The 42,262-nt window shown below is 65.2% G+C and carries 32 protein-coding genes and 1 rRNA gene; 10 read left to right on the top strand and 23 right to left on the bottom strand.

Annotated elements, in window-relative coordinates; genetic code table 11:
* Positions 1-275: 275 nt before the first annotated feature.
* From AK81_RS23560 to AK81_RS23545, 4 genes are all read right to left on the bottom strand, one after another.
* The gene (locus tag AK81_RS23560; protein ID WP_043203031.1) at positions 276-614 is read right to left on the bottom strand and encodes a DUF3325 domain-containing protein; all 339 of its coding nucleotides are present in this window, start codon (positions 612-614) and stop codon (positions 276-278) included.
* Positions 611-2,131 (bottom strand): PepSY-associated TM helix domain-containing protein, encoded by a 1,521-nt coding sequence (locus AK81_RS23555; RefSeq protein ID WP_043203028.1) that lies wholly within the window; start codon positions 2,129-2,131, stop codon positions 611-613. Before AK81_RS23555 ends, AK81_RS23560 begins: the two co-directional genes overlap by 4 nt.
* Complete coding sequence (locus AK81_RS23550) at positions 2,128-2,415, bottom strand: hypothetical protein (protein WP_043203026.1); 288 nt, start codon at positions 2,413-2,415, stop codon at positions 2,128-2,130. Before AK81_RS23550 ends, AK81_RS23555 begins: the two co-directional genes overlap by 4 nt.
* Positions 2,416-2,558: 143 nt before the next feature.
* Positions 2,559-4,799 carry a TonB-dependent siderophore receptor gene (locus AK81_RS23545; protein WP_043203025.1) on the bottom strand — a complete coding sequence of 747 codons (2,241 nt, stop codon included), beginning with the start codon at positions 4,797-4,799 and terminating at the stop codon, positions 2,559-2,561.
* A 289-nt stretch (positions 4,800-5,088) separates the two neighbouring features.
* Here AK81_RS23545 and AK81_RS23540 point away from each other — a divergent pair, with 289 nt between their 5' ends.
* Together AK81_RS23540 and AK81_RS23535 are read left to right on the top strand one after the other, a co-directional pair.
* A complete protein-coding gene (locus AK81_RS23540; RefSeq protein WP_043203024.1) occupies positions 5,089-6,372 on the top strand; it encodes an arsenic transporter in 1,284 nt (427 codons plus the stop codon).
* Positions 6,373-6,668: 296 nt separating this feature from the next.
* Positions 6,669-6,983 carry a helix-turn-helix domain-containing protein gene (locus AK81_RS23535; RefSeq protein ID WP_016500591.1) on the top strand — a complete coding sequence of 105 codons (315 nt, stop codon included), beginning with the start codon at positions 6,669-6,671 and terminating at the stop codon, positions 6,981-6,983.
* A gap of 79 nt (positions 6,984-7,062) precedes the next feature.
* Here the strand turns inward: AK81_RS23535 and AK81_RS23530 are convergent, their stop codons facing one another.
* From AK81_RS23530 to AK81_RS23500, 7 genes are all read right to left on the bottom strand, one after another.
* Positions 7,063-8,130, bottom strand: coding sequence for a 3-keto-5-aminohexanoate cleavage protein (locus tag AK81_RS23530; protein WP_043203022.1), 1,068 nt, complete (start codon positions 8,128-8,130; stop codon positions 7,063-7,065).
* 62 nt (positions 8,131-8,192) lie between these two features.
* Positions 8,193-9,833 (bottom strand): fatty acid--CoA ligase, encoded by a 1,641-nt coding sequence (locus AK81_RS23525; RefSeq protein ID WP_043203018.1) that lies wholly within the window; start codon positions 9,831-9,833, stop codon positions 8,193-8,195.
* Positions 9,834-9,877: 44 nt separating this feature from the next.
* Complete coding sequence (locus AK81_RS23520; protein WP_043203016.1) at positions 9,878-12,403, bottom strand: efflux RND transporter permease subunit; 2,526 nt, start codon at positions 12,401-12,403, stop codon at positions 9,878-9,880.
* A 30-nt stretch (positions 12,404-12,433) separates the two neighbouring features.
* Positions 12,434-13,510 carry a WD40/YVTN/BNR-like repeat-containing protein gene (locus AK81_RS23515; protein ID WP_043203013.1) on the bottom strand — a complete coding sequence of 359 codons (1,077 nt, stop codon included), beginning with the start codon at positions 13,508-13,510 and terminating at the stop codon, positions 12,434-12,436.
* Between the two features lie 64 nt (positions 13,511-13,574).
* Positions 13,575-14,933, bottom strand: coding sequence for a DUF1329 domain-containing protein (locus AK81_RS23510; protein ID WP_043203011.1), 1,359 nt, complete (start codon positions 14,931-14,933; stop codon positions 13,575-13,577).
* 33 nt (positions 14,934-14,966) lie between these two features.
* The gene (locus AK81_RS23505) at positions 14,967-16,832 is read right to left on the bottom strand and encodes a DUF1302 domain-containing protein (RefSeq protein WP_043203009.1); all 1,866 of its coding nucleotides are present in this window, start codon (positions 16,830-16,832) and stop codon (positions 14,967-14,969) included.
* A gap of 82 nt (positions 16,833-16,914) precedes the next feature.
* A complete protein-coding gene (locus AK81_RS23500) occupies positions 16,915-17,481 on the bottom strand; it encodes an RBBP9/YdeN family alpha/beta hydrolase (protein ID WP_043203007.1) in 567 nt (188 codons plus the stop codon).
* 245 nt (positions 17,482-17,726) lie between these two features.
* Here AK81_RS23500 and AK81_RS23495 point away from each other — a divergent pair, with 245 nt between their 5' ends.
* Positions 17,727-18,782: an AraC family transcriptional regulator gene (locus AK81_RS23495; protein ID WP_043203006.1), complete on the top strand. Its 1,056-nt coding sequence runs from the start codon at positions 17,727-17,729 to the stop codon at positions 18,780-18,782.
* Positions 18,783-18,800: 18 nt separating this feature from the next.
* On the opposite strand, the gene AK81_RS23490 is transcribed toward AK81_RS23495, so the two are convergent.
* The 10 genes from AK81_RS23490 to AK81_RS23445 form a co-directional block, all read right to left on the bottom strand.
* Positions 18,801-19,811, bottom strand: coding sequence for a YeiH family protein (locus AK81_RS23490; protein WP_043203004.1), 1,011 nt, complete (start codon positions 19,809-19,811; stop codon positions 18,801-18,803).
* Positions 19,808-20,470 (bottom strand): DsbA family oxidoreductase, encoded by a 663-nt coding sequence (locus tag AK81_RS23485; protein WP_043203001.1) that lies wholly within the window; start codon positions 20,468-20,470, stop codon positions 19,808-19,810. The genes AK81_RS23490 and AK81_RS23485 overlap by 4 nt, the downstream gene beginning before the upstream one ends.
* Positions 20,467-21,801: an MFS transporter gene (locus AK81_RS23480; protein WP_043202999.1), complete on the bottom strand. Its 1,335-nt coding sequence runs from the start codon at positions 21,799-21,801 to the stop codon at positions 20,467-20,469. Before AK81_RS23480 ends, AK81_RS23485 begins: the two co-directional genes overlap by 4 nt.
* 97 nt (positions 21,802-21,898) lie before the next feature.
* A complete protein-coding gene (locus AK81_RS23475) occupies positions 21,899-22,747 on the bottom strand; it encodes a TauD/TfdA dioxygenase family protein (RefSeq protein WP_043202996.1) in 849 nt (282 codons plus the stop codon).
* 13 nt (positions 22,748-22,760) lie between these two features.
* Positions 22,761-23,741 (bottom strand): quinone oxidoreductase family protein, encoded by a 981-nt coding sequence (locus AK81_RS23470; protein WP_043202993.1) that lies wholly within the window; start codon positions 23,739-23,741, stop codon positions 22,761-22,763.
* A 158-nt stretch (positions 23,742-23,899) separates the two neighbouring features.
* Entirely contained in the window at positions 23,900-24,658 is a 759-nt protein-coding gene (locus tag AK81_RS23465; protein WP_043202991.1) for an SDR family NAD(P)-dependent oxidoreductase, read from the bottom strand.
* Entirely contained in the window at positions 24,655-25,833 is a 1,179-nt protein-coding gene (locus AK81_RS23460) for an acyl-CoA dehydrogenase family protein (protein WP_043202988.1), read from the bottom strand. Before AK81_RS23460 ends, AK81_RS23465 begins: the two co-directional genes overlap by 4 nt.
* Positions 25,834-25,863: 30 nt before the next feature.
* Entirely contained in the window at positions 25,864-26,583 is a 720-nt protein-coding gene (locus AK81_RS23455) for a histidine phosphatase family protein (RefSeq protein ID WP_043202986.1), read from the bottom strand.
* Positions 26,576-26,950 (bottom strand): DUF6285 domain-containing protein, encoded by a 375-nt coding sequence (locus tag AK81_RS23450; protein WP_043202985.1) that lies wholly within the window; start codon positions 26,948-26,950, stop codon positions 26,576-26,578. Before AK81_RS23450 ends, AK81_RS23455 begins: the two co-directional genes overlap by 8 nt.
* Positions 26,947-27,996, bottom strand: coding sequence for a phosphotransferase family protein (locus AK81_RS23445; RefSeq protein WP_043202984.1), 1,050 nt, complete (start codon positions 27,994-27,996; stop codon positions 26,947-26,949). The genes AK81_RS23450 and AK81_RS23445 overlap by 4 nt, the downstream gene beginning before the upstream one ends.
* A gap of 275 nt (positions 27,997-28,271) precedes the next feature.
* Here AK81_RS23445 and AK81_RS30640 point away from each other — a divergent pair, with 275 nt between their 5' ends.
* The 7 genes from AK81_RS30640 (at position 28,272) to AK81_RS23410 (ending at position 39,952) form a co-directional block, all read left to right on the top strand.
* Positions 28,272-30,929, top strand: a complete 2,658-nt coding sequence (locus tag AK81_RS30640) for a LuxR C-terminal-related transcriptional regulator (protein ID WP_043202983.1) — start codon at positions 28,272-28,274, stop codon at positions 30,927-30,929.
* A 110-nt stretch (positions 30,930-31,039) separates the two neighbouring features.
* Complete coding sequence (locus AK81_RS23435) at positions 31,040-32,827, top strand: acyl-CoA dehydrogenase C-terminal domain-containing protein (protein ID WP_043202982.1); 1,788 nt, start codon at positions 31,040-31,042, stop codon at positions 32,825-32,827.
* A gap of 98 nt (positions 32,828-32,925) precedes the next feature.
* Entirely contained in the window at positions 32,926-35,028 is a 2,103-nt protein-coding gene (locus tag AK81_RS23430) for a 3-hydroxyacyl-CoA dehydrogenase NAD-binding domain-containing protein (RefSeq protein ID WP_043202980.1), read from the top strand.
* A gap of 34 nt (positions 35,029-35,062) precedes the next feature.
* On the top strand, positions 35,063-36,247 hold the full coding sequence (locus AK81_RS23425) for an acetyl-CoA C-acyltransferase (RefSeq protein WP_043202978.1): 1,185 nt from the start codon (positions 35,063-35,065) through the stop codon (positions 36,245-36,247).
* A 15-nt stretch (positions 36,248-36,262) separates the two neighbouring features.
* Positions 36,263-37,003, top strand: coding sequence for an SDR family NAD(P)-dependent oxidoreductase (locus tag AK81_RS23420; protein ID WP_043202976.1), 741 nt, complete (start codon positions 36,263-36,265; stop codon positions 37,001-37,003).
* 30 nt (positions 37,004-37,033) lie between these two features.
* Complete coding sequence (gene prpR, locus AK81_RS23415) at positions 37,034-38,674, top strand: propionate catabolism operon regulatory protein PrpR (RefSeq protein ID WP_043202974.1); 1,641 nt, start codon at positions 37,034-37,036, stop codon at positions 38,672-38,674.
* 75 nt (positions 38,675-38,749) lie between these two features.
* Complete coding sequence (locus tag AK81_RS23410; RefSeq protein WP_043202972.1) at positions 38,750-39,952, top strand: MFS transporter; 1,203 nt, start codon at positions 38,750-38,752, stop codon at positions 39,950-39,952.
* 10 nt (positions 39,953-39,962) lie between these two features.
* Here AK81_RS23410 and AK81_RS23405 read toward each other — a convergent pair whose 3' ends face one another.
* Positions 39,963-41,771 (bottom strand): ABC transporter ATP-binding protein/permease, encoded by a 1,809-nt coding sequence (locus tag AK81_RS23405; protein ID WP_043202971.1) that lies wholly within the window; start codon positions 41,769-41,771, stop codon positions 39,963-39,965.
* 324 nt (positions 41,772-42,095) lie between these two features.
* Positions 42,096-42,211 (bottom strand): 5S ribosomal RNA (rrf, locus tag AK81_RS23400).
* Positions 42,212-42,262: the final 51 nt, after the last annotated feature.

The following is a 42,262-nucleotide window of genomic DNA, read 5'->3' as shown; positions in this document are numbered from 1 at the left end:
GTAAACGGCACGCTGCGAGCTCACCACGATGTTGGCCAGAAGTGAAAAACTTCCTCGAATAGGCCTGATACATAGATGCAACCGGGTTCCTATGTTCAAAAGCGGCTAGACAGTGTGGGCGAGTCCATACATAGGAGCGGCCTTGTGTCGCGATAGGGCCGCAAAGCGGCCCCAGATTTCCGGCTTCGCAGCAGATATCGTCGGGGCCGCTTTGCGGCCCTTTCCGACCGGTCCGGCGCCCCGGCAAGGCCGCTCCTACACAGTCCGCGTTGAGGTCATAGATAGGTAACCACCTGTACCAAGCCCCATACTGGCAGCGCCCCCACCAGCCCCACCGCCAGCCGCGGCCAGTACGGTAACAACATCACCAGCAGCATCCCCGCCAACGACATCGCACCAAACCAGGCCACCGGCCCCATGGCCCAGCCCCAGGCCTGCGCGCACAGCGCAAGGCTGGCCAGCAACGCCAACCAACCCGCACTGCGCAGGCCGATACGCCACACGCGCGGACAAGTGCGATTCCACACCTGTTTGTAATGCCGCTCCAGCCCCTGGCAAAGCCCGAGCATACCGGCATAAGCGAACAGCACTGCGCCTGCAATCCACATCATCATGCCTCGGCCTCCTGCTGCCGCCCTGCCCGGGCCTTCTGCCGCAACGGCTGTGCTTGCCGCACCCGCCAGGCCACCAGCCCAACCAACACGCCCAGTATCAGTGCACAGGCCGCTACGCCCAGGCGCATGGCATCTTCGAGGCCGCCAAACGCACCCAGGCCGATGCACAGCAATGCCGTCAGCAACAGTTGCTCGGCCCATGCACGGCGTGCCGGCCTGACACCTGCATGCAACAGCGCCAAAAGCCATACACCAAAGAACGCACGTACCTCCCAGCTCTCCCGCTGTACCAGCTCCACCGGCAACAAGCGGCTGGCCCATAGCAGCCCCACGCACGCCAGCAGCAAACCGCTGATGAAACCCACGTTGCACACCTCGGCCACCCGGTACCAGCGCCGTGCCGAAGCGTCGGCCGTGGCACTGGCATATTTGCGCCCGCGCTTCACGCAGAACAGCACCAGGCCGCTGGCGATCATCAGGCAGCTGACCAGCCCGCAGACGAAGTACAGCCAACGCATCGGATAGCCGCCGAACTGGGCGAAGTGCAGGCCGACCATGACCCGCTGGGTCAAAGGTACTGCGCGCCATTCAGGCACGTCGCTGAGCAGCTGCCCGCTGACGCCATCGAAGACCATGGCCTGCCCCTTGGCCAGCGCAATGCGATTGCCCAGCCCGGGGCGGATTTCGACGCGCGCCGCCGCCGTGTTCGGGTTGCGAATGTTCAAGCCGCCAATAGGCCCCAGCCGCGCCTCGGCCTGGGCCAGCAGCGGTGCTACATCGACCAGCGCGGCCGGCTGCCTGGCCAGGCCACGGGGCTGTTCCACGCGGGCATTGCCCTGGGCCTGGAAGTAAGCCCGCGTGTCACCGGCGAACAGCGCATCGACCCCGGCGGGGATATAGATGAGCATGAAGATCACCAGGCCGGTGTAGGTGATCATCAGGTGGAACGGCAGCAACAGCACCGCACTGGCGTTGTGGAAATCCAGCCACGAACGCTGGCCCTTGTTTGGCCGGAAGGTGAAGAACTCCTTGAAGATTTTCTTGTGGATGACGATGCCGGTCACCAGTGCCGCCAGCATCACCAGCGCCAGCGCACCAACCACGAAAATGCCCCAGTTGCGTGGCAGGTCGAGGGTGAAGTGGAAGCGGAAGAAGAAGTTGCCGCCGACACTGTCGCGCACCTCGATGGCCTCGCCGGTGCGCGGGTCGAGCTGCACACCGCCGCCGTGGCGGCGCTCGCCGGTAGAAACGCGCAGCCCTGGCGCGCGTTCGCTCGGCAGGCTGATACCCCAGTTGCCAGCCTGTGGTTCATGGGCCTGCAGATAATCGATGGCGCGCCGGGCAGCGTCGGCCTGGGACACCTGAGTGGCCGGGATCTCCGGCTGCATCCAGTGGTTGAGTTCCTTGTCGAACACCGCCAGGGTGCCGGTGACGAAGATGGCGAACAGCAGCCAGCCGAAGATCAGCCCGGCCCAGGTGTGCAGCCAGGCCATCGATTGGGTGAAGGTGTTCTTCATGCCAGCTGCTCCAGTACCTGTGGCCAGAAGCCGATCAGCGAAAGGGGCGCAGCCAGTGCCAGCGGCGCCCAGGCGCGCAGGGCATCACGGCAAGCGAAGGCCCAGAGGATGGCGACGGTGTAGAAAATGAACGCCGGCAGGGTCGCGACGATGACTGCATCGGCGGCAGAAAGCGGCAGGATGCGGGCCAGGCAGGCACTGGCGGCGTAGCTGAGGGCGTAGCCGCCGAGCAACGCGGCGCCGCTGCGGGAAAGTATTTGTAGCCAGGCGGGGGCTTTAATCATCGGGGGCTCCGTAGCATAGACCAGTAGGGCATCTGGGGCTGCTTTGCAGCCCGATCGCGACACAAGGCCGCCCCTACAGGGAACGCGAATCGCCTGTAGGAGCGGCCTTGTGTCGCGATCGGGCCGCAAAGCGGCCCCCGCTGTCAGAAGTTGATATTCAACGCAGCAAACACCGCCCTGCCCGGCTGGTTATAGGTATTGGCCCCCGAACTGCTGGCGTTGCCGCCACGCAGGATCTGCTTGTCGAACACGTTGTTCACCCCCACCCGCACGTCGTAGTTGGCGTTGAACTTGTACCCGGCGCTCAGATCCACCAGGCCATAGGCCTCGACATCCTGCTGCGCAGCCTGGTCGTAGTTTTCCTGGGTGCGGTAGTTGTAGGTCGGCGACTTCTGCTTGCCGAAGTAGGTGCCCGCCACCTGGAACGACAGCTGCTCGGTCGCGCGCCAGTCCAGGGTGGTGTTGACGGTGTACTCGGGGATCACCGACAGCGGCTCGCCGGTCTCGCGGTTGTCGTTGTCGAGCATCCAGGTCAGGTTGGTGTTCCAGTCCAGGGTCGGCGTCAATTCGATGAAGAAGTTGCCTTCGATGCCTTCCACCCGCGCCTCGCCAGCGTTCTCCCACTCGGTCACGCGGCGCCCACTGTTGATGGCATAGAGCACATCGGTACCGCCGATGATCTTGTTCTTGTAGTCATTGCGGAAGTAGGTCGCGCTGGTACGCCAGGTGCCGCGGTCGTACAGCAGGCCGATTTCCTTGTTCACGCTGATCTCTGGCTTGAGGTCGGCGTTACCTTGCAGGTAGCAGCCACCGGAGTTGGTCTGCTCCACGCTACAGCCCTGGCCGCGGCTGTACAGCAGGTAGTTGGGGTTGGACTGGTAAAGGTTCGGCACCTTGTAGGCGCGAGCAATACCGCCTTTGACCGACAGCGCCTCGGTGAGCTTGTGCGACAGGTTCAGGCTCGGGCTGAAGTTGTCGCCAAACAGCTCGTGATGGTCAAAACGCACGCCAGGCGTCACCGTCGTGTCGCCGATGACAATGTTGTCCTCGACGAACAATGCGTAGCTTCTGGCGGTCATTTTCGAGTCGCTGCGGTCGAACCCGCTGATCGCGTCATTGCCCGACCCACTCGGGTCGAAGCTTTGCGGGCGGAACGAGCCCTGGTCGTTGAGCGACTCGTACAGGTACTCGCCCCCCAGGGTCAGCACATGCTCGGTGCTGCCCACGGCGAACGGCAAGTTGACCTCACTGTTCAAACGCGTGTTGCGCAGCCGCGACATCGCCGCGCCGCTGTTGTTGATCGCCCCCTCGGGGCCACCGGCCAGGCCCTCGTTGAGGCGCCAGTTGCGCACATACTCGTAAGCCAGGGTGGTCTTGCTGGTGCCCCAGGTGAAGTCACCCAGGTGGGTCAGGTCGTAAGTGCTGCGCTGCATGACGTTGGTTTCGTGGCCATACAGGCTGGAAATCAGCGCGACGTCGCTGCCGCCGTTGCTGTTCATGGTGTCGCCAGCGTAGATGTTGCCCTGGCGGCTGTAGCCTGCACTGGCTTCGAAGCGGTGCTCGTCATTGAGCTTCCAGCTCAGCAGGCCGTTGATGTCCTTGTTGCGCACGCCCTCGCGCCCGGCGACCAGTGCACTGTTGGCGTGGCTGGCGTTGATATCCAGGTCGTCTGCGTCGGTCTTGGCCAGGCCGCCGAACAGCCGGAAACCCAGGTTATCGGTGAGGCCCCCGCCGAGGTTGAAGTTGGCCCGCTGGCTGGCGCCTTCAGCGCTGTCTTCGGGCAGCTGGGTGTACAGGCTGACGCTGCCTTTCAGTTCGTCGGTAGGGCGTTTGGTGATGATATTGACCACCCCGCCCATGGCGCCGGAGCCGTAGCGTGCGGCCGCCGGGCCACGCAGGATCTCGATGCGCTCGACCGCTTCGGCCGGCACCCAGTTGGTTTCACCCCGGGTATCGCGGTCGCCGTTCCAGCCATAACGCACGGCGTTGCGTGCGCTGGAGGGCTTGCCGTCGATGAGGATCAGGGTGTTTTCCGGGCCCATGCCGCGCAGGTCGATCTGGCGGTTGTTGCCGCGTGCGCCGCTGGCGCTGTTGCCGGTCAGGTTGACGCCGGGCTCGCGGCGGATGATATCGGACAGGTCATTGGACGGCGGGTGGCGCTTGATGTCGTCGGCGGTGATGATCGACGAACCCAAGGCCTGGCGCGCCTCGCGCTCGGCGGTGATCAGGGTGTCCTGAATCACCAGCGCGTTGTCGGCAACCGGCACTTCCAGCACCTCACCCCTGCGTTGCTCTTCGGCCTGGGCCGCGGTGGCCACCACGGCCGGTGACGCCAGTGCGACGAACGCCAGGGCCAGGCTGTTGGGTGAAGTTCTGCACTGCATGGGTACATCTCCTGCGAATCATGAGCGAAACGGCACATCCCTGTAGGAAACCGGGAGCCCTCGCCCACCGGCCTCGCAAACACAGTTTGGCGGCCAACAGGGGTGGTAAATATAGGGAGTCGCAAATGCGAGTAAATCTTATTTACGAAGTTTACATGTTTGTAACTGAACTTTGCTGAGCCGCAGGGCAGAGCGCCGCATTCCTACTCCCACAGAATGCTGGCCATCCTGGAGTAATTGCCATCTGCACTGGTTACACTTGCCTTCCCCTCACCCGAGCCACCTGTTCATGCTCCCAGCCACGCTGATTTTCCTGTTCACCCTGACCCTGGTCATCTGGCAACCGAAAGGCCTCGGCGTCGGCTGGAGTGCAACCCTCGGTGCGGTTCTGGCCCTGCTGTCCGGCGTGGTGTCACTGCACGATATCCCCACCGTCTGGGCAATCATCTGGAACGCCACCGCCACCTTCATCGCCCTGATCGTTATCAGCCTGTTGCTGGACGAAGCCGGTTTCTTCGCCTGGACGGCGCTGCATGTGGCGCGCTGGGCCCGTGGCGACGGGCGTCGCCTGTTTGCCTTCATGGTGCTGCTGGGGGCAGCGGTATCGGCGCTGTTCGCCAACGATGGCGCAGCACTGATCCTCACCCCCATCGTCATGTCGATGCTGCTGGCCCTGCGCTTTTCACCCACGGCAACCCTGGCCTTCGTGATGGGCGCCGGTTTTATCGCCGACACCGCCAGCCTGCCGCTGGTGGTATCGAACCTGGTGAACATCGTGTCGGCGGACTACTTCAAGCTCGGCTTCAACGCCTACGCCGCCGTGATGGTGCCGGTGAACCTGGTGGCGGTAGCGGCCACGCTGCTGGTGCTGTGGCTGTATTTTCGCCGCGACATCCCGCTGCGCTACGCCACCGACGACCTGCAGTTACCTGCCCTGGCAGTGCGCGACCGCGCCACGTTCCGTGCGGGCTGGGTGGTACTGGTGGTGTTGCTGGCCGCGCTGTTCGTGCTGGAGCCGCTGGGCATCCCGGTCAGCGCAGTGGCCTCGGCCTGCGCCGCCGTGCTGTTTGCCGTGGCCGCCCGCGGCCACGTGATTTCAACCCGCCGCGTGCTCCGCGAAGCGCCTTGGCAGATCGTGGTGTTCTCGCTGGGGATGTACCTGGTGGTGTACGGGCTGCGCAATGCCGGCCTGACCGACGCCCTTGCCGGGGTACTGGACTGGCTCGCCGGGCATGGGCTGTGGGCGGCGACGCTGGGCACCGGACTGATCGCGGCGCTGCTCTCGTCACTGATGAACAACCTGCCCAGCGTGCTGATCGGCGCCTTGTCGATCCATGCCAGCGAAGCCCAGGGCGTGGTGCGCGAGGCGATGATCTACGCCAATGTCATCGGCTGCGACCTGGGGCCGAAGATCACCCCGATCGGCAGCCTGGCCACGTTGCTGTGGCTGCATGTGCTGGCCCGCAAAGGGGTGGTGATCGGTTGGGGGTATTACTTCAAGGTCGGCGTACTGCTGACCGTGCCGGTGCTGCTGGTGACCTTGGCGGCCCTGGCATTGTGGTTGAGTATTTGAGGTTGCCGAGCAGCTGCAGGCTTGCGCAGCCGCTGTAGGTGCGGGCTTGCCTGCGATGGGCCGCACGCAGCGGCCCCGGCGATGCCACAGCGAACGGGCTTAACGGCAACCACTCGATACAACCTCCCACTTTTGTTTACCAGACGAGAAACGCAAAATCCCTACGTCAAAGACGTAGGGATGCAGTATGCTGACAATCATTGAAGCGCCACTTTTCTCAAGACAATGGCCTGATTCGAGCGCTACCGAAAATATACCCACGCACGTGCTGCGCAAGATTGCCAAGGAGCTCAACCATGCCCCTGACTGAGAAAGAGCTGATGCTGCGCGACGCCAACCGTAACATTGGCGAAGAACTACTGGAGTCCATACGCGACGTGAAGGCTGGCCGCTATGGTGCAACACATCAGGTTGAGGTGACCGAGGCTGCCGAGGCACGGAGCAAAACGGGGCTTTCCCAGTCCAGATTTGCCGAAATGCTGGGAGTTTCGGTGCGCACGCTTCAGGAATGGGAGCAAGGTAGGCGCCTGCCGTCTGGCGCGGCGCGATCTCTATTGCAAATTGCCGCCTCACGCCCGGATGTATTTCGCGAAGTTCTACAATCGCGCTAACGTGGCCTGAGGGTTCCGGATGCCCACAGGGCTGCCAGCACGGCCGCCCTGCGGAGGATCACGTCAAACGTGGCGGGGATTACACGGCGTCAGCCGTCTTGCGCAAGAAACCCTGCTGGCCGCCATTGCGGTTTGGCGCGAAACCATTGGCCTGCAGGCTTTCTTCGACGGTGTCGTAGAACACGCCGATCTTGCTGATTTCGCGAGCCTCTTTGGCGGTGGCGATCGGCCGACCGAACTCGCGCGAAATGCGCACCAGCTGCTCGATCTGCTGCACCGTGGACATCTTCTCGGTCTGCCCCTGGTTCCACAGGTTGTCCTCGATGCCGCAGCGCACGTGCAGGCCCATGGCGATGCCCATCATGTTGATCGGCAGCACGTTGCGCATCGAGCTTTCCACGGTGAGCACCGCCCCGTCGGGCACGGCCCGCACGATGTTGGCCAGGCTGTAGATGTTCGGCACGTCCATGCCGCCGCCGATGGCTACCCAGTTCATCACCAGTGGGCCTTTGTAGATGCCACGGCGCATCAGGCGCTCGACCGACTCGAAGCTGTTCAGGTTGTAGCACTGGAAGGCGCTCTGGATACCGGCGGCGCTCAGGCGGCGCACGTGCTCCTCGACCCAGCCCGGCTGCGCGGGCACGGTCATTTCCTTGTAGGCCTCATACACCGCCGGGTCCTCCATCGAGGTCCCGCGCACATCCTGGTAGCCCCAGTGCTCCACCACGTTCATCTGCGAGGTGTTGACCGTCACCGTGACCTGATCGGGCTTGGGGTCGAGCTCGGCCAGCATGTGGCGGGTGTCGTCGCTCAGCCACTTGGCCGCAGCGCCTTCGGTCTCCGGGGCAAAGCTGATCGAACCGCCCACCTGGATGATCATTTCCGGTACCGCTTCACGCACACCGGCGATCAGCTCGTTGAACTTGGACAGGCGCTTGGAGCCCTTGCCATCCAGCTCGCGCACATGCAGGTGGAGCACCGTGGCACCGGCGTTGTAGCAATCCACGGCCTTCTGTACCTGCTCGGCCATGGTCACCGGAATGTCCTCAGGGAAGTCGGACGGCACCCAGGAAGGCGCATAAGGCGCTGCGGTGATGATCAACGGCTGCTGGTTCTCGGTGAACAGGTGGCCATCAAGGAAGTTCATGGGGTGTTCCTCATCTTGTGATTGTTGGAAAGGTGTCGGTACAGACCGACGGCTATTGGGTTTCAGCAATGCATTTCGCGGATCAGCTTCTTGTTGATCTTGCCGACGCTGGTCTTGGGGATGTCGGCCACGAAGTGCACCTGGCGCGGAATCGCCCACTTGTTGATCTGGCCACTGTCGACAAACTGCTTGAGGTGCGCCTCGAGCCCTACCTGGTCCAGGCTGTCACCCGGCATGCACACCACCAGCGCAATGGGCCGCTCGCCCCAGTGCTCGTCGGGAATGCCCACCACCGCCACGGCATTGACCGCCGCGTGCTGGCTGATCAGGTTTTCCAGCGCCAGCGAGCTGATCCATTCACCCCCGGTCTTGATCACGTCCTTGATGCGGTCCTTGATCTCCAGCACCCCATGGCAGTCGATCGAGCCCATGTCGCCGGTGTGCAGCCAACCGTCCTGCCACAGTTCGGCACCCATTTGCGGCTCGTGCAGGTAGCCCTGGGTCAGCCACGGCGAACGCACCACGACCTCGCCCAGCGCCTCACCGTCGTGGGCCACCTCGACGCCGGCCGCATCGACGATGCGCAGGTCGACCATCGCCACCGGGGCGCCAGTCTTGATCCGCTGGGTCACCTGTTCGCCCATGGGCAAGGCCAGGTCTTCGTCGCGCAGGTGGGTCAGGGTCAGCAGCGGGCAGGTTTCCGACATGCCGTAGCCGCTGAACATCAGCATGCCGCGCTCGCTGGCCTGGCGCGCCAGGCCGTGGGTAAGCGCGCTGCCGCCGAGCAGGATCTTCCAGCGGCTGAAATCGGTGTACCGGCTTTGCTCGCTGTCGAGCATCATCTGCAGCAAGGTGGGTACGCAGTGGGAGAACGTCACCCCCTCATCGCGGTACAGGCGCACCAGCTTGTCCGGCTCGTAGCGGCCCGGGTACACCTGCTTGATGCCCAGCATCGTGGCCGTGTAGGGCACGCCCCAGGCGTGCACATGGAACATCGGGGTGATCGGCATGTACACGTCGCTGGAACGCAGCAACGGCTGGCCGTCGTAGGCGGCGAAGGTGCCCAACTGGTTCAGGGTGTGCAGCACCAGCTGGCGGTGCGAAAAGTACACCCCCTTGGGGTTGCCGGTGGTGCCGGTGGTGTAGAACAGCGTGGCCACCGACTGCTCGTCGAAGTCCTCGAACTCGGCCTCCGGGCTGGCCGCACCCAGCAGCGTTTCGTACTCGCCAAGCACCGGCAGCGAGGTGGCCGCAGCCTCCCCGTCCGTCAGTTGCAGGTAGCCTTTGACCGTGCCCAGCTGGCCGTGCAGCTGCTCCAGCAGCGGCACGAAGTCGTCATGCACCAGCACCAGGTCATCCCCGGCGTGGTTCATGGTGTAGGCCACCTGCTCCGGCGACAGGCGAATGTTCACCGTGTGCAGCACCGCACCAAGCATCGGCACGGCGAAGAAGCACTCCAGCGAACGGTGGCTGTCCCAGTCCAGCAGCGCGACGGTGTCACCAGCCTGCACGCCGGCTGCGCGCAGCACGTTAGCCAGGCGCCGCACCCGCTGCTCGAGCTCGCGGTAGGTGTAGCGCAGCGTGTCGGCGTAGACGATCTGCTGGTCCGGCTGGTGCCGCACACCCGACATCAGCAGGCGTTTGATCAGCAAGGGGTAGGCATAGGCGCCGGCTGCCGGCGGCATTATTTTTGTCTTGGCCATGACGTTGGTTCCAGTTTCCATGTTCGAATCGACTAAAAAGCTGACTACGCCTGCACCCGGGCTTGCGCGCGCGGTACCTGGGTGCTGTCACGGGGCTGTGGTTCGGCTTCGAAGGGCGTGGGGGCCGCCGCGACAAAGCGCTTGTCCGGCAGCAGGAAGTGCGACAGGGCCGGGATCAGCAGCAGTGCGCCGAGCATGTTCCAGAGGAACATGAAGGTCAGCAGGATGCCCATGTCGGCTTGGAACTTGATCGGCGACCATGCCCAGGCGACCACGCCGGCGGCCAGGGTGATCCCCACCAGCCCGACCACCCGGCCGGTGAAGGCCACGGCGTTCTGGTAGGCCTCCCCCAGCGTGCGGCCCTGGCGCTGGTAATGCAGCTGCACACTAAGCAGGTACAGCGCGTAGTCCACGCCGATGCCGACGCCCAGGGCGATCACCGGCAAGGTGGCCACTTTCACGCCAATGCCCATGGCCACCATCAGCGCCTCGCACAGCACCGAGGTCAGCACCAGAGGCAGCAGCGCCACCAGGGTCGCGCGCCAGCTGCGGAACGTGATCAGGCAGAACAGCGTGACCGCCAGGTAGACGAACAGCAGCATGGTGCGGTTGGCTTCGCGCACCACGATGTTGGTGGCGGCTTCGATACCGGCGCTGCCGGCGGCCAGCAGAAACTGCCGGTCGGGGCTGCTGTTCTCACGGGCGAAGCGGTCGGCAATGGCCACCACGTCGTCCAGGGTCTGGGCCTTGTGGTCCTTGAGGTAAGCGATCACCGGCATCATCGAGCAATCGGTGTTGAACAGCTCCGGGGCGTTGACCGAGGCCTGCTGGGCGGCGTAGTTGAGCATGTCCTGGTTGCGCTGCAGGCTGCTCATCTTCGGGTTGCCTTCAAAGGAGCCCGCCGTGATCTGGCGCACGGCGTTGACCAGCGACACCGTGGTCTGCACCCCGGGGTACTGCTGCAGCTGCCAGGCCAGGCGGTCGGCGAGAATCAGTGTCTTGTAGCTCAGGCAGCCTTCCGGCGGGGTCTTGACCATCACCGCAAACAGGTCGCTGGACAGCGCGTAGTGGCTGGTGATGTAGGCGTTGTCGCGGTTGTAGCGCGAATCGGCGCGCAGCTCCGGCGCGCCACTGTCGAGGTCGCCGATCTTCAGCTGCAGGCTCACCCAGAAGCCGCCCAGGCCCAGCAGCGTGGCCACCAGCACCGCGCCGGTGGCCCACTTGCGCGTGGTAAAGCGGTCGAGGGCATCCCACAGCTTGCCGAAGCCCCGGTGCTCGGCGGCGCGCTGGTCGATGCGCAAGGCACGCTCGGACGCCTTGCGGCCCACGCCAACGTAAGACAGCGACACAGGAATCAACAGCAGCGAGGTGAAGATCAGCACCGCCACGCCGATGCTCGCGGTGATCGCCAGGTCCTTGATCACCGGAATGTCGATCAGCATCAGCACGGCAAAGCCCACGGCGTCGGCCAGCAGCGCCGTAACCCCGGCCACGAACAGGCGGCGGAAGGTATAGCGCGCCGCCACCAGCTTGTGGGTGCCACGGCCGATGTCCTGCATGATGCCGTTCATCTTCTGCGCCGCGTGCGACACGCCGATGGCGAAGATCAGGAACGGCACCAGGATCGAGTACGGGTCGATGGCATAGCCCAGCCAGCCGACAATGCCCAGCTGCCACACCACTGCCGCCAGGGAGCAGAACACCACCAGGAGGGTACTGCGCACGCAGCGGGTGTACAGGAAGATGATCACCAGCGAGGTGACCACCGCCAGGGCGAAGAACATCATCACCTGGATCAGCCCGTCGATCAGGTCGCCCATCAGTTTGGCAAACCCGATGACCCGCACCTTGTACTTGCCCTCGCCTTCCTTGCCGGACGCGCGCGCCTTGCTGTCGCCGCCGTATTCGTACTTGTCGCGCAACTGCTGTTCGAGCATCTGCGAGAACTGCCGGTAGTCGATACCGCGCCCGGTGGCCAGGTCGTGGTCGAGCAGCGGCACCACCAGCATGCTGGACTTGAAGTCGGTCGCCACCAGGCTGCCGACAATGCCGGCACGGTTGATGTTCTGGCGCAGCTGCTCGATGTCGGCCGGCTTGCCCTGGTAGTCATCGGGCATCACCGCGCCACCCTGGAAGCCTTCTTCGGTGACCTCGGTCCAGCGTACGCCCGGGCTCCACAACGACTTCATCCAGGCACGGTCGACGCCCTGGGCAAGGAACAGCTCGTCGTTGATCTTTTTCAGCACGTCCAGGTATTCGGGGTCGAAGATATCGCCCTGGGTGTTCTCCACCACTACCCGCACCGAGTTGCCCAGGCCGCGCAGCGACTTGCGGTTGTCCAGGTAGTTCTGGATGTAGGGCTGGCTCTGCGGGATCATTTTCTCGAAGCTGGGCCGCAGTTCCAGGCGGGTGACAGCCACATACCCGAGCACCAGCGTGGCCAGCACCATGAACAGCATGAACAGCGGGCGATAGTTGAAGATCATGCGTTCGAGCAGGTTGCCGGAACGTGGATCGAAATCCCGCAGGTCGCGGATCACCGGCATGGTGTCTTGCTTGATGTTGGCCATCACGAGGCTCTCTTGGAATGCTTGTGGGTCTTAGCGGGCTGGCAGCACGCGCACGCCGCGCTCGCCTACCAGCACGGTGCCGTTGCCGCGGGTCTGCAGGGCAGCCGCCACCGGTGCCAGCGGCACCTGCGGTTGCAGGGCGAAGCTCTGGCCGCCGTCGTGGCTGCGCAGCACATGCCCGGCCTGGCTGAACAGCCAGTAGTCACCTGTGCTGTCGAGGCTGGCGGCGGTGATGCTCTGGCCCAGCCCGGTGTCCACCTTGGTCCAGCTCTGGCCGCCGTCGAGGCTGCGTGCCACATGGCCACGCAGCCCGTAGGCGAGCACTTCGCCGGGCTTGCCGAGAATGCCGAACCAGGTGCCCTGGTAAGGGCCAGGCAGGGCGAGGAAGCGCTGCTGTCGGTCGTTCCACTTGAGCAGCAGGCCCTGCTCGCCGGCCACGTAAAGGTCATCGCCGACCGCCCGGATGGCATTGAGGTGCAGGCCTTGCGGGTTGTCGGTGCGGTCCTGCATCGGCACCCAGCTTTCGCCGCCGTCGTCGGTGCGCAGGATCAGGTTGAACACGCCCACCACATAACCGTGCCGGGCGTCGGTGAACCACACACCCAGAAACGGCTTGTCAGCCCCCTCCTGCTCCAGGCGCTGGCCTTCGGCGGCGAACTGCGGCCATTGCGCATCGTCGGGGTGGGCCTGTGCCAAGGCCTGGTAATGGGCCGTCACCAGCGCGCCGATCTTCCGGCCATCGAGCTGCACGGCCCAGTTCACACCGCCGTCACGGCTGTGCAGCACCACACCATCATTGCCTACCGCCCAACCCTCCTGCGGGGTTGGGAACGCCAGGGCGTTGAGGTCGGCACTGACCGGCACGCTGGCCTGGCGCCAGTCCTGGCCCTGGTTGTCGGAATACACGATGTGCCCACGGGGCCCCACCGCGACCAGCCGCTCACCGGCCCGCACCACATCGCGCAGGGCGCTGTGCACCGCTAGCGTGCTAGGCTCGGCCGGCAGGTCCAGCACATCGACGTAGGCCGCCTGGGCCACACCGCAGGTGCCGCCCAGGGCGAGCGTGATTGCCAACGCCCACGGCGCATACTTGTTCAAAGAAGCCATGCCACATCCTCTGCAAAACCTGACGGCGGCCACTTGCCGGCCGCCGCCAGACGGGTCGTCGGGGTCAGCGAATGCCGGCGCCGGCCAGGGCTTCCGGCGACCACTGCGCCTTGGACAGAGGGGCGATGTACTCGATACCACCGTGCGGGCCGATCAGGCCGTTGACGTTGTAGGTGCCTCCGACCAGGTCGTAGACCACGTGCGGGTTGTTGTTGGGAATCTGCACGTCGTAGCTCTGGGTGAAGAAGCTGAACGAGCCGCGATACAACTGGCCACGGGCGTCGTACTGGTCAGAAGCCAGCGCAAACCAGCTGTCCTCATCCAGGTAGAAGCGGCGCTTGGCATAGATGTGGCGGGCATTGCCCTTGAGGGTGCCCTCCACTACCCAGACGCGGTGCTTTTCCCAGCGCACCTGATCAGGCGAGAGGTGGTTCGGCGTGGTCAGGGGTTTCGGGTCGTGGATGTAGGTGAGCTTGTAGGTGTTGTACGGCACGTACATTTCTTTCTTGCCGACCAGTTGCCAGTCGTAACGGTCCAGCGCACCGTTGAACACGTACACGTCGTCGAAGGTGCCGGAGCCTGCAGTGCCTGGGTTTGGCGTGTCGTAGGCCAAGTTCGGCGCCAGCTTCACCCGGCGCTGCCCAGGCAGGTACTGCCAGGCGCGGCGCTCTTGCACCAGCGGGTTGGCGGCGTCCTTGAGCATCATCGACTCACCGGCGCGGCGTGCCGGGCCTTCGAAGTACAGCTTGGTCTGGAAGTAGATGTCCTTGGGTTCAATGACCTTGTTCAGGTCTTCGTAGATCGGGTAGGCGTTGTACGCCAGGCCCGTGGTGGCCAGGGCTGCGACGCCGGCGGAGTCGACGTTCCAGGAATCATACTTGGCCTTCTGTGCCACACCCTGGTAGCGCAGCAGGTGGTTCCACATGGCTTCGGCGCCCGACTGCGGGATCGGGAACGGCACGCCGGGCAGCACATTTTCGATGGCCATGCCGTCCTGCAGGGACTTGGCATTGGCGGCATTTTTCAGGGTGTTGTCGAGCAGCACCTTGGGCAACGCCGCGGTGCGGTGGCTGGGGTACACATCGATGTGAAAGCTCGGGAAGCGCTTGGCCAGCTCTACGGTGGTAGCGGTCAGCGAATCCTTGTACTGGTCGACGTTCTTGCCGTCGATCACCAGCAGCGGTTTCTCCGAGGCGAAGGGGTCGGGGCGCACGGTATCGCCCTGCTTGAAGCCGGCAGGCGGGGTGTTCAAACCACCCTGGTAGGCCGGGATCGCGCCGTCGGCACTGGCGGCCTTGTCGGCGCCGACCAGGGTCAGGTCCTTGCCCAGCCGGGCGACGTCCTGGGCCGGGGCGGCCGCATGGGCATTACCGGCAATAACGACCGCAAGCGAGGCCGACAGCAGGCTATTGAGATACTTCATCGCGTTTCTCCGCTTGTTGTTGTACTAGGAGCTTCAGAAGGTGGTCTTGAACGAGGCCGTGACCATGCCGCGATCTTTCAGCAGCGGCGCCAGCCCGGCCTGCGAAGTGATCTGCCCGGGGATGCACTGGTAGCGCCCGTTGGTGCCCGGGGTGTTGTTGTCGGTGCCGGTTTCGCAGGTATCGAACTTGCCGAAGGAGTCGACGTACTTCAGGTCGAACTTGTACTTCTGGTAGACGTCGGCGGCGATCCCGATCGAGTAGCTGCCGGAGTCTTCGTTACCGCCCAGCTGCACGGCCGAGTTGCCCTTGAGGCCGACGTTGTAGGACAGCGGCAGGGTGATATCGACCCCTGGCAGCGCCTGGAACCAGGTCGGGGTGAAGTTGACCGCCAGGGTGTAGGCGTTGGTGGTGACCTTGTCGACGCCTTCGTAGCTGGCGTCGCCCTTGAAGGTCTGCTCGCCCTTGTCGACGCTGACCAGGTGGGTCATGGCGCCTTCCACGGCCAGCGACGAAGCGTTCCACAGCGGTGTGGCGCCGAACGCCACCAGGCCGTTGAGTACCACATGCAAGGTCTTGCCGCGGGCCAGCCCGGTTTCACCGTGGCCTGGCACTTCGCCGATCAGGTTGGTGCCGCCGGCGGTGCCGGCCAGGGCCTGGTACAACGGCCCGTTGATGGTGGTGAAGTTGCTGATCAGCGGCATGTTTTCGCGGTAGTTGACGTCCAGCCCCACGCTCACCGGGCCGACGCTCTTGGCCAGGCTGATGCCGTAGATATCGATGTCGTCGGCGTAGGCCGTCATGTAGCTGGTGCCTTCCAGGCTGCCCGTGTGCAGGTTGGGGGCATTGATCAGCACCGCGGGGGTCGGGTCGGACGTGTTGCGGTAGTAGAAGCCCAGGGTGCCGTCGAGCCATTCCGGGCTCCACTTGGCCATTACGCCGAAGTCGCCACTGTTGTGCGGGCGGATGTCATGCCCGCGGGGTGCGCCATAGAAGGCACCGGCACCGCCGACCGCGTTGGGCACCGGCAGCCAGAAAATGTCGGCACCGTCGCCAAGCATGTCGTAGGCGCCCATGTAGGTGCCCCCTTCAGGCAGGCGCGAGTTTTCGAACTCGAGAAAGTACTGGGCCGCCAGGGTCAGTTCCGGGTTGATCGTGTAGCTCAGCGACAGCTGCTTGCGCGGCAGGAACAGTTCCTTGGTTTCGGTGCCGGGCACGTTGTACAGCTTGGCCAGGTCCAGTGCCGACTGGCCATAGTTGATGCCGTTGGCGGCGTTGAACAAGGTCTCGCCCCAGTACACCGAGTGCCAGCCGAGCTTGCCACTCACCATCGACTCATCACCGATTTCGGTGCTGTAGAACACGAAGGCATCGAGAAATTCGCCAGACGGGCCGTTGTAGTACCGGTCGCTGTAGTTGCTCAGGCCATGGCGCCTGGACGGGCCGCCCTGCAGCACAGTGCCGGCCGGCAGGCCACCGGCCGGGCGCGCCAGCACCAGGTTGCCGGCATTGCCCGCCTGGCCGGGAAACGGGTTGGAGTTGGAACCCACGTCGTCATAAGCGTGGTCGTACCAGCTCGCAGCACTGACGCGCATACCCATGCTGCCCTGGTACACCACGTCCAGTTCGGTCAGCAGGTCGACCCGCTGGGTCACCGCGCTGCCGACGCTGAAGTTCTTGTCACCGTCGTTGAGGTTGGCGGTGCGGGCGACCTTGGCGTTCTGGCCCTCGACCCGCTGGCCGTAGCTGAGCTTGGCGGTGTTGTCGAAGCGCACGTTCCAGTCAGGGTCGGCAAGGTCGAGCTGGAATGCCTGGGCAGCCGGCGCGCCGGCGAACAGCAACAGCGTGGCCAACAGGTTGCGGCGGTGAAGGCAGAAGAGAACGTTCTTATTGTTGTTCATGCGGTATCTCTGCTTGGGATGTGCAAGGTGCCAGCAACGATCGGGCGCCGGCCTGACCCTGAGTGCGCGTGCCCCGCGCGGTTTAGCGATCGAGTTGCTGGATCAAGGCCTCGGCGTGTGGCCATGGGCCGAAGCCCGAGGCTGGATTGAGGTGGCCAACGGCGCCGAGTTCGACCAATTCGCTGCCCCACTCATCGGCCATGCGGGCGACCGCTTCGAAGCTCGCCAGGTGGTCGTTGCTGCTGGCGGCAACCAGGCTCGGGAATGGCAGCCGGCCTTTTGGCAGCGGTGCCCAGCCGTTGACGCGCAGGGTGTCGGGGGTGGGGTAATTGGCCGGCCAATCGGTATCCAGGTCCGGTGGCGCGGCCAGCAAGGCGCCCTTGATCGGGCGTTGGTAGCGGGCGGCCCAGTGCGCCACCATCAGCACACCGGCGCTGTGCGCGACCAGGATCACCGGGCCTTCGATGCTGGCCAGTTCGCGCTCGATCGCTTCGACGCGCGCGGTGCAACTGAGCTTGTCGGTTTCCAGCGGTGGTACCGAGCGAACCTTACCCAGGCGCGCCTGCAGCAGGGTTTGCCAATGTTCGGGTACATGGTCACGCAAGCCAGGCACGATCAGCACGGTTGCGGCGGTTTGCAGTTTTTTCACATCAGGGCCCTTGCTCTGGTCAACTCGGTCGATTGCCGACTGCTTGAAGCCAGAGTAAAGAGTCGTCCTGCCAGCCGCTTTACATTGCGCGTCACGAACTTTTCAGTTGATGACACGGCAGCTGTGCCGCCCGGCCCCGGGCTCCGCTGCTCGGAAATGGCTTTGCATCTGACGACACAACCGCTATAAAAGACCACCCCGCCAGCGCAGCGGAAGCTCATCAAGATCACGTGGAAAACAATAAAATGACCGTGCTCGCCCGTGCTGCAACCCTCACCAATTACCTGGAAGTTTCACGCCATCTGGGCCTTAACGGCCATGGCCTGCTGGCTCAGGCCGGCCTCAGTGCGTCGCTGCTGGAAACCCCCGATCAACGCATCCCGGTGGCCGCCGCCATCAACGTGCTGGAGGAGTCGGCGCGCCTGAGCGGCTGCGAAGCCTTCGGCCTGCGCATGGCCGAACTGCGCCAGTTGTCGGATTTTGGCCAGGTCAGCCTGCTGATCAGCCATCAGCACTCGCTGCGCGACGCCCTGCAGGTGATCGTGCAGTACCGCCACCTGCTCAACAACGCACTGGCCATCCACATCGAGGAAATCGGCAAGACGGTGATCATCCGCCAGGAGGTCATCACCGACCAGCCGATGCACAGCCGCCAGGCCATCGAACTGGCCATTGGCGTGATGCACCGCTTCTGCTCGGCGCTGCTGGGCTCGCACTGGCACCCGATCAGCGCCAACTTCACCCACGCCGCCCCCGCAGACCTGGCCATCCACCGGCGCATCTTCGGCTGCAAGCTGGAGTTCAACACCGACTTCAATGGCATTGTCTGCTCGGCGTCCGACCTGGACACCGCCAACCCCCAGGCCAACGAAGGCATGGCGCGGCTGGCGCAGCGTTATGTGGGGTTGCTGCAGGACGAAAACCTGCCGTCGCTGACACTGGAAGTGCGCAAGGCGATCTTCCTGCTGATGCCCATGGGCCGCGCCACCATCGAGCACATCGCCCAGACCCAGGGCATGAACGTGCGCACCTTGCAGCGGCGCCTGGAAGAAGAAGGCGCGACCTTCAGCGAGCTGGTCAACGGCGTACGCCGCGACCTGGTGCTGCGCTACCTGGAAAGCCCTGGCTATTCGCTGGGGCGCATCGCCGACATGCTCGGCTATTCCATGCACAGCTCGTTCACCCGCTGGTTCATCAGCCAGTTCGGGCAGCCGCCAGCCACCTGGCGTGCGCAGCATGAGCCGCACACACAAACCAGACGCAACCGCAGCGCCGCCCAGGCAACCACCAGCGCACGCTGACGGCCCTGGGCCTCTGGGCTACATGCCGACGTGCATCAGGCCCAGCACCAGCAGCACCAGGAACACCGTCTCGCCCACCATCAGCAAAATCGGCTTGATGCCTACGGCGGCCAGCTCCTTGAGCTGGGTTTTCATGCCCAGCGCTGCGATCGATACCACCAGGCACCCGCGCGACAGTTCGTTGATACTGCCCTGCACGACCAGCGGCACCCAGCCGGTGCTGTTGACGCAGGCAAGGATCAGGAAGCCGACCGCGAACCATGGCAGCAACGGCGGACGCTTGCCGGTACTGTCGATACCCTGGCGACGGGCGATCATGGCCGCGACGACGATCACCGGCACCAGCATGGCCACGCGCATCAGCTTGACCACCGTGGCGGTATCGCCGGTTTCGGTGGACATGCTGTAGCCTGCCCCCACCACCTGCGCCACATCATGGATGGTGGCGCCGAGGAACACGCCGGCGGCTTGCGGCGACAGGCCCAGGGCGTTGGCGATCATCGGGTAAAGGATCATCGCCAGGGTCGACAGCGCCGACACGCCGATCACGGTGAACAGCGTTGCCCGCTCCTTCTGTGGGTGGCTGGGCAATGCAGCAGCCAGCGCCAGCGCCGCCGAAGCACCGCAGATCGCCGTGGCGCCGCCGGTGAGCATGCCGAACAGGCGCTGGAAGCCCATGGCCTTGGCCGCCACCATCGACACGCCAATGGTCACCACCACCAGGATCACCACCAGCGCCACCGCCTTCCAGCCAAGGCCAGCCATCTGCTCCAGGGTGATGCGCATGCCTAGCAGCGCGACGCCCAGGCGCAGCACGCTGCGTGCAGTAAACTCGATACCGGCCTTGCACTTGCCGTCCGCGCTCAGAAAGTTCAGTGCCAGCCCTAGCAGCAGGGCGAACAGCATCACCGGCGCGCCATAGTGTTCGGCCAGGAAGCTCGCCGCACCGGCGGCGATCAAGCTGACGATCAGCCCGGGCGCCAGTTCCCGTACACGGTTGTTGACCTGGGTAAGCGCCAGCGTGCTCATGCCTCCCTCTCCGCCAGGCCCGACACCGCCAGATGCATCGCCTCCAGCAAGGCCTCGGCCGGTTGGGCGCCAACCACTTGCAGTCGGTCGTCGAAAACGAAGCACGGCACGCCGCGGCCGGCGATGTCAGCGCTGGCACTGACGAACGGCAGGCCATCGCCACGGAAGCTGCCGGCCAGGGCCTCTGGGGCAAAGCCGCACTGCTCGGCGATGCGCAACAGCGTAGCGCGGTCGCCCAGGTCTTCACCCTGCTTGAAATACGCAGCCAGTAACCGCTCCAGTAGCGCCTCTACCTGTGCTTCGCTGCCCAGCTCACTGGCGTGAAGCAACAGGCGATGGGCGTCGGCGGTATTGGGCATGCGCTCGATGCGGCTGAATTCGATCTGCTCGCCCACGGTGCTGGCCGCTTCGCGCACCTGGGCCTGACGTTGCCGCACCGCCTGATCGCTGCCCAGGCGTCGCCGGTAGAACTCGGCGAACGGCTGGCCGTCGAATGGCAGCTCAGGCAACAGTTGCACGCCCTGCCAGGCCAGGTTTACCTCGACCTCTGGCTGCGCTGCCTTGAACTGCGCCAGGGCGGCTTGCAATTGCCGGCGGCCTATCAGGCACCACGGGCAGATAAAATCGAAGTACACATCAATCGACAACGAACGCTTCACGAGCGGGCCTCCAGTTCTGGCTGGACAGGCGCCTGGGCGGTTTCACCCAGCGGCAGGCGCGCCATGTCCAGGTGATAGTGACGCTTGGCATACATGAACACCGCTGCAGCGCCGATGCTGATCAACGGCACCAGCTGGAATGCCGACTGCAAGCCGATCAGGTCAGACACCTTGCCGGTGATCAGCGGGCCGGTGGCCAACCCGAGCAGGTTGTTGCACAAGGTCAGCGTGGCAAACGCGGTGCCGTGCACCGTGTAGTGGGTGAGGTTGGCGACCATGGCGCTGGACGGGCCGTTGGTGCCGGCGGCGATCATCATGCCCAGGCAAATCAGCACCAGTTGTGGCATGCCCGGCGGCAAGGCAAAGGCCACTGACAGCAGCACACAGCTGCCCAGGCAGTAGGCGATGGCCAAGCTGATCTTGTGGTCCGGGCGCTTGCGCCCCATGCGGTCGCAAAGCATGCCGCACAGCACGATGCCCACCCCGCTGCACAGCACGATGATCGCAGCCACGGCGCCGGCGCGGTCAGTGCTCATGGCGTAGTAGCGGTTCAGGTAGCTGGGGAACCACACGATCACCGTGCCACCGACGAACAACTGCAAACCGCTGCCAACGTAGGCGCTGATGACCGAGCGGCTGGAATACAGGGTACGCAGTGGCCGCATTGCCTTGAGCGCAGCCTTGTCGGGCGTTGCCGCCAGGCCTTTGGGGGCAATGCGCGCCTCGCGCACGATGAGCGGATACAGCAGCGCCAGCGCCAGGCCGAAGAAGGCCATGCCGGCAAATGCCCAGCGCCAGCCCAGGTGCTGGGCCATCACACCGCCCAGGCCCATGCCCAGTACCGAACCGAACATGCCACCGGCCATGAACGAGCCGGCCAGGGTGGCGCGCATCTCACGCGGGAACACCGCCACCACCACGGCAATGCCGACGCTGCCGTAGGCCGCCTCGCCGACACCGACCAGAAAGCGCGCGATGAACATCTGCTGGTAGTTTTCCGCCAGGGCGCAACCCAAGGTAGCCAGGCTCCACATCACGGCCATGAAAGTCAGGCTCTTGATCCGGCCAATGCGGTCGGCCAGCAACGACAGGGGGAAGGTCAGCAAACCGACCATCAGCGCGACGATGCCGCTGAGCAGCCCGAGCTGGCTGTCGCTGAGCTGCCATTCCTGCTTGAGCAGCGGGAATACGGCGTTGAGCACTTGCCGCGACATGTAGTCGGAAATCAGCAGGCCGAAGGTCAGGGCGAAAACGATCCAGGCGTAGCGCCGTGGTATGCCGAGCGAAGTATCAGTGCCTGGTTCTGCCGCACTGGTGTGATAGGTGGCCATGCTGCCTCCTCGGATATCTGAGTTTTTTTGTTGTTATTGCTTACAGGCTATCGAGTAGCGGTTGGGGCCGCATGGCGGCCCCAACGTGTCTGACGGGTCAGAAAGTCGCATCCCCCATGATCCCGGCGCGTTCCATCTTGCGGTGGCAGGCGGGGTAGTCCATGACGGCGTAATGCTGGGTACTGCGGTTGTCCCAGATGGCAATGCTGTTGGGCTTCCAGCGCCAGCGCACCTGGTACTCGGGGATGTAGGCCTGGCTGATCAGGTAGCGCAGCAACTCACCGGCGCCGGGGTTGGCGTCCTGGCCGAAACGCACGCGCTCGGGGGTGTGGTAGTTGCTGAAATGGGTGGCGAAGGCGTTGACGAACAGCACCTTCTCGCCAGTTTCCGGGTGGGTACGCACCACCGGATGCTCGGCATCGGGAAAGAGGCCCTTGAGAGCAAGGCGTTTTTCGATCGGCATGGCCGCGCCGAAGCTGGCCTCGATGCTGTGCCGCGCACGCAAGCCCTCGATGCGCGCCTTGATCTCGCTTGGCAGGTTGTCGTAGGCCAGCACCATGTTGGTCCACATAGTGTCGCCGCCCACCGCCGGGCTTTCCACGCAGCGCAGCACACAGCCCATGGGTGGCTTTTCACGCCAGGTGGCGTCGGTGTGCCAGGCATTCTCGTAACGGTCCACCGGGGTTTCTGGCGACTTGTAGATCTGCACCAGGCCGGGGTGGTCCGGGTCGCTGCCGACCACGGGGTGGTCCTCCAGCTCGCCGAAGCGGCGGGCGAACGCCACGTGCTCGGCGCGGCTGATGTCCTGGTCACGCAGGAACAGCACCCGGTGCTTGAGCAACTGGGCACGGACCTCGGCAAACAGGCCGTCATCATGAATCGCATCGGCCAGCCTGACGCCGACCAGTTCGGCACCGATGGCGCAGGTCAATTGTTCGACTTGCATGGCAGTGCACTCCTCAGATGACGAAGATCGACGAGCCGGTGGTCTTGCGCGATTCCAGATCACGGTGCGCCTGAACTGCGTCCTGCAAGGCGTAGTGCTGGTTGATCTCGATCTTGATGCGGCCACTGCCCACATGGGCGAACAGCTCGCCTGCCAAGGCGGCTTTCTCGGCCGGGTCGGCGATGTAATCGGCCAGTGCCGGGCGGGTCATGAACAACGAACCCTTCATCGCCAGGATCTGCGGGTTGAACGGCTCGATGGTACCGGAGGCGGTGCCCACGCAGACCATCAGGCCACGGCGCTTGAGCGAGTCCAGCGAGCCCATGAAGGTGTCACGCCCGACGCTGTCGAACACCACGTTGACACCCACGCCATCGGTCAGCTCGCGCACGCGCTTGGCCACGTCTTCATGGCTGTAGTTGATGGTGTGGTCGCAACCATGGGCACGCGCCACTTCAGCCTTGGCGTCGGTGGAGACAGTGCCGATCACGGTCAGGCCAAGCAGCTTGGCCCACTGCGAGACGATCAACCCGACGCCACCTGCAGCGGCGTGCAGCAGGATGCTGTCACCTGGCTTGAAGTCGTACAAGCGGCGCATCAGGTACGACGCCGTAAGGCCACGCATGGTCATGGCTGCAGCCGTTTCGAACGCGATGGTTTCCGGCAGCTTGATCAGCGGCGCGGCAGGGATCAGGCGCTCGGTGCTGTAGGCGCCGAGGGTGTTCATGAAGCCGGTGTAGGTCACCCGGTCGCCGACCGCTACGTGGCTGACACCCTCACCCACCGCCTGGACCACGCCGGACGCTTCCACGCCCATGCCGTTGGCCAGCGGGATCGGGTAGGTGCCGTTACGGAAATAGGTGTCGGCGTAGTTCAGGCCAACCGCCACGTGGCGCAGGCGTACCTGCCCAGGGCCCGGTTCGCCGACTTCGACGTCTTCGTAACGCAGGACCTCAGGCCCTCCGGTTTCGTAGAAACGTACCGCTTTGGCCATGCCAATCTCCCTTCTTGTAGTTTTTGTAGAACAGCAACATTCGTCTTGAAGGGCAATTTAGGCCGTTGCGTAATGTGCCGCTTATCATCGGACGACAACGGTTTTTCAGTTCATGACAGCGCCCGCGGTTTCGCCATCGGGGCACTGCGGACAAAGGCTCAGAAGGCCGAGATTCCCCCGTCCACGGCAATCGCCTGGCCGGTCATGTAGCTGTTTTCACGTGCACATAGCATCAACATGGCCGCAACGATTTCGTCGGGGGTGCCCAGGCGCTTCATCGGCGAGCCCTGGGCGAGAAACGCCTGCTGCTCGCCCACCTCGCTCCCGGTAACCATGGGCGTGGCGCTGTAGAACGGGCACAGCGCGTTGACGCGGATACCTCGGCGGGCGTATTCGACCGCCGCGGTTCGGGTCAGCCCGACCACCGCATGCTTGGCCGCGGCATAGGCGGCCAGCTTGGGCGCACCGCCGAGCCCGGCCATGGAAGCGATGTTGAGGATCACCCCGCCGCCTTGCGGCAACATCTGGCGCAGCTGTTGCTGCATGCAGAAGAACACGCCCTTGGTGTTGACCGCGTGGCTGCGGTCCAGCTCTTCTTCGGTGGTGTCGACGAAGCGCTTCATCGGCGTAAGGATGCCGGCGTTGTTCACCCCCACATCAAGGCGACCGAAGGTGGCCATGGCCGCGTCCACCAGCGCCTTGACCTGCACCTCACGGGTCACGTCGCACGGCACCGCCAGCACTGTGGCGCCGGCCTCGCGCAAGGTACCGGCCACCCGCTCCAGCCCCGTCACGTCGCGGTCGCCGAGCACCAGGCGGGCGCCCAACCCGGCCAGGCGCTCGGCCAACAACGCGCCAAAACCGCTGGCGGCGCCGGTGATCATCACCACCTGGTCGCGATAGCTGCCCAGGTTCATCCGGCCACCCCCGGCGCGGTGCGGGCGAGGATCTTCTTTGCCAGGCTCATGCGGTGCACTTCGTTGGGGCCGTCATAGATGCGGAAACTGCGCGCATCGCGGAAAATCCGCTCGACGATCGACTCTCCGGTAACGCCCTGCCCGCCGAGCACCTGCACACAACGGTCGATCACCCGCCAGATGGCCTCGGAGCTGAGCACCTTGGCCATGCTCGACTCGAAATTGCCGCGCTCGCCCTGGTCCAGTACCCAGGCGCAGTGCCAGATCGACAGGCGCGTGGTGTGCAGGTCCATTTCGTTGTCGGCGAGCATGAAACCCACGCCCTGATGCTCGCCCAGCGGCTTGCCGAACGACACCCGGTGGCTGGCGTAGCGGCAGGCTTCGTCATGGGCACGACGGGCCTGGCCCAGCCAGCGCATGCAATGGGTCAGGCGCGCCGGGGCCAGGCGCACCTGGGCGTAACGGAAACCTTTGCCCACTTCGCCCAGCACATCGCTGGCGGGAATGCGCAGGTTGTCGAAGCGCAGTACCGCGTGGCCGCCGGCAAAGCAACTGTCGAGCGAGTCCATCATGCGCTCGAGGATGAAACCGGGGCGGTCGGTGTCGGTGAGGAACATGGTCGCGCTGCCGTCTTCCATGCGCGCCATGATGATTGCCACTTGCGCGCCTTCGGCACCGGTGATGAACCACTTCTGGCCGTTGATGATGTAGTCGTCGCCGTCGCGCACGGCCTGGGTGGTCAGCATCGACGGATCGGAACCGGCGCCCGGGCTTGGCTCGGTCATGGCGAAGCACGAGCGGATCCGGCCCTGCACCAGCGGCTTGAGCCAGCGGTCTTTTTGCGCAGGCGTTGCCACTTGTTCCATCAGGTGAATATTGCCTTCGTCGGGGGCATGGATGTTCAAGGCCACCGGCCCCAGCGGCGAATAGCCGGCCTCTTCGAAGATGATCGCCTTCTCGATGTGGCTCAGGCCCAGCCCGCCCATCTCACGCGAGGCATGTGGGGTCAGCAGGCCGTGCTCGCGGGCACGCTCGATCAGCACCTGGCGCAGCTCGGGCGACGGGCCGTGGGGCGTCTGGCGCGGGTCGCGCTCCAGGGGGATGACGACGTCAGCGACGAACTGCCGGACTTTGGCTTGCAGGGCAATCAACTCGGCAGACAGGGCGAAATGCATGGCGGTATTCCTTATTAGTGTCGTCAGAGGTCAGGCGTGCAGGCGACGCGGGTCGATGGAGGCGTGCACATGCTCCATGACGGTCTGGTCGATCGCTGCCTTGGCTGGGTCGTAGGCTGAGTAGTTGAGGGTGCGGATGTAGGCACGCAGCACCTGCGGGCCGGCCATGTCGATATCGACGATGTTCAGGCAGGCCGGGTCCTGCTCGAAGGCAGCCAAGGCACCAAGGCCGGCGCCGCAGGCCCAGGCCAGGAGAATGCGGTTGACCGCGTCGTGGCTCACCAGCAGCAGCGACGACCAGTCCGGCTCTTCCAGCAATTGCTGGAAACTACCCAGCACCCGTTGCTGAAACGCCGCCCACGGCTCGCCGCGCAAAAAGGCCGCGTCCGGGCGATCGGACAACTGATAGGCCTGGGCCACTTCGCGGTGCAGGCATTCGCGGGGGATTTCCCGCAGGCGTCCGGCGCGTATTTCGCGAAGCTCGGCGCGTTCTTCCACGGGCTGGACGCGGCCACCCAGCAGATGGTCGAGCGTTTGCCGGGTGCGCGGGTAGTCCGAGCAGACCGCGCGGTCGAACCGCGTCGGCGCCAGCACCTCGCCCAAGGCTTGGGCCTGGGCTACACCATTGGCCGACAACGGCACACTGCGCGGGTCGAGGGGGCGGCCGCTGGGGTCGAAGTAGTCGACATGGCCATGCCGCACTAGGTAGCAGCGGCGGCGTCGCACGAGCTGGACGAGCGCGTCAGTCATGGCTCAGCACCTTCGGGTTGCTGATGCCCAGCTGCGCCCGGTTGATGGCGCGCAAAGCCGTGAGCAGGCTTGCACGGGCCTCGCCGGCCTGGTCATAGACCCCTTGGCGAATCTGCCGGGCCAGCACGGCACGGGCTTGCTCGGGCGTATCCGGCGCCTCGCCGTGCAGCGCCAGCAGGCCAGCCATGGCCTGGCGTTCGATGTCGGCACAGGCCGCCGCCTGGGCCAGCTCACGGCTGGCGATCTGCATGGCGCTGGCCACCATCCGCGCTTCGTAGTGCAACGGCGCCGGCAATGCCGGCAACAAGTGCTTGAGCAGCGTGTCGCGCGCGGTGACAAGCAGGTCTTGGGCGTTGGGCTGGTTCATGCGCGGCCTCCTTGGGTGAGTAGCAGCAGTTCCTGTTCCAGTTCACTGACCATGCGCCCGGTCAAGGCCAGCTCCAGCGAGCGCTGCTGGCCGGAGACATGGCGCTCGGCCTGCTGCAGGGCGATCACCGCCCAACGCAGGTGGGCCATGACCTGCCAGAAGCGCAGGGTTTCGCTGTCCAGGTCCAGTGCCGACACGCTGCGGTAGCCGGCGAGCAGGTCGTCCAGCCGGCCGATGCCACCCGCCTCCAGGTCTGGGCGGGCGAACCGCCAGCAACGCGCGGTGAACCAGCCCAGGTCTTCGCGGGGGTCGCCCCAACCGGCAAATTCCCAGTCCAGCACGCCGCACAGCTCCCCACCCTCGACCATGTAGTTGCCGGTGCGGTAGTCGCGGTGGATCAGGCAGGTGGCAAGGGGGGCAGGTTTGTTCAGCTCGCACCAGCGCAGGCCCCATTCGATGATCGGGTGGCGGCCCGGCAAGGCATCGAGGAACAGGCGGTACTGGTCGACGCTGGCCTGCACGGCGTCGGCCACCGGTGCAGGCAGGAACGCCAGCGCCGCTTGCGGTGGACGCAGCTGGTGCAAGCGTGCGAGGTTGGCCCCAAGCGCCCGGCACAGCCGCGGGTTGCCCTCGGGGTCGCCTTGGCCGCTGGTCAAGCGGCGGCCGCCAGCGTTGCCGGCCAGGGCCTGCATGATGAAAAAATCGCGCCCGATCACCTGCGGCGCCTGGCACAGCCACAGTGGCTCGGGCACCTTCACGCCGACCTGGTGAACGGCGCAGAGCACGGCGAACTCCTGCTCGCGGCTCATGCTGGCGGCCACGGCGGAAGCCGCATCGGTGCGCAGTACCCAACGCTGCGGCACACCGGCAACCTCGGCCTTGAGCAACCAGTTCTCCTGGATGGCGCCACCCGACAAACGCTCGCTATGGGTAATGCGCACCGGCTGGCCGTGAAGGCGCTCCTGTAGATAGGCAGACAGCACCTCATGGGCGTCTGCGACGTCGATGCGAGCACTGGATTGCTGCACGAAATGACTGCTTGGCATGGTCGGTCCAACTCACTGTTCACACGTGCCATGACGCTAAGCAAGATGGTTGCCAGCTTCCTTTTATTTAAAAAATACGTTTTGAATCAATGACTTAAATTAGATTTTCAAACGCACTCAACGCCTTTCAAATCAAACCTGAAAAGCGCCATCGCAAACCTGAAACTGCCGTTCAATTCTGCACAGCAAGCCACCGCCCTACCCCTGCAGAATTTCCCCGCGCCGGGCGCGCGCTCGGCTAGGATGTCTGGCCGAACCGATGGAACCTGCTGGCCATGCATCTTCCCGCGCTCAAACCGAACCAGCTGCGCCCGCCCGCCGAGCCGACCAGGGGCGTGGTGCGGGCGCGGCTGCTCGAGCAGCTGGCCAACGCCCTGGACGAAGGCAGCGTCGTGCTCCTGCAAGCACCGCTGGGCTATGGCAAGAGCACACTGCTTGGCCAGTTCACCCGCAGCCTGGCCGGCGCCTGGGCATGGCTGCGCCTGACCCGCGGCGAGAACCAGCCACTGGCCCTGCTGCTGCACCTGCACGCCGCGCTGCAACTGCCTGCGCAACAACGCGAGACGCCCCAGGCCGAGCACCTGTGGAGCCTGATCCTGGCCGACCTGGAGGGCCGCCAGGCGCCGCTGACGTTGCTGATTGACGACCTGCACCTGCTCAACGCCACGCCCGCCTGGCAGTACCTGGACACGCTGTTGCACTACCCGCCGCCTGCGCTGCGCCTGGTCGCCGCCAGCCAAGGGCCGCCCCCGCTGCCGCTGGCCCACTTGCGCCGCGATGGCCGGCTGATTGTGCTGGGCGCCCGTGACCTGGCTCTGGACAGCGAAGAAACACGCCAGTTGGCACTGGCCCGCGACGTCAACCTGGGCAGCGATGCGCTCTACCAGCTGCGCGCCGGCAGCGAAGGCTGGCCCAGTGGTGTGCTGTTCTGGTTCGAGGCCTACCGCGAGGCACTGCACAGCACCGGCCAGGCGCCCGCTGACCTGCGTCCGATCACCCGCCAGGCCTATGCCCATGCCCGGCAGTTTCTCGAGGAAGAACGGCTGCAGCGCTTGCCCGTGCCGTTGCGCGCATTCCTGGAACACACCGCCGTGGCCCAGGTGTTCGATGCAGGCCTTGCCAGCGAACTGGCCGCCCATGCCGATGTGCCCGCCGCGCTGCGCCAGCTGCAGCGCCTGGACCTGATCATCGAAGTCGCCCAGGGCAGCCACGCCGAATACCGCTACCACCCCGCCCTGCGCAACAGCCTCTACCAACGCCTGGAACAACGCGACCCCCAACGCCTGCGCCAACTGCATCGCCAGGCTGCCAGCTGGCTGCTGGCCCAGCGCCGCTACACCGAGGCGATCTACCAGTTCGGCCGGGCACGCGACCTGGATGCCGTGCTCAACATCGTCGACCGGCACGCTTTCGAGCTGCTGCGCGAGGGCAAGGTCAACACCCTGGTCGATGTGCTCGACGAGGTCGCCGGCCACGCCGGCAACGACAGCTTCACCTTGGCGGTGACCGAGGCCTCCACGGTGATGGTCACCAACGACATCGCCCAGGCCTGCCAGTGCCTGCACCAGCTATACGCCCTGCAGCGCCGCCAGGCGGTGCCGCGCCACCCCGAGCGGGTGCAGCAGACGGTGATGTTTCTGCGCAGCCGCCTGGCCTCCCTGGGGGGCAACCTGGGGCACGCCCTGGCCCTCGCGGCGCGGGCACTGCAGCAGTTTCCCCAGCACAACGCGGCGCGCTCGGTGCTGTATTTCGACCGCGCCAACTGCCTGGCTGCGCTCGGCCAACTGGAGCAGGCTCACACCGAAGGCAGCCGTGCCCTGCGCGAGCTGCAGGGCTTTGGCCTGAGCGGCTACACCAACCTGCTGCAACTGTTGCTGGCGCAGATCGAACTGGCCCAAGGCGCCAACGACGCCGCCTGGGCGCGCCTGCAAGGCATGGCCGAGCAGCCTGCCGCCGGCAGTTCGGGGGGCTTCTATGAACTGTTTCGCCACCTGGGCAAAGGCCTGGCACTGCTGCAAGCCAACCGCCTGGCCCAGGCACGCCAAGCCCTGGCCCAGGCCGAAGTGCTGGCACTGGGCTTCCCCCACAGCGCTGCGCTGCCCTGGGTGTTCCACCACCAGGCATGCCTGCACTGGGCGCTGGGCGAGACCGGCCAGGCCAAGGCACGCTGGGCAGAGGTACGCCGGCTGGCCCGGCAGAACAGTTTGCTCACCCTCTACCGCCAGGCCGGCGCCTGGCTCGCGCGCCTGGCCTTGCGCGACCATGACCAGGACTACCTGCCCGACTGGCTCGACCAATGGCACTGGTGCCGGCGCCAGCATGGCGAGCAACTGTTGCCCGAAGAGTGGCTGGCCTATGCCTGGGTGCAACGCCACCTTGGCCAGCGCGACAAGGCCTGGCAGATCCAGCAGCGCTTGCAGGCTCAAGCACAGGCGCAAGGCAACCGCCGCTTGCTGCTCGACGCACTGCTACTCGACGCTGCTCTACTACAGGACCGTGGCGCCCGCGACGAGGCCCTGCTCAGCCTCGAACAGGCGCTGCAATTGGCCTGCACCTACGGCTTAGGGCAACTGTTGCAGTATGAGGGCGATGCCTGCCTGGAGCCCCTGCGCCAACTGCTGCTGCCGCAGGTGCGCGAACGCCTGCGCCTGGAGGCCCCGGCGCCCTCGCGCGAGCACCTGAATGCCCTGTTCCGGCCATTGCTGGCGAACAAGGAAAACGTGGAAACCGCCCTGATCGTGCCGCTCTCGCGCCGCGAGCTGGAAGTGCTGCAGCGCATGGCCCGCGGGCAGAGCAACGGGCAGATCGCCGAGGCGATGTTCATCAGCCTGAGCACGGTCAAGACCCACATCAACAACCTGTTCCGCAAGCTCGATGTGGCCGACCGCGACAGCGCCCTGTGTTCGGCGCGTGAACTGCAACTGCTGGGCTGACCTCCACCTGGCCCTCGCCGCGATTCCACCCGCCATTCCACCCAGGGGTGGACGCGGCGCCCGGGCCTGCCTGTTACAACATGCCGAGTCCACCCAGCCAGGAGTTCGGCATGCCCAGCTACACCGCCCCATTGCGCGATATCACCTTTGTTGCCCAGGAGCTGCTCGGCCTGAGCCGCCACTACCAACAATTGACTGGCTGTGAAGCCCCGGACGCGGCTACCTTCGCCGCCATCGTCGAGGAAGGCGCCAAGTTCGCCGAACAGGAGCTGGCCCCGCTCAACGCCGTGGGCGACCAGCACGGCTGCCAGTGGCAGGACGGCAAGGTCACCACCCCGCCCGGCTTTGCCGATGCCTACAAACGCTTCGCCGACAACGGCTGGCTGGGCCTGGACAAGGACCCGGCCTTCGGTGGCCAAGGCCTGCCGCCGTCGCTGGGGTTCGTCAACTACGAGATGGTGTGCAGCGCCAACCACGCCTGGGGCATGTACGGCAACCTCGCCGGGGGCGCCATCAGTACCCTCAGCGAGCATGCCGACGAAGCCCTGCAGCAGCGCTTCCTGCCACCGATGATCGCCGGCCGCTGGGGCGGCACCATGTGCCTGACCGAGGCCCACTGCGGTTCGGACCTTGGCCTGCTGCGCACCAGCGCCAAGCCTCAGGCCGATGGCAGCTATCAGGTCAGCGGCAGCAAGATGTTCATCTCCGCCGGTGAACACGACATGACCGAGAATATCGTCCACCTGGTGCTGGCGCGCATCGAAGGCGCGCCCGCGGGGGTCAAAGGCATTTCGCTGTTCGCCGTGCCGAAGGTCCAGGTCGATGCCCAAGGCCAGCTTGGCGCACCCAACGGTGTGAGCTGCGGCTCCATCGAACACAAGATGGGCATCCACGGCAACGCCACCTGCGTGCTCAACTTCGACAGCGCCACCGGCTACCTGCTGGGCGAGGCCAACCGCGGCCTGAACGCCATGTTCACCTACATCAACGAGTCGCGCCTGGCGGTGTCTCAGCAGGCCCAGGCCCACGCCGAAGCGTCATTCCAGGGTGCCTTGGCCTATGCCCGCGACCGCGTGCAGATGCGCGCCACGCCACGCCTGCGCAGTGACCAGCCAGCCGACCCGATCATCGGCCATGCCGATGTGCGGCGCATGCTGCTGACCCAGAAGGCCTATGCCGAAGGCGGCCGCATGCTCGCCTACACCTGCGCCAAGGGCGTCGACCAGCTGCACCACGGCGCCAGCGCCGGCGTGCGCGAGGCTGCGGCGCGCCGCCTGGCACTGCTCACGCCGATTGCCAAAGGCTTCCTCACCGAAACGGGCAACGAGGCCGCGCAACTGGGTATCCAGGTATTCGGTGGCCACGGCTACATCCGCGAGTGGGGCATGGAGCAGATTGCGCGCGACGTGCGCATCACCGCGATCTACGAAGGCACCAACACCATTCAGGGCCTCGACCTGCTGACCCGCAAGGTGCTGGCCGATGGCGGCGAGGCCCTGGGCGAACTGCTCGGTGAAATCGAAGACTTCACCCAGAGCACCAGCGCCCCGGCCCACCTGGCTCAGGCCCTGCTCAAGCAGGTGATTGCCTGGCGTGAAGTCAGTGCCTGGCTGCGTGACGCCAGCGCAGGCGATGCCAACCTGATCGGTGCCAGCGCCTACGACTACCTGATGCTCAGCGGTTACACCCTGCTCGGCTACCTCTGGCTGCGCGCTGCGTGCGTGGCCGAACGGGCACTGGCGGCCGGTAGCGACGAGGTGGCGTTCTACCAGGGCAAGCGCGAGACCGCGCGCTTCTACCTGGAGCGCCTGCTGCCACGCGCCAACCTGCATGAAACGCTGATCCGCACCGGCAGCGACAACCTGATGGGCATCAGCGAGGCCGCCTTCGCCCGTTGAGTCAACCGCGCGTGTCAAAGCCCCGATAAGCGCCGCTTTATCCTGTGGGAGCGGGCACGCCCGCTCCCACACGGCCCAATAACAAGAAGGTTACCCTCATGCAACTCATCGATTATCGCCGCGAAAACCAACTGGCCCTGATCGGCCTGCGCCACGCGCCGGTCAACGCCCTTGGCCATGACTTGCGCCAGGCACTGATGCTGGCCTGCAGCAAGGCCGCTGCCGACCCCGAAGTACAGGCCATCATCCTGCACGGTCAGCAACTGCCGTTCAGTGCCGGTGCCGACATCAGCGAGTTCGGCAGCCCACGCACCTGGGAGGCGCCGGCACTGCCCGAACTCCTTGATGCCCTGACCCGCATCGAAAAACCCCTGATTGCCGCCATCGACGGGGTGGCCCTGGGCGGCGGCCTGGAACTGGCCCTGGCTTGCAGCCATCGTCTGGCTACCGCCACCGCACGCCTGGGGCTGCCCGAAGTCCGCCTGGGCCTGTTGCCCGGTGCTGGCGGCACCCAGCGCCTGCCGCGCCTGATCGGCGTGGCCCCGGCGCTGGAGATGATGCTCAGCGGCGACCCGATCGATGCCCGTCAGGGCCTTGCCCTGGGTTTGGTCGACCGCTTGGTCGAAAGCGGGCAGGACTTGCTCGACGCAGCCTGCACCTTCGCCCGCGAGCAACTGGCCCAACCTGCCCTGCCAAGCGCCCCGGCAACCCCCTTGGCCGACGGCCTGGAAAGCGATTTCTTCGCCGGCCGCGAGGCACAGCTGATCGCCCGCAAGCCCGGCCAGAGTGCGCCCCTGCGCGTGCTCGCTGCGGTACGCGCCGCCTGCGAGATGCCCATGGCCGAGGGCCTGGCCCGCGAGCAGGTACTGTTCCGCGAAGCCCTGCAAGACCCACAGGCCACCGCCCTGCGCCACCAGTTCTTCGCCGAGCGCGAGGCACTGCGCGTGCCGGGCATCGACGCCAGCACGGCGCTACGCCCCATTGCCCAGGTAGCGGTGATCGGCGCCGGCACCATGGGCGCCGGCATCGCCACGAACTTTATCAACGCCGGTATCCCGGTGCGCCTGCTGGAGCTCAAGCCCGAAGCGCTGGACCGGGGCCTGGCGCAGATCCGCAAGACCTACGAAAGCAGCATCAAGCGCGGCAAGCTCAGCGCCGAACAACTCGAACAGCGCATGAGCTTGCTGCAAGGCACCCTCGACTACGCCGACCTGGCCGACGCCGACCTGGTGATCGAGGCGGTGTTCGAGGACCTGTCGATCAAGCAGCAGGTGTTCCGTACCCTGGACCGGGTGTGCAAACCGGGCGCGATCCTCGCCAGCAACACCTCGACCCTGGACGTCGACCGCATCGCCGCCTGTACCCGCCGCCCGCAGGACGTGGTCGGCCTGCATTTCTTCAGCCCGGCCAACGTCATGCGCCTGCTCGAAGTGGTGCGCGGCCGGCTGACGGCGCCCGACGTGCTGGCCACCACGCTGAAGGTCGCCAAGCGCATCGGCAAGCTGCCAGTGGTGTCGGGCGTGTGCTTTGGCTTCATCGGCAACCGCATGCTCGAACCCTATGCCCGCGAAGCCCACCGCCTGGTGCTTGAAGGCGCCTCGCCGGCCCAGGTGGACAAGGTGCTCACCGGCCTGGGCCTGGCCATGGGCGTGTTCGCCATGTACGACCTGGCCGGCATCGATGTCGGTTACCTGGTGCGCCAGGCACGGCGCAGTGAAATCGCCCACGACCCAAGCTACTTCCGCCTGGCCGACGAGCTCTACAGCCTGGGCCGCTACGGCCAGAAGAGCGGGCGCGGGTTCTACCGCTACGAAGGCCGCGAACGCATCGAAGACCCGGAAGTGGAGCAGATCGCGGCGCAACTGGCGGCTAGGCTGGGCATCACCCGACGCACCATCAGCGACGCCGAAATCCACGACCGCTGCCTGTTCATGCTGGTCAACGAGGGCCTGCAGTTGCTCGATGAAGGCATTGCCCTGCGCAGTGGCGACATCGACCTGGTGTGGACCAACGGCTACGGCTTCCCCGCCTGGCGCGGGGGCCCGCTGCACTACGCCCGCGAGCTGGGCCTGGACAACGTGCTGGCGGGCATCGAGCAACAGCGCGACGCGCTCGGCGCCTATGGCCACATGTGGCTGCAGCCAGCCCCGTTGCTGCGCCGCCTGGCTGCCAGCGCGAAGTTGCGCACAGCCAGCCTCTGAGCTGTTCTCCCCTGGTCATCAAGGAACCCCGGACATGAAAGAAGCCGTCATTCTCTCCACCGCCCGCACCCCGATCGGCAAGGCCTTTCGCGGCGCGCTGAACAACACCCGCTCGCCGAGCCTGGCCGCGCATGCCATCCAGGCGGCGGTGGCCCGCGCCGGCATCGCCGGCGATGAAATCGAAGACCTGGTGATGGGTACGGCGATGCCCTCCGGCACCGCCGGCTGGAACCTGGGCCGCATGAGCGCGCTGGCTGCCGGCCTGCCGGTGTCGGTCAGCGGCCAGACCCTGGACCGCCAGTGCGCCTCGGGGCTGATGGCAATCGCCACCGCCGCCAAACAGATCATGGTCGATGGCATGCAGGTAACCGTCGGCGCCGGCCAGGAAAACATCAGCGCGGTACAGGCGCGCAACTTGGAATGGGCATTGGCCGAGCAAGACAGCAGCGTGATCCAACAGGTCCCACACGCCTACATGCCGATGCTGCAGACCGCCGAGCACGTGGCCAAGCGCTACGGCATCAGCCGCGACGCGCAGGACGCCTACGCCCTGCAGTCACAGCTGCGCACCGCCGCGGCCCAGCGCAACGGGCTGTTCGAGGCCGAAATCGTGCCGGTGACAGCGCAGCAGTTGATCAAGGACAAGCAGACCGGCGAGGTCAGTTACCGCGAGGTGACCCTGACGCAGGACGAAGGCAACCGCCCGCAGACCCGCCTGGAGGACCTGACCGGCCTGAACCCCGTGCTCGAAGGCGGCTGCATCACCGCCGGCAATGCCAGCCAGCTGTCCGACGGTGCCAGCGCCTGCGTACTGATGGACGCGCGCATGGCCGAGCAGCGCAACCTTGAGCCGCTGGGCCTGTACCGGGGCATCGCGGTGGCCGGCCTGGCCCCGGAAGAGATGGGCATTGGCCCGGTCTACGCCGTGCCGCGCCTGCTGAAGCAGCATGGGCTGAAAGTGGGCGACATCGGCCTGTGGGAACTTAACGAAGCGTTCGCCTGCCAGGTGCTGTACTGCCGCGACAAACTGGGTATCGACCCCGCACGCCTGAACGTCAACGGCGGCGCCATCGCTATCGGGCACCCCTATGGCATGAGCGGTGCGCGGATGGTCGGGCATGCCTTGCTCGAAGGTAAACGGCGCGGAGTGCGCTTCGTCGTGGTGACCATGTGCGTGGGCGGTGGCATGGGTGCCGCCGGCCTGTTCGAAGTACTTTGACCAAGGACCGACAGCATGCTTGTAAACACATTTTCCCTCGCCGGCAAGACCGTGCTGGTTACCGGGGCCTCCAGCGGCTTGGGCGCGCATTTCGCACGCCTGGCCCAGGCCGCTGGCGCCCGTGTGGTGCTGGCAGCGCGCCGGGTCGAGCGCCTGCAGGTGGCACTAGCCGTGACACTGGACGTGACCCGCCGCGACAGCGTCGAACAGGCCTTCGACCAGGCGCAGGCGCACTTTGGCGTGGTCGACGTGGTCATCAACAATGCCGGTATCGGCGACCCCGGGCGCTTTCTCGACATGAGCGAGCAGGACTGGCAGCGCATGCTCTCGACCAACCTCGACGGTGTGTTTCATGTCGCCCAGTGCGCAGCCCAGCGCCTGGTCAAGGCCGGGCAACCAGGCAGCATCGTCAACATCGCCTCGATCCTCGGCCTGCGGGTCGGCAGCGGCCTGAGCCACTACTGCACGGCCAAGGCCGCCGTGGTGCAACTGACCAAGGCCATGGCACTGGAGCTGGCCCGCTACCGTATCCGCGTCAATGCCATTGCCCCAGGCTACTTCAAGACCGAGATGAGCGAAGACTACTTCGACAGCGAGGACGGCCAGGGCTACATCAAAAGCCAGGTGCCGATGCGCCGCCTGGGGCAACTGCACGAACTGGACGGCCCTTTGCTGTTGCTGGCCAGTGATGCCGGCGCATTCATGACCGGCAGCATCGTGGCCGTGGATGGCGGGCACCTGGTAAACCCTCTGTAATGCCTCAATTGCTGCAGACAAGGAGCCTGTATGCCCGTCCCCACTTACCTGCCCCGCGTGGTGGCGTTGGTTACCCACCTGCATCGCCCCGCCGCCCCCAGCCGCATGGCGCAGCTCATCGAGCAAGTAAGCGCCGACTACCGTCAACAAGCCCGTATAGAGGTCATCGAAACCAACCTGGCCGATCTGCTACCACTGGCGCGTGAGCTGGAAAGCCGCCAGCAGGCAGACGTCATTCTGTGTTCCGGGGCTGCGGCCGATTACTTGCGACAGCACCTGAGTACCTCGGTGCGGACCCTGCACCTGGGCGAGTTCGACCTGATCCGTGCCCTGGTGCAGGCCCGCGACCGGGCCAGCCGGGTGGGTATCCTCAGTTTCGGCCAGCCGTACCCGGAACTGGCGACAATGCAGGCGCTGTTCACCCTGCAGATTCGCGAGCACACCTACACCAGCCTGGAGCAGGCCCGGGATCAGGTCGAACGCTTGGTCGCGGATGGCTTCGAGGTGATCATCGGCTCGCCAACGGTATGCCAGTTGGCCGACGCAGCAGGTGCCCAAGGCGTGCTGGCGCTGGATGCCGAAAGCCTGCGCCATACCTTTGACAGCCTGGTAGCCCTAAGTGCCAAGGCTGATGAGGCACCCACACGCCGCCTGCCACGGCGCAACCGTGAACAACCCGATGCGCGCCCGTTCAAGGCGCGCTATCGCTTCGAGCAACTGCTCGGTGACGCGCCGGCATTTCGCGCCATCAAGAGCCTGGCTCAGCGCTACGCACAGGCCGACGCCACGGTGCTGATCACCGGCGAAAGTGGTACCGGCAAGGAGCTGCTCGCGCAAAGCATGCACCACGCCAGCCCACGCCAACAGCGGCCGTTCGTGGCGATCAACTGTGCGGCACTGCCCGAATCGCTGCTTGAAAGTGAACTGTTCGGCTACGAGGACGGTGCCTTCACCGGTTCGCGCAAAGGCGGCAAGCCCGGCCTGATCGAGCTGGCGCACACCGGCACCTTGTTCCTCGACGAAATAGGCGACATGCCGGTGGCCCTGCAAACCCGCCTGCTGCGTGTGCTGCAGGAGCGCGAGGTGCTGCGCCTGGGCGCCTGCGAGCCGACGGCGGTAGATATCCGGGTGATTGCCGCCACCCATTGCGACCTGCCCGCGCGCATCGCTGACCAGCGCTTTCGCCAGGACCTGTATTACCGCCTGAACATCCTGCGCCTGGCCGTACCGCCGCTACGCGAGCGGATCGCAGACATTGTGCCGCTGTTCAATGCCCTGCTTGCGCGGCACTGCCGTGCCAGTGGCTTGTCGCCTTCAAGCGACGCGCACGTGCAGCAACTTCTGCCACTGATGCTGCGCCACCCTTGGCCCGGCAACATGCGTGAGCTAGAGAACATCGCCGAGCGCGCGGCCTTGTGCCTGAGTACGCTGGGCCACGATGACGAGGTCGATCTGGCCACGCTGTTCCCGGAGTTCTTCGCGGCCGGCGCGGCTGCAACGGCGGAGCTGCCCCCTGCCGCCAGCGACAACCTGCGCAGCCTGGGCAAAGCAGCCGAAACGGCCCATGCGCGCCAGGTGCTGGACGGCTGCGACGGCGACATGGACGAGGCCGCACGGCGCCTGGGGGTCAGCCGCAGCACCGTCTGGCGACGGGTGCGCAGCTTGGCCTGATCGGTCCTGGTTCCGGTTTGCATCCTGCGCGTGGGCTCCTACAGTTTGAACGTAGCAACGCTGACGAGACCTCAGATGCGCAGCAATGAAGAAAGCAGCGCCGCAAATACCAGCCGAACCCTGCCAAAGATCCCGCGCAGTGTCTGGGCGCTGGGCTTTGTGTCGATGTTCATGGACATTTCTTCGGAGATGATCCACGCCCTGCTGCCACTGTACATGGTCACCGTGCTCGGCACTTCGGTGGTGGCGGTGGGCGTTATCGAAGGTATCGCCGAGGCGACCGCCTCGATCACGAAAGTGTTTTCCGGTGCCCTCAGCGACCGCCTGGGCAAGCGCAAGCTGCTGACCGTGCTCGGGTATGGCCTGGGCGCGCTGACCAAGCCGGTATTCCCCATGGCCTCAGGCCTGGAGTGGCTGATCGCAGCACGTTTCGTCGACCGGGTCGGCAAAGGCATCCGTGGGGCGCCGCGTGATGCGCTGGTGGCTGATGTCACGCCGCCCGAGCTGCGTGGTGCCGCCTTCGGCCTGCGTCAGGCGCTGGACACGGTGGGCGCTTTCCTCGGGCCATTGCTGGCGATCGCGCTGATGTGGCTGACCGCGAGCCACTTCCAGACAGTGTTCTGGGTGGCGGTGATCCCGGCGTTCGTGGCGGTGTACATCCTCATCGCCTTCGTGCGCGAACCTGAAGCGCCGGACACGACACGGCCGGTGCGTGCACCGCTGGCGCTGCACGAACTGCTACGCCTGGGCTCGGCCTACTGGCGGCTGATCGGCCTGGCCACAGTGTTCACCCTCGCCCGCTTCAGCGAGGCCTTCCTGCTATTGCGCGCCCAGGACATGGGCCTGGCGGCAATGTGGGCGCCCGCGGTGCTGGTGCTGATGGCACTGGCCTACTCGGTGTCGGCCTACCCTGCCGGGGTGCTGTCAGACCGCCTGGGGCGCCGCGGCGTGCTGATGACGGGGCTGGGATTGCTGATCGCCGCCGACCTGCTACTGGCGCTGCTGCCTGGCTGGGCCGGGTTGGCCCTGGGGGTTGCTGCCTGGGGCCTGCACCTGGGCTTCACCCAAGGCATCTTCGCGGCCATGATCGCTGACAGCGCACCCGCCAACCTGCGCGGTACCGCCTTCGGCCTGTTCAACCTGCTGACCGGGGTGGCACTGCTGGCGGCCAGCGTGGTGGCGGGGTTGTTGTGGGATGGTGCGGGGTTCCAGGCAACCTTCCTGGTCGGCGCAGGGCTCGCCAGCACCACCCTGATGGGAGTGATGCTGTTACGTTGAGCACACCGGACTACGCCAACGCCGGCTCCTGCTTGAGCAACGACCAGCCCCCCTGCCCATCCACCTCCAGCCGGTGAGTGTGGAACCCTGCCAGCGTGCTGCGATGGCCAACACTGACCAGCAGCGCGGCCGGCATTTCCGTGCGCAACAGCGAATACAGGGTGTGCTCCAGCCCTTCGTCCATCGCCGAGGTGGACTCGTCGAGAAACACTACCTGAGGCCGGTTGAACAGCACCCGGGCGAACGCCAGGCGCTGCTGCTCACCCACCGAGAGAATGTGCGACCAGTCGCAATTGATCTCCAGCCGCTCCACCAGATGAGCCAGGTTGACCTGCCGCAAGGCCTGCTGCATCCGCACTTCGTCCTCGGGCTTGCTGGCTGCCGGGTAGGCGATGACCGTCCGCAAGTCGCCCAGCGGCAGGTAGGGACGCTGCGACAGGAACAACGCCTGATGGCCTGGCGGGCGCCTGACCTTACCTTCAGCGTATGGCCAAAGGCCCGCCAGGGCTCGCAGTAGCGTGGTTTTACCACTGCCCGACGGGCCCTTGATCAACAATGCCTGACCGGCGTGCAGGCTCAGGTCAAGGTCAGCGACAAGGGCATGCCCGTCCGGGCGCAGCACCTGCAGATCAGTGATTTCCAGCGCATGTTGCTGAGCCTCGGTGGTGACACGCGGCAAGGCGCTTGCCTGTTCGTTGGCATCGAGGAAACCGGTCAGACGGTCGAGGGTGGCCCGGTATTGAGCGAACGCATCGTAAGATTCGCGAAAGAACGACAATGAATCCTGCACCTGGCCAAAGGCCTGGGCGGTCTGCATGACGTCACCCAACTTGATAGCACCGCTGAAGAAGCGTGGCGCCTGGAGAATAAACGGGAACACCACGGCAACCTGGCTAACCCCCAGGTTGAAACCGCTGAATTTCAGGTTCCGGAACACCAACGCCCAGGCATTGACGATCAAGGCGCCAAAGCGGCCCAGCAACGTGCCCCGCTCCACCAAGGCGCCTTGGTAGAAGGCAATGTTCTCGGCATTCTCGCGCAGGCGCATCAGCGCATAACGAAAGTTGGCTGTGAGCTTTTCATTGAGGAAGTTCAGGCGGATCAACGGGCGCCCCAGGCGGAAGGCAATCCAGGTGGCGACGATGACATACAGGTACACGGCAAACACCATTGCACGGGGGACCTCTACACCGGCAACCGCCAGCGGTGCCGACAGCGCCCAGAGAATCCCGGTGAACGCCACCAGCGACACCAGTGCACTGACTGCGCCCAGGGCGAGGGATACCGAGTTGGTGACAAAGGCATTGGCGTCCAGTTCGATACGTTGGTCAGGGTTGTCGACCGGCTCGGCGAGAAACTGCCCACGGTAGTAGGCATCGCCGTGCATCCAGTCGTGGGTCAAGCGCTCGGTGAGCCAGACCCGCCAACGAATGCTGAATGCCTGGGTTACATAAAAAGTGAACAGCGAGCGCAGCACGTGGATGGTGGCCAATACGGCAAAGACGCCGAGCATGTACCAGAATGCGGCTTGATCCAGGCCCTGCAAGGCGCTGTAGAAGCCGTTGTACCAGAACGAGAACAGTACGTTCAGGCGCACCGAGAACAACGTCAACACCAGCAACAGCGCAAACACCAACAGTGGCCGCCAACTGCGCCTGAAACTGAAATAGGGCCCGGCAAGCTGCCAGAACTGGCTGCCCCATCGCGTACAACGTACGGCCAGCGTCGCGGCAGCAGTAAAGCAGACAAGGGTGATGAACGAAGCGATTGCCAGCCATCTCAGGCTCTCTTGCAGGGCCTGGTGCCAGTTCATGTCCATGGTGGGTATCCGTGCTGAGTATTTCCGCGAGCGTAGCATTGCCCTACGGTTCATCAGCCATAGATGACGTACATTTCATGATCCTGACCTGTTACGCGGCCCCTGTAGGAGCGGCCTTGTGTCGCGATCGGGCGCGAAGCGGCCGTAATTAATGCGCCGCGGTTCGCTTGGAAGATTGGGGATGCAGGTTTTGCGGCCGCTTCGCGCCCGATCGCGACACAAGGCCGCGCCTACAGGGCACCACACAAGACCGATGGATTGGTTTTTCGACCGCAAAGACAAAACCCCTACCTGCATGCGCAGATAGGGGTTTTGCGAAATGAATCTTGACGATGACCTACTCTCACATGGGGAAACCCCACACTACCATCGGCGATGCATCGTTTCACTACTGAGTTCGGGATGGGATCAGGTGGTTCCAATGCTCTATGGTCGTCAAGAAATTCTGTAGCCAGAATGTCCAGATGGACAGCCCAGCGAATTCGGATATG

It is taken from the genome of Pseudomonas putida W15Oct28, assembly GCF_000708715.2.
GTDB classification, from domain to species: domain Bacteria; phylum Pseudomonadota; class Gammaproteobacteria; order Pseudomonadales; family Pseudomonadaceae; genus Aquipseudomonas; species Aquipseudomonas putida_R.
Note: the sequence above shows the minus strand (reverse complement) of the source record. Positions and strands in the feature narration are given on the sequence as shown.

Excerpts from the sequence above, each read along its gene's own strand:
- AK81_RS23550 (WP_043203026.1), bottom strand. The coding sequence starts at position 2,415 with ATGATTAAAGCCCCCGCCTGGCTACAAATACTTTCCCGCAGCGGCGCC.
- AK81_RS23470 (WP_043202993.1), bottom strand. The coding sequence starts at position 23,741 with ATGGCCAAAGCGGTACGTTTCTACGAAACCGGAGGGCCTGAGGTCCTG.
- AK81_RS23430 (WP_043202980.1), top strand. The coding sequence starts at position 32,926 with ATGCAACTCATCGATTATCGCCGCGAAAACCAACTGGCCCTGATCGGC.
- AK81_RS23495 (WP_043203006.1), top strand. The coding sequence starts at position 17,727 with ATGACCGTGCTCGCCCGTGCTGCAACCCTCACCAATTACCTGGAAGTT.
- AK81_RS23535 (WP_016500591.1), top strand. The coding sequence starts at position 6,669 with ATGCCCCTGACTGAGAAAGAGCTGATGCTGCGCGACGCCAACCGTAAC.
- AK81_RS23410 (WP_043202972.1), top strand. The coding sequence starts at position 38,750 with ATGCGCAGCAATGAAGAAAGCAGCGCCGCAAATACCAGCCGAACCCTG.
- AK81_RS23405 (WP_043202971.1), bottom strand. The coding sequence starts at position 41,771 with ATGGACATGAACTGGCACCAGGCCCTGCAAGAGAGCCTGAGATGGCTG.
- AK81_RS30640 (WP_043202983.1), top strand. The coding sequence starts at position 28,272 with ATGCATCTTCCCGCGCTCAAACCGAACCAGCTGCGCCCGCCCGCCGAG.
- AK81_RS23545 (WP_043203025.1), bottom strand. The coding sequence starts at position 4,799 with ATGCAGTGCAGAACTTCACCCAACAGCCTGGCCCTGGCGTTCGTCGCA.
- AK81_RS23530 (WP_043203022.1), bottom strand. The coding sequence starts at position 8,130 with ATGAACTTCCTTGATGGCCACCTGTTCACCGAGAACCAGCAGCCGTTG.
- prpR (WP_043202974.1), top strand. The coding sequence starts at position 37,034 with ATGCCCGTCCCCACTTACCTGCCCCGCGTGGTGGCGTTGGTTACCCAC.
- AK81_RS23505 (WP_043203009.1), bottom strand. The coding sequence starts at position 16,832 with ATGAACAACAATAAGAACGTTCTCTTCTGCCTTCACCGCCGCAACCTG.
- AK81_RS23420 (WP_043202976.1), top strand. The coding sequence starts at position 36,263 with ATGCTTGTAAACACATTTTCCCTCGCCGGCAAGACCGTGCTGGTTACC.
- AK81_RS23460 (WP_043202988.1), bottom strand. The coding sequence starts at position 25,833 with ATGCATTTCGCCCTGTCTGCCGAGTTGATTGCCCTGCAAGCCAAAGTC.
- AK81_RS23455 (WP_043202986.1), bottom strand. The coding sequence starts at position 26,583 with ATGACTGACGCGCTCGTCCAGCTCGTGCGACGCCGCCGCTGCTACCTA.
- AK81_RS23480 (WP_043202999.1), bottom strand. The coding sequence starts at position 21,801 with ATGGCCACCTATCACACCAGTGCGGCAGAACCAGGCACTGATACTTCG.
- AK81_RS23490 (WP_043203004.1), bottom strand. The coding sequence starts at position 19,811 with ATGAGCACGCTGGCGCTTACCCAGGTCAACAACCGTGTACGGGAACTG.
- AK81_RS23465 (WP_043202991.1), bottom strand. The coding sequence starts at position 24,658 with ATGAACCTGGGCAGCTATCGCGACCAGGTGGTGATGATCACCGGCGCC.
- AK81_RS23425 (WP_043202978.1), top strand. The coding sequence starts at position 35,063 with ATGAAAGAAGCCGTCATTCTCTCCACCGCCCGCACCCCGATCGGCAAG.
- AK81_RS23475 (WP_043202996.1), bottom strand. The coding sequence starts at position 22,747 with ATGCAAGTCGAACAATTGACCTGCGCCATCGGTGCCGAACTGGTCGGC.
- AK81_RS23435 (WP_043202982.1), top strand. The coding sequence starts at position 31,040 with ATGCCCAGCTACACCGCCCCATTGCGCGATATCACCTTTGTTGCCCAG.
- AK81_RS23540 (WP_043203024.1), top strand. The coding sequence starts at position 5,089 with ATGCTCCCAGCCACGCTGATTTTCCTGTTCACCCTGACCCTGGTCATC.
- AK81_RS23450 (WP_043202985.1), bottom strand. The coding sequence starts at position 26,950 with ATGAACCAGCCCAACGCCCAAGACCTGCTTGTCACCGCGCGCGACACG.
- AK81_RS23445 (WP_043202984.1), bottom strand. The coding sequence starts at position 27,996 with ATGCCAAGCAGTCATTTCGTGCAGCAATCCAGTGCTCGCATCGACGTC.
- AK81_RS23515 (WP_043203013.1), bottom strand. The coding sequence starts at position 13,510 with ATGGCTTCTTTGAACAAGTATGCGCCGTGGGCGTTGGCAATCACGCTC.
- AK81_RS23525 (WP_043203018.1), bottom strand. The coding sequence starts at position 9,833 with ATGGCCAAGACAAAAATAATGCCGCCGGCAGCCGGCGCCTATGCCTAC.
- AK81_RS23560 (WP_043203031.1), bottom strand. The coding sequence starts at position 614 with ATGATGATGTGGATTGCAGGCGCAGTGCTGTTCGCTTATGCCGGTATG.
- AK81_RS23555 (WP_043203028.1), bottom strand. The coding sequence starts at position 2,131 with ATGAAGAACACCTTCACCCAATCGATGGCCTGGCTGCACACCTGGGCC.
- AK81_RS23520 (WP_043203016.1), bottom strand. The coding sequence starts at position 12,403 with ATGGCCAACATCAAGCAAGACACCATGCCGGTGATCCGCGACCTGCGG.
- AK81_RS23510 (WP_043203011.1), bottom strand. The coding sequence starts at position 14,933 with ATGAAGTATCTCAATAGCCTGCTGTCGGCCTCGCTTGCGGTCGTTATT.